General features: G+C 51.5%; 46 protein-coding genes and 1 pseudogene (1 of these 47 only partly in view). 13 read left to right on the plus strand and 34 right to left on the minus strand.

Features of this window, described 5'->3' with window-relative positions; genetic code table 11:
- Nucleotides 1-1,064: the 5' portion of a 1,4-alpha-glucan branching protein GlgB gene (gene glgB / locus SBI19_RS05245; RefSeq protein WP_317965657.1), read on the minus strand. 850 nt of this gene lie to the left of the window's left edge; only the first 1,064 of its 1,914 coding nucleotides appear in the window; the start codon lies at nucleotides 1,062-1,064; its stop codon lies off the left edge, out of view.
- A gap of 542 nt (nucleotides 1,065-1,606) precedes the next feature.
- On the opposite strand from glgB, the pseudogene SBI19_RS29560 reads away from it, so the two are divergent.
- The 3 genes and pseudogenes from SBI19_RS29560 to SBI19_RS05255 form a co-directional block, all read left to right on the plus strand.
- A pseudogene (locus tag SBI19_RS29560) lies at nucleotides 1,607-1,750 on the plus strand (PAS domain-containing protein); the annotation flags it as partial.
- Between the two features lie 99 nt (nucleotides 1,751-1,849).
- A complete protein-coding gene (locus SBI19_RS05250; protein WP_348538009.1) occupies nucleotides 1,850-2,491 on the plus strand; it encodes a helix-turn-helix domain-containing protein in 642 nt (213 codons plus the stop codon).
- A gap of 98 nt (nucleotides 2,492-2,589) precedes the next feature.
- The gene (locus SBI19_RS05255) at nucleotides 2,590-4,620 is read left to right on the plus strand and encodes a beta-galactosidase (protein ID WP_317965659.1); all 2,031 of its coding nucleotides are present in this window, start codon (nucleotides 2,590-2,592) and stop codon (nucleotides 4,618-4,620) included.
- Between the two features lie 123 nt (nucleotides 4,621-4,743).
- On the opposite strand, the gene SBI19_RS05260 is transcribed toward SBI19_RS05255, so the two are convergent.
- The 3 genes from SBI19_RS05260 to SBI19_RS05270 all read right to left on the minus strand — a co-directional run bounded on the left by SBI19_RS05260 (nucleotide 4,744) and on the right by SBI19_RS05270 (nucleotide 9,504).
- Nucleotides 4,744-5,973 (minus strand): acyltransferase, encoded by a 1,230-nt coding sequence (locus SBI19_RS05260; RefSeq protein WP_317965661.1) that lies wholly within the window; start codon nucleotides 5,971-5,973, stop codon nucleotides 4,744-4,746.
- 240 nt (nucleotides 5,974-6,213) lie between these two features.
- Nucleotides 6,214-8,292, minus strand: a complete 2,079-nt coding sequence (locus tag SBI19_RS05265; RefSeq protein ID WP_317965663.1) for an RCC1 domain-containing protein — start codon at nucleotides 8,290-8,292, stop codon at nucleotides 6,214-6,216.
- Nucleotides 8,293-8,502: 210 nt separating this feature from the next.
- Nucleotides 8,503-9,504 carry an aldose 1-epimerase gene (locus tag SBI19_RS05270; RefSeq protein ID WP_317965665.1) on the minus strand — a complete coding sequence of 334 codons (1,002 nt, stop codon included), beginning with the start codon at nucleotides 9,502-9,504 and terminating at the stop codon, nucleotides 8,503-8,505.
- Nucleotides 9,505-9,726: 222 nt separating this feature from the next.
- Here SBI19_RS05270 and SBI19_RS05275 point away from each other — a divergent pair, with 222 nt between their 5' ends.
- Nucleotides 9,727-10,992 (plus strand): serpin family protein, encoded by a 1,266-nt coding sequence (locus tag SBI19_RS05275; RefSeq protein ID WP_317965667.1) that lies wholly within the window; start codon nucleotides 9,727-9,729, stop codon nucleotides 10,990-10,992.
- Here the strand turns inward: SBI19_RS05275 and SBI19_RS05280 are convergent.
- The 3 genes from SBI19_RS05280 to SBI19_RS05290 all read right to left on the minus strand — a co-directional run bounded on the left by SBI19_RS05280 (nucleotide 10,989) and on the right by SBI19_RS05290 (nucleotide 13,285).
- Nucleotides 10,989-11,864, minus strand: coding sequence for an SDR family oxidoreductase (locus tag SBI19_RS05280; protein WP_317965669.1), 876 nt, complete (start codon nucleotides 11,862-11,864; stop codon nucleotides 10,989-10,991). The two genes, SBI19_RS05275 and SBI19_RS05280, sit on opposite strands and share 4 nt — an antisense overlap.
- A gap of 151 nt (nucleotides 11,865-12,015) precedes the next feature.
- Nucleotides 12,016-12,663, minus strand: coding sequence for a nitroreductase family protein (locus tag SBI19_RS05285; protein WP_317965671.1), 648 nt, complete (start codon nucleotides 12,661-12,663; stop codon nucleotides 12,016-12,018).
- A 184-nt stretch (nucleotides 12,664-12,847) separates the two neighbouring features.
- The gene (locus SBI19_RS05290; RefSeq protein ID WP_317965673.1) at nucleotides 12,848-13,285 is read right to left on the minus strand and encodes an Rrf2 family transcriptional regulator; all 438 of its coding nucleotides are present in this window, start codon (nucleotides 13,283-13,285) and stop codon (nucleotides 12,848-12,850) included.
- A 233-nt stretch (nucleotides 13,286-13,518) separates the two neighbouring features.
- Here SBI19_RS05290 and SBI19_RS05295 point away from each other — a divergent pair, with 233 nt between their 5' ends.
- The gene (locus SBI19_RS05295) at nucleotides 13,519-14,184 is read left to right on the plus strand and encodes a class I SAM-dependent methyltransferase (RefSeq protein ID WP_317965675.1); all 666 of its coding nucleotides are present in this window, start codon (nucleotides 13,519-13,521) and stop codon (nucleotides 14,182-14,184) included.
- Nucleotides 14,185-14,263: 79 nt separating this feature from the next.
- Here the strand turns inward: SBI19_RS05295 and SBI19_RS05300 are convergent, their stop codons facing one another.
- From SBI19_RS05300 to SBI19_RS05335, 8 genes are all read right to left on the minus strand, one after another.
- The gene (locus tag SBI19_RS05300) at nucleotides 14,264-14,398 is read right to left on the minus strand and encodes a hypothetical protein (protein ID WP_263576125.1); all 135 of its coding nucleotides are present in this window, start codon (nucleotides 14,396-14,398) and stop codon (nucleotides 14,264-14,266) included.
- Between the two features lie 99 nt (nucleotides 14,399-14,497).
- Nucleotides 14,498-15,208: a FadR/GntR family transcriptional regulator gene (locus SBI19_RS05305; protein WP_317965678.1), complete on the minus strand. Its 711-nt coding sequence runs from the start codon at nucleotides 15,206-15,208 to the stop codon at nucleotides 14,498-14,500.
- Between the two features lie 27 nt (nucleotides 15,209-15,235).
- A complete protein-coding gene (locus SBI19_RS05310; RefSeq protein ID WP_317965680.1) occupies nucleotides 15,236-15,961 on the minus strand; it encodes a LutC/YkgG family protein in 726 nt (241 codons plus the stop codon).
- The gene (locus SBI19_RS05315; RefSeq protein ID WP_317965682.1) at nucleotides 15,945-17,477 is read right to left on the minus strand and encodes a LutB/LldF family L-lactate oxidation iron-sulfur protein; all 1,533 of its coding nucleotides are present in this window, start codon (nucleotides 17,475-17,477) and stop codon (nucleotides 15,945-15,947) included. Before SBI19_RS05315 ends, SBI19_RS05310 begins: the two co-directional genes overlap by 17 nt.
- Nucleotides 17,478-17,479: 2 nt before the next feature.
- Nucleotides 17,480-18,202: a (Fe-S)-binding protein gene (locus tag SBI19_RS05320; RefSeq protein ID WP_317965684.1), complete on the minus strand. Its 723-nt coding sequence runs from the start codon at nucleotides 18,200-18,202 to the stop codon at nucleotides 17,480-17,482.
- Nucleotides 18,203-18,859: 657 nt separating this feature from the next.
- Nucleotides 18,860-19,627 (minus strand): DeoR/GlpR family DNA-binding transcription regulator, encoded by a 768-nt coding sequence (locus tag SBI19_RS05325; protein WP_317965686.1) that lies wholly within the window; start codon nucleotides 19,625-19,627, stop codon nucleotides 18,860-18,862.
- Nucleotides 19,628-19,712: 85 nt separating this feature from the next.
- A complete protein-coding gene (locus tag SBI19_RS05330) occupies nucleotides 19,713-20,084 on the minus strand; it encodes a sensory rhodopsin transducer (protein ID WP_317965688.1) in 372 nt (123 codons plus the stop codon).
- A gap of 245 nt (nucleotides 20,085-20,329) precedes the next feature.
- Nucleotides 20,330-20,764 (minus strand): hypothetical protein, encoded by a 435-nt coding sequence (locus SBI19_RS05335; protein ID WP_317965690.1) that lies wholly within the window; start codon nucleotides 20,762-20,764, stop codon nucleotides 20,330-20,332.
- 442 nt (nucleotides 20,765-21,206) lie between these two features.
- Between SBI19_RS05335 and SBI19_RS05340 the strand changes: the two genes are divergently transcribed.
- From SBI19_RS05340 to SBI19_RS05350, 3 genes are read left to right on the plus strand one after another with little or no spacing between them, the layout of a single operon-like run.
- A complete protein-coding gene (locus SBI19_RS05340; RefSeq protein ID WP_317965692.1) occupies nucleotides 21,207-22,184 on the plus strand; it encodes a glycoside hydrolase family 113 in 978 nt (325 codons plus the stop codon).
- Between the two features lie 18 nt (nucleotides 22,185-22,202).
- Nucleotides 22,203-23,447, plus strand: coding sequence for an AGE family epimerase/isomerase (locus SBI19_RS05345; protein WP_317965694.1), 1,245 nt, complete (start codon nucleotides 22,203-22,205; stop codon nucleotides 23,445-23,447).
- Nucleotides 23,448-23,464: 17 nt separating this feature from the next.
- The gene (locus SBI19_RS05350) at nucleotides 23,465-24,658 is read left to right on the plus strand and encodes a glycoside hydrolase family 130 protein (protein WP_317965696.1); all 1,194 of its coding nucleotides are present in this window, start codon (nucleotides 23,465-23,467) and stop codon (nucleotides 24,656-24,658) included.
- Nucleotides 24,659-24,763: 105 nt separating this feature from the next.
- Here SBI19_RS05350 and SBI19_RS05355 read toward each other — a convergent pair whose 3' ends face one another.
- The 10 genes from SBI19_RS05355 to SBI19_RS05400 form a co-directional block, all read right to left on the minus strand.
- Complete coding sequence (locus SBI19_RS05355; protein ID WP_317965698.1) at nucleotides 24,764-26,176, minus strand: glycoside hydrolase family 28 protein; 1,413 nt, start codon at nucleotides 26,174-26,176, stop codon at nucleotides 24,764-24,766.
- The gene (locus SBI19_RS05360) at nucleotides 26,173-27,783 is read right to left on the minus strand and encodes a glycoside hydrolase family 43 protein (RefSeq protein ID WP_317965700.1); all 1,611 of its coding nucleotides are present in this window, start codon (nucleotides 27,781-27,783) and stop codon (nucleotides 26,173-26,175) included. The genes SBI19_RS05355 and SBI19_RS05360 overlap by 4 nt, the downstream gene beginning before the upstream one ends.
- Nucleotides 27,780-29,225, minus strand: a complete 1,446-nt coding sequence (locus SBI19_RS05365; protein ID WP_317965702.1) for a glycoside hydrolase family 28 protein — start codon at nucleotides 29,223-29,225, stop codon at nucleotides 27,780-27,782. Before SBI19_RS05365 ends, SBI19_RS05360 begins: the two co-directional genes overlap by 4 nt.
- Before the next feature lie 101 nt (nucleotides 29,226-29,326).
- Nucleotides 29,327-30,832 (minus strand): extracellular solute-binding protein, encoded by a 1,506-nt coding sequence (locus tag SBI19_RS05370; protein WP_483312248.1) that lies wholly within the window; start codon nucleotides 30,830-30,832, stop codon nucleotides 29,327-29,329.
- Between the two features lie 122 nt (nucleotides 30,833-30,954).
- Nucleotides 30,955-32,526 (minus strand): glycoside hydrolase family 43 protein, encoded by a 1,572-nt coding sequence (locus SBI19_RS05375; RefSeq protein WP_317965704.1) that lies wholly within the window; start codon nucleotides 32,524-32,526, stop codon nucleotides 30,955-30,957.
- Nucleotides 32,523-33,710 (minus strand): glycoside hydrolase family 88/105 protein, encoded by a 1,188-nt coding sequence (locus tag SBI19_RS05380; protein ID WP_317965706.1) that lies wholly within the window; start codon nucleotides 33,708-33,710, stop codon nucleotides 32,523-32,525. The genes SBI19_RS05375 and SBI19_RS05380 overlap by 4 nt, the downstream gene beginning before the upstream one ends.
- A gap of 14 nt (nucleotides 33,711-33,724) precedes the next feature.
- Nucleotides 33,725-34,597, minus strand: a complete 873-nt coding sequence (locus SBI19_RS05385) for a carbohydrate ABC transporter permease (RefSeq protein ID WP_317965708.1) — start codon at nucleotides 34,595-34,597, stop codon at nucleotides 33,725-33,727.
- Nucleotides 34,598-34,628: 31 nt separating this feature from the next.
- Entirely contained in the window at nucleotides 34,629-35,606 is a 978-nt protein-coding gene (locus SBI19_RS05390) for an ABC transporter permease (RefSeq protein ID WP_317965710.1), read from the minus strand.
- A 225-nt stretch (nucleotides 35,607-35,831) separates the two neighbouring features.
- Nucleotides 35,832-38,162, minus strand: a complete 2,331-nt coding sequence (locus SBI19_RS05395; protein ID WP_317965712.1) for a helix-turn-helix transcriptional regulator — start codon at nucleotides 38,160-38,162, stop codon at nucleotides 35,832-35,834.
- A gap of 229 nt (nucleotides 38,163-38,391) precedes the next feature.
- Nucleotides 38,392-44,058 (minus strand): pectinesterase family protein, encoded by a 5,667-nt coding sequence (locus tag SBI19_RS05400; RefSeq protein WP_317965714.1) that lies wholly within the window; start codon nucleotides 44,056-44,058, stop codon nucleotides 38,392-38,394.
- A gap of 479 nt (nucleotides 44,059-44,537) precedes the next feature.
- On the opposite strand from SBI19_RS05400, the gene kduI reads away from it, so the two are divergent.
- From kduI to kduD, 3 genes are read left to right on the plus strand one after another with little or no spacing between them, the layout of a single operon-like run.
- A complete protein-coding gene (gene kduI, locus SBI19_RS05405; protein ID WP_317965716.1) occupies nucleotides 44,538-45,371 on the plus strand; it encodes a 5-dehydro-4-deoxy-D-glucuronate isomerase in 834 nt (277 codons plus the stop codon).
- Nucleotides 45,372-45,375: 4 nt separating this feature from the next.
- The gene (locus tag SBI19_RS05410; protein WP_317965872.1) at nucleotides 45,376-46,137 is read left to right on the plus strand and encodes a DeoR/GlpR family DNA-binding transcription regulator; all 762 of its coding nucleotides are present in this window, start codon (nucleotides 45,376-45,378) and stop codon (nucleotides 46,135-46,137) included.
- 18 nt (nucleotides 46,138-46,155) lie between these two features.
- Nucleotides 46,156-46,905, plus strand: a complete 750-nt coding sequence (gene kduD, locus SBI19_RS05415) for a 2-dehydro-3-deoxy-D-gluconate 5-dehydrogenase KduD (protein ID WP_317965718.1) — start codon at nucleotides 46,156-46,158, stop codon at nucleotides 46,903-46,905.
- A gap of 292 nt (nucleotides 46,906-47,197) precedes the next feature.
- Here kduD and SBI19_RS05420 read toward each other — a convergent pair whose 3' ends face one another.
- From SBI19_RS05420 to SBI19_RS05440, 5 genes are all read right to left on the minus strand, one after another.
- Complete coding sequence (locus SBI19_RS05420; RefSeq protein ID WP_317965720.1) at nucleotides 47,198-47,947, minus strand: hypothetical protein; 750 nt, start codon at nucleotides 47,945-47,947, stop codon at nucleotides 47,198-47,200.
- A gap of 93 nt (nucleotides 47,948-48,040) precedes the next feature.
- Nucleotides 48,041-48,712, minus strand: a complete 672-nt coding sequence (locus SBI19_RS05425) for an HAD family hydrolase (protein ID WP_317965722.1) — start codon at nucleotides 48,710-48,712, stop codon at nucleotides 48,041-48,043.
- A 3-nt stretch (nucleotides 48,713-48,715) separates the two neighbouring features.
- Nucleotides 48,716-49,357, minus strand: a complete 642-nt coding sequence (locus SBI19_RS05430) for an NAD(P)-dependent oxidoreductase (RefSeq protein ID WP_317965724.1) — start codon at nucleotides 49,355-49,357, stop codon at nucleotides 48,716-48,718.
- A 181-nt stretch (nucleotides 49,358-49,538) separates the two neighbouring features.
- Nucleotides 49,539-49,976 (minus strand): Rrf2 family transcriptional regulator, encoded by a 438-nt coding sequence (locus SBI19_RS05435; RefSeq protein WP_483312249.1) that lies wholly within the window; start codon nucleotides 49,974-49,976, stop codon nucleotides 49,539-49,541.
- Nucleotides 49,977-50,166: 190 nt separating this feature from the next.
- Nucleotides 50,167-51,126, minus strand: coding sequence for a VanW family protein (locus SBI19_RS05440; protein ID WP_317965728.1), 960 nt, complete (start codon nucleotides 51,124-51,126; stop codon nucleotides 50,167-50,169).
- A gap of 166 nt (nucleotides 51,127-51,292) precedes the next feature.
- Between SBI19_RS05440 and SBI19_RS05445 the strand changes: the two genes are divergently transcribed.
- The gene (locus SBI19_RS05445; protein WP_317965730.1) at nucleotides 51,293-52,483 is read left to right on the plus strand and encodes a hypothetical protein; all 1,191 of its coding nucleotides are present in this window, start codon (nucleotides 51,293-51,295) and stop codon (nucleotides 52,481-52,483) included.
- Between the two features lie 51 nt (nucleotides 52,484-52,534).
- Here SBI19_RS05445 and SBI19_RS05450 read toward each other — a convergent pair whose 3' ends face one another.
- Complete coding sequence (locus tag SBI19_RS05450; protein WP_317965732.1) at nucleotides 52,535-53,221, minus strand: 4'-phosphopantetheinyl transferase family protein; 687 nt, start codon at nucleotides 53,219-53,221, stop codon at nucleotides 52,535-52,537.
- Nucleotides 53,222-53,362: 141 nt separating this feature from the next.
- Nucleotides 53,363-54,796 (minus strand): glycosyl hydrolase family 28 protein, encoded by a 1,434-nt coding sequence (locus SBI19_RS05455; RefSeq protein ID WP_317965734.1) that lies wholly within the window; start codon nucleotides 54,794-54,796, stop codon nucleotides 53,363-53,365.
- Nucleotides 54,797-54,967: 171 nt separating this feature from the next.
- Between SBI19_RS05455 and SBI19_RS05460 the strand changes: the two genes are divergently transcribed.
- Nucleotides 54,968-55,390: a VOC family protein gene (locus SBI19_RS05460; protein WP_317965736.1), complete on the plus strand. Its 423-nt coding sequence runs from the start codon at nucleotides 54,968-54,970 to the stop codon at nucleotides 55,388-55,390.
- 130 nt (nucleotides 55,391-55,520) lie between these two features.
- Here the strand turns inward: SBI19_RS05460 and SBI19_RS05465 are convergent, their stop codons facing one another.
- On the minus strand, nucleotides 55,521-56,483 hold the full coding sequence (locus tag SBI19_RS05465; protein ID WP_317965738.1) for an acetylxylan esterase: 963 nt from the start codon (nucleotides 56,481-56,483) through the stop codon (nucleotides 55,521-55,523).
- A 270-nt stretch (nucleotides 56,484-56,753) separates the two neighbouring features.
- Nucleotides 56,754-57,653 carry a DUF3885 domain-containing protein gene (locus SBI19_RS05470; RefSeq protein WP_317965874.1) on the minus strand — a complete coding sequence of 300 codons (900 nt, stop codon included), beginning with the start codon at nucleotides 57,651-57,653 and terminating at the stop codon, nucleotides 56,754-56,756.
- Nucleotides 57,654-57,671: the final 18 nt, after the last annotated feature.

A 57,671-nucleotide genomic window follows, 5' to 3' on the forward strand; every position in this document is an offset into this window, starting at 1 on the left:
TGAAAAACAACTTCGTTCAATCTTCGTAAAAATCGGAGCGCATCGAGATCTTCTTTGCCTCCATACGGGTTAAGCGTACGCAGCTCCTCTGGTTTATCCATATGAAGATCAACCATATGAGCGACTGCATCAACCCTTAGCCCATCTATATGAAAATGATCGAGCCAGAATAATGCGTTAGCGATCAGAAATCCGACAATTTCGTTACGGCCGAAGTCGAAGGATAAGGTTCCCCACTGCGGCTTATCTGCTTTGCGCCAATTCGGCCCTTCGTATAGCGGCGATCCATCGAATTCCCGCAGACCATGATCATCGCGGCAGAAATGTCCTGGCACCCAGTCGAGAATAACGCCAAGCCCTTTCTGATGACATCGGTCAACAAACTGCATGAGCTGCTTTGGCGTTCCGTACCGTCTTGTCGCTGCATAGAAGCCGGTAATCTGATATCCCCACGATCGATCGAATGGATGCTCCGCAATCGGCATAAGCTCGATATGGGTATACCCCATTTCTACGGCATAATCGACGAGTTCAATGGATAATTCGCTGTACGTTAGGAATTGCTCCTTGCCATGAATCTTCCAGGAGCCGGCGTGAACTTCATAAATGAGGAGCGGTCGATCGAAGAGAACTTGCTTGCGGTCCATCCAGTCCGAGTCGCCCCATTCATACCCGTTCAAATCGGCTACAATCGAGGCTGTATGGGGTCTTAATTCGGAGCTGAACGCGTACGGGTCAGCTTTGAGCAGTTTCTGTCCACTTGCTGTCACGATCTCGTACTTGTACCGCTCGCCATCCTTTAATCCATGAACAAAGCATGCCCAGACGCCCGTGTCTCCGAGCGGTTCCAATACATCCTTCGTTCCGTCCCACTTATTGAAATCCCCCACTACGCTTACCGAAGCTGCGTTAGGGGCCCAGACAACGAATCGGACACCTGTCTTCCGCTTCCACTTTATTCGGTGAGCTCCAAAGGTTCGGTAACTTCGATAAAGCACGCCTTCGTTAAAAAGATATAGATCTTCCTGCGAGATCCCATATGGCAGGGTCAATACTGTCGTCAATGTGACACCTCCTGTTAATATTTTGTTAAGTATCGATCATGATCAGGGGGATCATCGTGGAGATAGCTCCATTATACAGGAATGTTGAAAATTTTAAACCCTATTTTCAAAAATGAGTCATGATATTTAACTCAAAAATAACTCAAAGTTCACATATATATGACACATATTTCACTCATCCTTTGCATAGCTTGTCGCTTTGCGCGAAAGATGTAGAAACTTTCCGAATCTATTCTTAACCCCCTTCACGAAAGGATTTCGCCCCCCCTTTTCATAGGCACATCTAATCTTAGCGGGAATTATTACCATGATAAAGCGCCGTATAAGCTCGCTAAAGAGTTTTCATCTTGGGTTCTGAAACAATAAGGTCCGAATACGTCGGGATTATATGGACGGATTTAAATTTTTAACGAAATATCCATTGTTAACGCTTCCTTACAGTAATTAGATATATCGGAGTATTGCCCTAGCAGTGGGGGACGCCTATACTTGTGTCGTAATGGAAAAAAGAATGAGAGGAATGGTAGTTTATCTTTCGGCAAATATTTCAGACGATCAAGCAGCCGCTTGCGATCGTTCGCCGCCTAGGCCGTTCCTTTATGATTACTGATGCGAATCCTGCCTTTGTTCAGCTTTGCGGTTACGAACGTGAGAAGCTGCCACACATTCCATTTCGACACCTGTTCCCTCGAATCGCAGATTTGAAGGGAGCCGTTCTACCCGAGGATTACACGGAGACTATCATTGAGACTGGAACACGAACACAGAAGCCAATCGTATTGGAAGTGCAGCCACTAGAGTCTGCGGCAGATGGATCGCCCTACTATCTGCTGACCGCTACGGATTTAAGTGCGGATCATTGGATCGAGCAGCAATCAAAGAGCGGAAAGTCGTTTTATGTCGGAATTTTAGACACGTATTATATAGTAAGAAAATTTCATGTGAATTTCATACCGGCTGTGGAACCTTCTGATGTAACGCTGCTGAATCACTCTATCTTCGACTTCCTTAACGCTGCAGAACACGAACAAATTCGAGCGCAGTTGAAGAAGATTGAATTCGACAAAGTTCAACGCGATGTGCTCATGCACACGCTTCGTTTCGACGACACAAGCGAACTGGCTTTGCGTGTGACCATATATCCGATTTATAACGGATTCGGAGAAATCGAACAATTCGCCTTCTCGATCTGGGAAATGCAAGAGTCTAGCTCCAGCGAGCAATCGGGAACGAAGCTCAAAATATGGATGGCCAAGCGAGATTTGTCCGCAAGTCAGCTGTCGCTATCAACGGGCATATCGCTGCAGACGATTTCAAAGCTTCGCAACGGCAAGATCAGCAAACCACAGCGACTGACAGCCGAACTCATCGCATCCGAACTGCGAGTCGATGTTCAAGAGATCTGGCCTGAGCTTGTGCGACGCTAAAGTGCCGAATTATTATATTCACTCCTTCAATTGTTATATGTATGCAATTGATAGAATGCTGTAAACTAACAGTACATCAATTGAAGGAGCTGAGCAGTTTGTTATCATCCAAATTGACCAAAATGTTATATGGCGGCGACTATAACCCTGAACAATGGGATAAGAGCGTATGGCCGGAAGATATGCGCATGATCCGCCTTGCGGGCATGGACATCGCGACGGTTAACGTATTCTCTTGGGCTATGCTGCAGCCGAATGATGACACCTACGACTTCTCCACTTTGGACGAAATCATGGATATGCTCCATGCGAACGGTATCTATGCATGCTTGGCAACAAGCACAGGCGCACATCCAGCGTGGATGGCACGCAAATATCCAGAGATTCTTCGCGTGGACTTCGATGGCCGCAAGCGCAAATTCGGCGGCCGCCACAACTCGTGCGCGAACAGCTTGGTATATCGCACCTATTCGACGAAGCTCGCCGGCAAAATCGCAGAGCGTTACAAGGATCACCCAGCCCTGCTGCTGTGGCACGTCTCCAACGAATACGGCGGCGAATGCTACTGCGACAACTGCGCAGCTGCATTCCGTGTATGGCTGAAGAACAAATACGGCACGCTGGACAAGCTCAATGAGCAATGGAATACTCGTTTCTGGGGCCACACGTTCTACGATTGGGAAGAAATCGTACCTCCGAACATGCTCAGCGAGCAATGGTCGCCGCGCCACACTTGCTTCCAAGGCATCTCGCTCGACTACACTCGCTTCAACTCGGACAGCATGCTCGACTGCTACAAACTGGAGTATGATGAGCTGAAGAAGCACACGCCGAATATTCCTGTTACAACGAACCTGATGGGTGCATATAAGCCGCTTGATTACTTCAAGTGGGCGAAGCATATGGATATCGTTTCTTGGGACAACTATCCCTCTGCCGATACGCCAGTCAGCTACACAGCGATGATGCACGATTTGATGCGTGGCCTGAAGGACGGCGAACCGTTCCTGCTCATGGAACAAACGCCAAGTCAGCAGAACTGGCAAGCTTACAACTCGCTGAAACGTCCTGGCGTTATGGCGCTGTGGAGCTACCAAGCCGTTGCACATGGCGCTGACAGCGTTATGTTCTTCCAGCTTCGCCGCTCGGTCGGCGCATGCGAGAAGTACCACGGCGCGCTCATCGAACACGTCGGCCATGAGAATACGCGTGTATTCCGCGAATGCGCGCAGCTCGGCAGCGAGCTGACGCAGCTTGGCGACAAGATTCTTAACGCGCGCGGCAGCGCGAAAGTCGGCATTCTGTTCGATTGGGAAAACTGGTGGGCAGTTGAGTACTCCTCCGGTCCATCTGCTGCCTTGAAATATACGGATGAAGTACACAAATACTACGATGCACTCTACCAACAGAACATCGCAGTTGACATGGTTCCGATGGATGCTGATTTCAGCCAGTACGATGTACTGATCGCACCTGTTATGTACATGGTGAAACCAGGCATTGCTGCACGTCTTGAGCAATTCACGCAAAACGGCGGCACATTCATCACGACATTCTTCAGCGGTATCGTCAATGAGAATGACATCGTAACGCTTGGCGGCTATCCAGGCGAACTTCGCAATCTGCTCGGCATCTGGGCAGAAGAAATCGACGCACTGTTCCCTGACCAACGCAACTCGATCGTCTTGAACGACTCGTTCGGCAAGCTGAACGGTCAATACGAATGCGGTCTGCTGTGCGACCTGATCCACAGCGAAGGCGCAGACGTGATTGCAACGTATGGTCAAGATTTCTATCAAGGCATGCCAGTTGTGACACGCAACCGCTTCGGACAAGGCGAAGCTTGGTATGTTGGCACGAGCCCCGAGGCATCGTTCCTCCAAGGCCTGCTCGGCCAAATTTGCGAAGCACACGGCATTAACCCCATCCTCCCTGCTGTCGCAGGCGTTGAAGCGGTTAAACGTACGAAGGACGGACAATCGTACGTGTTCGTTTTGAACCATAACGCAGAAGCACAGACATTCGATCTGGGCAGCGTGAGTGGAACAGAGCTTCTGACAGGTGCGAAGCTTAGAGGAAGCGCAGAAGTAGCTGGCCGCGGCGTACTCATTATTGAAGAAGCGAAGTAATCAAGATAAACGGAAGCCCCTGCAGTTTCACGATCACCGTGACTGCAGGGGCTTTAATAATAGAAAGCATTTATGTAAGTAAACCAACCATATTCATACGTAAAGTATCGATTAAGCGATCAACTAAACGCCAGCTTGACGATTGCGGTACGGATCTTGCATTTGGCTTGAAGTCCGTCCCGTCTTCGCCGATGCGACATAGACAGGCTCGCTGCCAAGAAGCATCCACGCTTTCGGCACGTATCGGAAAATGGCATGCACAGCGGCCATGGATACCAGCAGCGCTGCAGCGAATCCGCCCCATATCCAGAACACATATTCCGAGACGAACGTGGATATGCCTAGATCGAATTTGCGATAGATCGCCAGCACGAACGGGTGTACCAGATAAATAGCGAATGACAGCTGACCTATTACAGCCAGAGCGCGATACAACAATTTACCTTCGAACAACCGGTGCAGCTGGAAGGCTGTAAGCAACAGCACGAACGCAGAGAGCAGCGTCTGTACGTTCCACAACAGCTCGTAGAGAAGTGAATTATAGTAAATATGATAAATTCGCAATGCATGCCATATCGCAACATGCGATCCGGATACAGCTATCCAGCTCATCACGAGCCCAACCACTGCGGACCGATCTACGATCCCTCTGTCCGTCCACCCACGAGACATCCAGCCATGCCAGCGTTCATAGTAAATCGCTAAGCTTGCACCAAGCAAGTAATAGGACATATAACTGATAGACAAACTGCCCTTCGGCATCCATTGATAATGGTATTGATGGTTAAGCAGCACATATCCCCATTGCATCAATATTCCGACTGGGAAGGCCCAAGCGGACAGCCACTTGAATTGCTTCAAGATGATTAGCACAAGCGGGAATATGAGATAGAACTGAGCATTAACGAATACGAAGTATAAATGCGTATGCGCCGAGCCTGTCGCTAACTTATTCAACAGCTTGGAAATCTCTTCCCCGAATCCAAGCCAGGGCGTGCGATTCAGCTCATGGTTGAATAAGAAATATATAAGTGAGATAAGTACATAGGGGACGATGATGTAAAGCAAGCGCTTACGATAAAATTTGCGAATCAATGAGCCTGTATCCGGCCGGTCGTAATAATTGTAGAACAGCACGAAGCTGCTTAGAAAAATAAAGCAAGGCGTACCGAACTTGAAGAAGATGTTCATCATATTGAAGATCGGAAAGTACTTGGAATGCAATCCGCTTATCGCGGCGGCAGTAGATGATGAATGGACACTAATGACACCAAACAAGGCAAAGGCACGAAACAAATCAAGCTGTGGCAGCTTCGATCTTACTCGCTGCTTGCCAGGTTGAACAATGGACACATAACCCCTCCTAGACCGTGTTCCTATACCCCTTCCATTAATGAATTTAATTGTATGAATTTAGGATATATATACTTTTGACGTACCTATTATTGAGAAGGTTGCACATAATAAAGAAAATTTACAATTTCTATACACCCTAAATATTTCATACTTGAGCTACTCTATAATAACCAATTATTGTATCCATCAAACTAGATCAGATCTCAATTAATTGTATCGATTAAACGCGGTCAACCCTTACTCGGATGTTGCAAACCCGTTCCCGCCAGTCATAATAACTCCCGTCACAACCGGCGTCATCTCCAAATCTTCTTTACTTGAGATAGAACTGATCGAATCGCTGTCATTTCCCCACTTCCAAATGGAACCGTCCTTCTTCACACCAATGGTATAGTAGTCTTGCGGAAAAATCGTCGTCCACGGCCCATTGTCTGCTACACGAGTCGGTACGGACTGACTATTAGCCGCTCCGGTGCCAAGCTCTCCAAAGTAGTTGTCCCCCCACGACCAAAGACTTCCGTCCTTCTTCAGCGCAAATGCTTGGTTATCCCTCGTCCAGATCTTCGTCCAGTCCTTATCTTTGGTGACCTGCGTCATTTTTTGATTCGAGTTCTGACTGCCAAGGCCTCTGCCCCACTGCCAGAGCGTTCCATCTTTGCGTATTCCGAACGTTGTATAAGAACTTGTCTGAACCTGGGTCCAATCCTTCATACTGCCAATTCGACTAAAGGCATTCACCTGAGGCTTCAATGTCGATGCGATCTGGGCCATCCGGTTATCCCCGATTCCCCATAACGAACCGTCCTCTTTGATCGCCAATATATGGTCATCACTCACACTGAAAGACTTCCAATTCTTATCGATCCCCATCTGAGCAGGTTCAAAATAGTCTTCCAAATCGGTATAGCCTTTCAGTAAATAGCCCCATGCATCGCGTCCCCATACCCACAAAGTGCCATCGCTTTTCAACCCTACAACAAAGCCTAATTCAGATGCTTGAACGCTTCGCCACTTACTTCCTTCCATCAACGGATGAAGTCTATAATCTTCATTGGGCCTATACGTATAACTACCTACATAGATGCTGGATTCATAGTTCCATAAGCTTCCATCCTGCTTAATTGCATATAGATCATCTCTGCCTGCCGCAATGAAAGCCCAATCCGAACCAGGAAACGATTGTTCTTGCGTATGCCAATCACGCATCTCGATCGTCCCATCATTGTGCAGTGTGTAGGTAGCGTCATCTACTTTCACTTGGGAACGGAATGTCTCCGCGCTGCGTGTTGGGCGATAGATCGAATCCGATTGACCGTTACCCCGCTGTCCCCACGAGTTAGAACCATACGTATACAAGACTCCATCTTTGCTGATTGCCACTCCGGTCCCGCCGCCATCCGCTGCGATCATCTCAATACCATTTGCCCCAATCTCCATATATCGATCAAAGATAGTATCCCATTCCCACACCTTGCCTTCGTCCGTGACAATGGTTGCGACGAATCCGCCTGATACATATACAGCGGCGTTCATCTCCAACAAAGGCTGTTCCTCCGCCTTATTCGTCTCTCGATTCATCCACAGCTCATAAACTGTGCCGTCCTTCTTCACCGCAACGGCATAGTAGCCTGCAGCAGCCAGCTTCCAGTCATTGTCTTGACCAATACGCGTTAGTTTTCCTGCTGTAGATTCACCGCCACGCACACATGATCCGATCGACCATAAGCTGCCATTCTTCTTAATAGCGAGCAGACAATCGTCTCCAACCGATACATCGGCCCAATCCTTATCATTATTCAGTTTCGTGCCATAAATGGAAGCTCCTAAGTTAAGCAATCCGAATGTTACGATCGTACCATCCTGCTTAAGTGCCGCACCTCCAGAATTCCCAACCGATATCTTCACCCAATTATTGTCCTTACCATATCTAAGCGGTGTTAGCTGATCGCGCATCGAAGTTGAATTATGGCCATTCCCGCTGCTTAGATCCGCCCCCCAGATCCACAGACTCCCGTCTTTCTTGATCCCTATCGAGAAATGATTCCCCGCAGATGCGTCAATCCAATCCTTCCCATTTCCAATCCGAACAGGCGCTGACTTCGACACGTACGTGCCGTCGCCTAGTTGACCATAACTATTGTCTCCCCAAGCCCACAGACTGCCGTCTTCTCCTACAGCCAACATGTGACCATATCCCGATGATGCCTTCTTCATCTTCGGCAACTTCACCGTCGTCGAAGACTGCGCTGCTTGCGTTAGTGCCGAAAGCTCGAAACTGCCAAGTAATAATACGAATAAGCTTGTCATTATCAACATTAATTTTCTCTTTCTCATCCGTTGAAAGACCCCCATTATGGAAAAATAATGCATAACAAAACATTATTATCATAAACGGTTGGCAAAGCAAGTGTCTATCATCTTGCGCTAAAGATATGATAAAGAACCGAAGATTGGAAGATGTACAATTCAAATCAAAAAAAAGCTTGCCGCCCCCATAAGGGGCGGCAAGCTTCATCATTCCCTAAATTAAGCAAGCTTCTCCGTGTATAGACGACTCGTCTCGCTCCACGTTTCGCCCGGCTGCAACAGAACGAGACCTTTGGTCTCATCCGGCAGATCCACATTCGGCGCGTCAACCAAGTTGATCTGCGGCTCTGGGCAGAAGAAGCCTGCCGATGCGCCGTTGTTCCAGATCATCCACTGCTTATACTTCAGGCCAGCATCATACACAAGCTTGACGCCAATACGATGGTCAACCACTTCTGCGAAGTTGCGGCCATCAACCGGCGCTGCCGAGTAGTGGTTGTCCAGCGATTCTGCATAAGGCGATCCGCCTTGCGGCGATTTCATCGCTTCTTCAGCAACTGTCATTGGGATCGTGCCGCCTGTCGGCAGCATCCGTCCGTCGAGCTCCCAACGTACGCCCGTCGTTACGTGTGCTGTAACATCCGAACGAGCGCTCTCTGGCGCGAATGGCGCGTTGATCGCCGTATGGTAGCCGAGCAAGCAAGGCAGCTGCTTGTCGCCATTGTTCGTTACCGTGCTCGTCTGAGCAAGTCCGTTCGCGGACAACGCGTAGCGGATTTCAATCCGGAAGTTGTGCGGCAGCACGCTGTACACACTGTCATTCTCGTCAACTACATAACGAACAACCACGTAGCTCTCTTGATCGTTCGCGCCTTGATCCACAACGTCCCAAGCTGCTTTATAGAAGAAACCGTGCAGATGGTTGCCCGTTGCCGTTTCATTCACCGGCAGGTTGTACGAGATACCCGCTGCCTCGAATTTGCCGTCGCGGTAACGGTTCGGAGGGAACAATACCGGGATGCCATATACGGCCGGCGCTTCGCGGAACGAATCCATCTCTGCCTCTTCCGGCTCGCGCAGGAACTTGTATCCTGCTTCAACGTCGCGGAATGCGACGAGGTTCGCACCGATCTCCGGCAGCAAAGCTGCTTCATATTTACCAGAGCGAAGCCATACGGCTTTCTCGCCGTAGAACGATCCAATCACTGCTTCATTCGCCATTACAATCACTGCCCCTAATCTCATTATTAATTGAGCTTGATTTATTAGAAAGCCAAGCTTATGTAGCTCACGCTCTCAATTATACGAAGGATAAGGTGTCAGGGGCAAACGTTTTCAACCGATTCCTAACGTTTGAACGAAACTTTTTGCGCAGAAGGTCCGTTAATGATGGCAAGTAACGTTTCATTAGACAAACAGAGTATGATGAAGGGGGGCTTCCTAATGAAATACAAACGAATCGCACTGCTTGCGCTCGCATCACTGCTGCTCGCTGGAAGCATGTCCGCATGCGGCACCAAAGATAATGCTCAATCCGCCATCTCCTTAGAAGCTCGAGATAAGCTGGCTGCAGAAGCAGATCAGCCTATCATCCAAGCTTCTAACCATTTCGGACTACGCTTGCATCAGATGCTGCTGAAAGAGAAGCCGGGTCAGAACGTATTCCTCTCTCCGCTCAGCATCACAACCGCGCTTGCAATGGTCTATAACGGAAGCCGCGGCGAGACGAAGGCTGAACTGGAACGAGTGCTGGGCTGGAATGGTTCATCTATCGATCAAATCAATACGGGTTACCGCGAGCTGCTGAAATTGCTCAGCCAGCCAGGAGAAGGCATTACGCTTCAGTTAGCCGATTCGGTCTGGCACAATAAGGCGGTCACGGTAAATTCGGATTTTTCCAATATTATTGAAGACAGCTACAGCGCAGAGATTGAATCGATTGACACGACCAAACCGGAGCAGTCGGCTAAGCTGATCAACGATTGGATAGCCGATCACACGGAAGGGATGATCGATAAGCTGATCGAGCCCAATTCGATCGATTCCAATTTGGTTATGATTCTGCTCAATGCGGTCTATTTCAACGGCACTTGGAAAGATCAATTCGACGCTAATTTTACGAAGGACAAATCGTTCCATCTTGCAGACGGTTCGAAACAAACTGTGCCTTTCATGAATCGGACGGGCGAATATTCACACCTGAAGAACGATGATTATGAAGCGATCCGCATCCCGTATGGTCGTGGTCAAATGTCGATGGTCATTCTTCTTCCTTCTGCAGGAAGCAGTCTCGATGCCCTCCAGGAGAAAATATGGAACGGCAAAGTCGGACTTCTGGAACAGTGGAAAGACGAATACGGTTCGATTCAACTGCCGAAATTCAGTATCGGTTACAGTGCGACATTGAATGATTCTCTGAAAGCCTTAGGCATGCAGCAGTCGTTCTCGGAAGCTGCAGATTTCTCCGGCCTATCGAACGAAGCCAATGTACGCATCTCCAAGGTCAAGCATAAGAGTAAAATCGAAGTGAGCGAAGAAGGAACCAAGGCGGCCGCTGTAACGTCGATCGAAACAACTACTACATCCGCCGAAGTCGTCCGTGAACCTTTCGATATGATCGTGGATCGTCCGTTCTTCCTCGCTATTGTGGATGAACAGAGCAAGGCCGTCATGTTTACGGGCTCAATCTATAACCCTGCAGCCGACTAATCTGCGATGCCGATCTGCTTCGCGTAGCGCCCCCAGTGCGGCCGCGAACCGTCTGCATCGGCAATGCCATAATGCTCGGACAGATCCCAGCTGGTCAACACCGTTCCATTGCGCGAATGGCGATCCGGGTCAGCAGCGAACGCAGCTACGGAACGTCCAAGCAGATAAGGCGTCTCCGATTGAGCAAAATGCGGATCGGTCGCAATCGCATCGCGCCAGTTGCTTTCCTTCACACCGAAGTGATCGAGCATCGCTTCGGAACGAAGGAAGCCTGGCGTCGCGGCCACGCTCGTAATGCCGTATTCCGCTAAGTCAGCGGCCATCGCCTGCGCCAGATGAATGACACCGACCTTCGCGAGACTATAATACAGGTTCCCGCGGTAACGATAATCCCAGCCATCGGTAATCTCTATAATGAGACCTTGGCGTCTTGCAATGAGCAGCGGCGCCGCGTAGTAGCTCGTGATCATGTGAGAATGAACCGCTTGCCTCTGCAGCAGCAGACCGTTCTGGAGCGAATGATCCCAGAATGGCTTGCTCCAATCCACAAGCGGGTCTCCTCCCCAAACATCGTTAACGAGGATATCGAGACATCCTTCTTGCTCGCGCGCTATGCGTTCGAATAAGGTTCTGACATCTGCCTCCGAGGTATGGTCGGTCCGAACGGCGATCCCCCGTCCGCCTGCTGATGTGACGAGTTCGGCCGTCTCTTCAATGGTCTCGCTGCGGTTCATGGCAGACCGTTGATCTCTTGTGCTTCGGCCAGTGCAGTATACCGTTGCACCTAGTTCTCCTAACGAGACGGCAATCGCCCGTCCCGCTCCTCTGGTTGCACCAGCGACTACGGCAACCTGGCCCTGTAATGGCAGCATAGATATGCCTCCTATGTATGATGATGTGTTGATGAACAGCTATGTATGAAATCGTCCTGAGACTGTACAATAAAAAGAAGCTGGCCCCTATCGATTATTCGATTGGATGCCAGCTTCTATTCGTTGTGTTCAATTATTATAGCATAACGAATTATACAATTTCATTCCAGAACGTAACTTCTTCTAGCTTCAGACGAGCTGAAGCGTGCGCTTCAACCGCGGCTTTGCCAACTGCAATCAGCATAACCGTCTCGTAACGTTCCGGTACGGCGAACAGCTCATTGAATTGTGCTTTGTTGAACCCGCCCATCGGTACAGTGTCATAGCCATGTGCCTTCGCAACAAGCATGAACTGCATAGCGATCAAACCAGCGTCTACGAGCCCGATATCCTTTGCAACATCGGTTTTGCGGTATGGAGATTGTTCGCTTACAATGCGCTCCACCATACGCGTCTTCGTTTCTTCATCCATAAAGCCGGACTCAACCGCTCGGGAGTAAATCGTCTCCGCATGACGGTACGATTCTTTGTCAGCCAGAATCGCAATGATATGGGAAGCATTCACGACTTGCTGCTGATTGAAGGCAATCGGAAGCAGCTGCTCTTTCTTCGCTTGGTCGTCAATGACGAGGAAACGCCAAGGCTGCATGTTGCTCGAGGATGGCGCCAGCGTAGCTTCTTCCAGCATTTGCTTCATTTCTTCCGTTGAGATCCGGAATGTCGGATCATATTTGCGAACAGAATGACGCTCGCGGATAACCGTTTGAAAATCTGGGCTTTGTACTTTTGTTTGCACCATTTGGAATCCCTCCACTATCCGTGTTAATTTCTGCACAGTTAATATTAAAAAAGGGGACTATAGATTAGCCGACGTTTGAACGTTTGGTTGCTCACGAGTCATTAACTGTTAATAATAATCCACAGTATATGCCATGAATAACGGCGCTGTCAACAACGCCGTGACGGTACGTATGAAGTGCTGTTTACCCTCTTAGTTTATCCGCGTATTGTGCCACTGTATGCCGCCCCATAACTGCAAGCATACTTTGATCCAACTCCACTAACAAATCGGTGAACGCTTCTTTCATATGGACGCCGAACGGGTGAGGTCCCGTTGCTTCCTCCATCGTTCTGCACAACTCCCCTGTAATCTGCAGTGCCGTGTAAATCTCTGCAAGCGTAATCGTCTCAGGCTGTCGCAGCAGACGATAACCGCCGTCCCTGCCTTCTCGCGTCTCGATGAGCCCTGCTCTTGCCAGTTGTCCCATAATACGCCGGAGCAGTGTTGCCTCGGAATGCAGCCGTTCAGCAAGCACGCAGCTCGGGCACGACTGTCCATTTATCGCAAGAACAACCATAGCCTGCACCGCTAATCCAAAGGTGCGAAAGCTCGGCGGACAGCTCTTACGAAGTTCTGTCATATGGTGTCCTCTCTCCCCCATCTTAAGTTCCATGCAAGTCGATATCACTCACCTACTATAGCGTATTGGCCATGTTTTGACTAGTGCGCAATCGTACAAGTTCGCGTTCACAAAGTACGCATTTCAGCACCTATTGCCAGCTCCTACAAGCATAAAACATAAACAATCCACCATAAAGTGTTAATACGCCTACCTAATCCTCTCGATCGGCGGCGTGAGAAGGAGGAATCACCATGAATACCGATCCTGCATGGAAGTTGTCGTCCAACGTTGACCATGAACAGCAATCGAATCCAACCGACGAACGTTTTGAATTCACACTGCCGTCAGCTTGGTGGGGGCAGCATGAGCCGAATGCTTGGGCCGGATTATTCGTGCATTCCGGCAGCGTGAAGCTCGATGCAGCACCTGGTTTCGCTCAAACTTTTCGCGTAATGACACAAGCTGTACCAGACTACGAGATCGATCAATCAAGCCCGCGAATCGTTTCGCTCCAATCCATCGTGCGATGCTTAGATGAAGGCAGACATACAGAATCGAATGGTGAATCCGATCAACTGGATTGCCTGCGCTTCGTTCAGGCAGATATTGCAAAGCTTCCTTATGAAGATGGCAAGTATGATATCGTGTTCGGACTATCCGTACTGCATCGGCTGAAAACGGTAGATGCACAAGTAGCACTGGATGAATTCTTGCGCGTGTTAAAAGAAAATGGACTGCTTGTCCTCACATTCGATGAAAGCTTTACCGATTTCCCATCCTTCGCACGGATGGTTCGAGCATGCGGGTTCTCATTCGCCGGCGAATTTGATTCCTATCTGGCAGATGAAGCCCATAAACCCGGATCGCGGCTGTATGCTTTTCGAGCGGAAGGACAGAGCAGCACGGAAACCGAATGACAAGATGCAAAAGACCGTCCCAACGCGATTGATGCGCATGTGGAAACGGTCTTTTTGATGCCTAAACATAATTGATTGATTAAGAGCAGCTGCCTGGCTTTTTCTTCTTCGGCAGGTTGCCGCTTTCACCGGTCAGCCCTGCGCCAAATTGCTCGACACGGGACGGAGAAGCTGCTGGACCGTCATTTCTTGGCTTGCTGTTGCGACCTGACATGACATCACCTCCAACAGCGTTTAGGATGCGCTGCTTAAACGATGTGCATACGAACTAGGTTCTGCCATCTGCCAGATGAATAAGAAGTTCAAAGGTTCCTCATCGAACATGCTTATGAACAATGTCCTCCACATGCTGCAGATGAACATGCATCGCCTCTGATGCTTGCTTAGGATCACCATTCACAATCGCTTCGAAAATCGCAGAATGCTCTCGGTGCAACTGCTGCGCAATGTCACGATTGGCATAGATCTCGGCGCGTCGAACATCGCGAATCGCATTCGCCGTCTGCAGCATGATCGTATCGAACAACTGTACGATGATCGAATTATGCGTCGCATGCGCAAGCCCTTGATGAAACGCGAGATCGAGCCTTTCGCCTTCCGCATCGTCACCTGCCGCCGCTTGCATTTGATCGACGATTTCCTTCAACTGCACGATATCCGCTTCCGTTCGTTTGCGTGCGGCGATCGCTGCATTCGAAATTTCGAGCGACTGTCTAGCTTCGAGCAGCTCAAGCAGCGGGGAGCCTTGAAGCTGAAGCGTATCAAGCACACCTGCCGCCTCGCTCAAGGGCTGATCGCGCAATACACGGCACACGCCCCCCTGGCGAATCTCGATCAACCCAACAGCCTTCAACGCGCTAAGGGCCTCACGCATGGTTGAACGCCCTACGCCGAACCGCTCTGCCATCTCCTTCGTCGAAGGAAGCTTATCGCCCACCTTCAGCTTGCCGCTCGTAATCATCCCGCGAATCTGTTCGGTAATTTCCTCGTAATGGTTTCGCTTCTCCAGCTTCTCTATCTCCAATATTCGAGCCTCCGTTTCTACGACACCTTATCCAACGAACAAGGCGTACACAACGCCTGGTCCATGGACACCGATCGTCAGATCGTTCTCGATGTCCGCCGAACGGCTAGGACCCGAGATAAAGTGGATGCCAGCCGGCAAATTCTCACGGCCGGCTTGATCGAAGTTGATGAGCGCTTCGCCAAGACGCGTCCTCAGTCGTTCAACCGGAATGATGGCGAACAGAACCGTCGGCAGCAAGCTGACCGAACGTCCTTTATTCGCTGCAGACAATACCGTAATGGAACCCGTATATGCAACTGCATAGTCGGCAACAACAATACCGAAGTCTGCTTCTGCCGCGCGCGCTCTCCAGTTCTCCTCTTGATCGGTATTCCATACCGAGATCTGAGCTTCTGGCAGCGCATCCTCCAGCTTCATCTCTTCGAGCTCCGGCTGGCCTTGGCGAATGATATACTTAGCGCTCATCTCAGCAGCCTTATTCGCAATGAATTGCTTGGCTTCTTCGAAGGTCGCAAGACGGGCAACATGGCCCCCTGCCGCCTTGAAGTTCGCGCCGAACCGTTCAATCCGCTCCTCGACCGGCCATTCGAACGTCCGCCAGAAGTCTGGCGCGCCGCGGAATGGGTGCGACGGCTTCTCCATTGGACGTGGACGGCCCAGCTTCGACGAAATGCTGTCGATGAACGACTTCTGCTTTGCCTTCGAAGCGGTCTCCAGCTCATTCAACCATTCGTTATGCGTGTCCGCCATGACTGCTTCCTCCTCCCTGCTTGCGCTGAGCAACCAGCGCTTCCATGCGAGCTTTCAATGCTGGATCTAATGCCGTTCCCTCTGAACGCGTCTCCTTCTGGATGGTCGGCCAGCGATCGCGGAACGACTGCTTCGGCAAACTTGGCGTTACGCGATACGTATTCCAGCCTTTCAATGGGCCGAGCTTAATGCGAATGCCGCCATCTCTCTCCACCAGCTTCTGACCGAGTTGACCGAGACGGATCACACCGCGCATCCGCTTCGAGCCGCCCAATAGCGTAGAGAAGCCTTTCATGCCGACCTTCTCAACGAGGTTGCCGTTCCCGCTTTCCACTTTCCGTCTGCGCAAGTAGACGAGCATATCGTGCAGCGGAATTTTGACCGGACAAGCTTCATAACACGCACCGCATAAGCTCGACGCATTCGCGATGTCGTCCCACTGCGATTCGTCCTTCTTGAGTGCAGGCGTCAGAACCGCACCGATTGGACCGCTGTACGTTCCGCCATATGCGTGACCGCCGATATGACGGTATACCGGACATGCGTTCAAGCAAGCGCCACATCGAATGCAGTTGAGCAGCTCTTGGAATTCCGGATCGCCCAGCTGATTGGAACGCCCGTTATCCACGATAATAATGTGCATTTCGTCTGGACCGTCTGCGTCTGCGCTGCGCCGTGGACCCGTAATGCCTGACATGTAGACCGTCAGCTTCTGCCCTGTCGCAGAACGCGGCAGCAGCGTCGCCATGACTTCAAGGTCTTCGAACGATGGGATGATCCGTTCCATGCCCATCAGCGTAATTTGTGTTTTCGGTAAAGTTGAAACCATACGCGCGTTGCCTTCATTCTCGAACAAGACCATGGATCCAGTCTCTGCGATAGCGAAGTTACAGCCCGTCATGCCGATGTCTGCTTCAAGAAACTTCTCGCGAAGCTTCTTGCGGACGAAGCCGGCCAGAATCTGCGTATCCGGCGCCAGCGTCTCGCCCGCTTCTGCCGACAGCAGATCTGCGATCTGGTAACGGTTCTTATGGATAGCCGGAATTATAATATGCGACGGCGTCTCGCCCGCTAGTTGGATGATGTATTCGCCAAGGTCAGTCTCGATCGCATCAACACCGATTTGCTCAAGCGCATGGTTCAAATGAAGCTCTTCCGTAACCATCGACTTCGATTTAACGACCGACTTCGCTTGCTTGCGTTCGGCAATAGCCAGTGCGATTTTAACCGCTTCCACATCCGTCTCGGCAAAATGCACATTCACGCCATTAGCGCGCGCATTGTCTGCAAACAAATTCAAATAATAATCAAGGTGAGCGATCGTATGAAGACGGATTTGTCTGCCTCGCTCGCGCCAGTCGTCCCAATTGCCATGCTCTTCAGATGCCGCCTTCTTGCCGGAACGCAGACGCTCCGTCGTGAATTTGACCGCTTTGCGCAGGAACTCATCGTTCAGCGCCAGACCTGCCCGTTCCTTGACGGTTGAAGGTTTCGTGCTAGTATTCGAGGAACTCATCGTTATTTCACCCCTTCGTAGAGCAGTTCGGCCAAGTGCATGACGCGCACTGGTTTATCCCGGTATCGCAAATTGCCGGCAATGTTCATCATGCATGCCATGTCGAGTCCGACCAGCACTTCCGCTTCCGTCTCCAGCACATGGTCGACCTTCTCCGTCACCATCGCACCCGAGATATCGGCCATTTTCACCGCAAACGTACCGCCGAACCCACAGCAATCTTCTGCAAAAGGAAGCGGAACGAGCTCCAGTCCCTTGACCTGCTTCATGAGCGCAATCGGTTCTTCCTTCACACCGAGCAGCCGCGAGCCATGGCATGACGGATGGTACGTTACTTTGTGCGGGAATGATGCGCCTACGTCGGTCACGCCGAGCACTTTAACGAGGAACTGCGTGAACTCGTAGCTCTTGGCCTGCAGCTTATTGGCCCGCTCCAGCATAACGGGATCTTTCTCGAACAGCTTCGGATAGTGATGAATCATTCCGATGCAAGAGCCTGACGGCGCGATTACGAAATCGCTGTCTTCGAATGCTTCGATTAGGGTAGTCGCCGTTTTGCGTGCGTCGTCCCAGTAGCCGCTGTTGAAAGCGGGCTGTCCGCAGCACGTTTGCACGGATGGGAACTCCAGCTGTACGCCATAACGCGCAAGCAGCCGCACCATCGCCTCCCCGACCCGAGGGTAGATGGCGTCGCTAAGACAAGTGATGAATAAGGACACTTTCATGATGGGGAACACCTCGTTTTGCCGCAAACCGCGGCAGTTTGATGGATAGAGCGTTGATCAAGAGATAAATAGTTAAACATAGTTAAAAATTGATAATGATAGATTAAAATAGATAAAAAATAATGATAGATGAGATAACTACATGTAATGGTCAAAACTTATGATATCAGGTTGTCAGACAAGTTGGAAGTGAAAAAACCTATATTTTGTCCGCCTGCCTGTTGAACGTATGCGTTTTCAACATTTGGTGTGATGATCTGTGAAATTGCTGGAATTGAGGGTGCGATTCGCCGCCTTAGGCTTGGTGCTTTATGCACCATATTGGTAGAACAGGCTAGTCTGACTCACTAATATGGTGCATTTCTGCACCATTTAGTGATGTTTGCGAGTTTGGTGCCTCACGTAGTGCATTTCTGCACCATATTGTTGAGTTTTGTGAGTGCGACACTCCATATAGTGCATTTCTGCACCATATCAGTGATATTTTAGGGTTTGGCGTCTCACGTGGTGCATTTCTGCACCATATTGTTGAGTTTCGCGAGTATGCCTCTTCATATGGTGCATCTCTGCACCATATTAGTGATCTTTACGAGTTTGGCGCCTCACGTAGTGCATTTCTGCAACATATTGCTAATGTTTTACGTGTTTGACACGCACCTACACCGTCAGTACGTTAATGCCAAGTTCGGTAAGCTTGTCTGCCGTTTCCCGGGAAATGCGGCGATCTGTCACGACCGTATCTACTCGCGAGAGGTCCGCAACATGCGTGAACGATGTAACGCCGAACTTGCTGGAGTCAGCCAGCAGATAGACGCGATCCGCGATGCCAATCATCTGCTGCTTCAAACGCGCCTGCAGCTCGTTCGATTCGCTGATGCCGCGCTCGAGGTGAACGCCTTTGCCCGACAAGAATAGTTTGTCTACATAATAAGTTTCAAGCGACCGCTCAGCGAGCGGCCCGACAAAAGACAACGAGTTGTTCGCCAGCTTGCCGCCAGTCACGATAACTTCGATTTTCTCTTTCGAACTGAGCTCCGTCGCTACCTTAATGGAGTTAGTCAACACGGTCAGCGGGATATCCGGCAAGCGCGCTGCCATGTACCAGGCTGTCGTGCTCGCATCCAGCAGAATACGATCCTTAGGCTCAATGAAGCGAACTGCTTCGTCCGCGATGCGCCGCTTCTCTTCCGCGTTCGTAATCTCGCGCTGCGTATATGGAATTTCGGGTTGAGACGCCCCCTCCTGCTTCACGCTTACCGCGCCGCCATGGGAGCGGCGAAGACGTCCCTCCGACTCCAACCGATCCAAATCCCGGCGAATCGTTTCTTCTGTAACGCCGCACTGGACGCTCAGTTCCGTCACTCGCACGCTGCCTTTCTCTTGCACCAGTCGGACAATCATCTCGTAGCGTTCGGCTGCCAGCATTGTTCGCGTCTCCTTCCCTACTCTTTGGTCATTAGTTCCAATACTCTATTGTGCCTGAAATCTTTGTAATGCGTCAACCCGCATACTATCGAATCGGATGCCCAAGTACCGACATGAGCGCATTCTCTGCTTGTGTAGAGTCTAGACGACTATACTGCACGATAACCGGAACATCGCTAGTTACTTCAATTGCGTATGGTACACCCTTCGGAATCGATTCTCCGTCTACTGACAGCAGCGCTGTTCGAATATGCTTCGTCCGTCTGCCTGGCACTACATACTCAATATGTTCAATCGGATCGCGGTCTTCAAAATAAATCGTAAACGCCAGCTTCGCCGCTTCCGTCCCGCAGTTAAGCACGCAAACGGATTCATGACTCTCGAGCTCGCCTGAACTCGTCGGCGGAATGTAACCGTCCGGAATAATCCAATGTGTTGCTCCGATTGCTTGTGACATCGCGCATCCTCCTCAACATCTTGTCCGAATTTGTTTGATTAAGTCCGTTTATCTGTATTTTAAAGCATTTGATTGCATTTGAATAGTGCCGAAATGGACAAAATCAAAAACCAAATACATCTATCATTACAAATCCAGGATGAAAGACTGCGTTTCAGAACTTACTTGTGCCAAAACAAAGAAAGCCGCCGAACAAGTCAGCCCTTATGACTTGCAAGACAGCCCTTATAATCCTTGTTCCATACTTAATCTTTAACGTTCTCAATCATTTCAATCCCATTATCCGGCTTACGCACTGCGTAGACGCCTCTCGTAAGTCTGAAATAGGTGACCGTTATCGTTTCCTCCAACTCGATCTTTGTAAACGTATCATCGAACTGTTCGTTCATACGGAATGTACGAAGATGCTCCTCGCCAACGGGCCGAATACGGAACTTCCACCCATTCGTGATTTTAAGCTTCTCAACCAGCGTGCCTTCAATGGTAATATGGTCTTCCCTGATTAGGTCGGATAAGATACAGACAATGACAACAACAAGCGCTGGCAAAGTTGCAAAGATCGGGAATGAAATCCACTTCGGCTGATCTTGTTTATTGCTAGCAATAAACAAGATCGTCGCCAATACCAACATGACCGAGCTGCTCGCCAAATGAGTCGTAAGCTGCTTTACCGTCGACATCTTCGAAATAACCACCACTCCCTTTTATGAAAATAATCCCAAACATTCCATATGACAACTAATACGCGATATTAACCTTAAAAGTTGCGTTAGAATGATTTGCTGCGAGCCAGCCTCATGCGCCGTTCCTCGTTTTCCACCACCCTATAACAACCAAACGTTATCCTAATATTTTTAGCAAAATAATAACGAATCAAATATCACTCACTAAATCTCATCTTCTCTGATAGAATCAACACATCACTCAATTCCCTACATGTTTAGCATTGGGGTAGGAAAAACTCGTTGTAAAATTAGGCAAAATCACACAAAAACCTCACCTTAAAAACGCTTGCAAACCACCTAACAAACCATTAACATATCGTTAGAAGTTGTTATTGTTTAACATAACAAACGAACAAATTAACAATTCGATACTAGTTGCGAATCGAGGAGCGTGCATATGACGAATTGGAACGAACAAACGTACATCGCAGGCATGACGTGGGGTTGGACGGGAATTCGCGGCACTTGGACGACGAAGGAGGCCGATCGATCGATGGCGCTCATGAAAGAGCGGCTCGCCATCAACTGGACGGCAGTTACATTCGCAGCGCTGCAGGCAACCCCACAATCGACGACCATTCCATTCGCTGAAGCGCCTACCGTAACCGAAGAAGAAGTTCGGCATGCCATTGCCGAAGCGAAGCGCAATGGGCTGAACGTCTGTTTAAAGCCCGTCGTTAACTGCGTCGACGGAACTTGGCGAGCGCATATTAATTTCTTCGACTATGATGTGCCTTGTGAGCCGAAGTGGTCGGACTGGTTCGCCTCGTATACCTCATTCATCCTCCATTACGCAAGAGTGGCCGAGGAAACCGGATGCGAGATGCTGTGCATCGGCTGCGAAATGGTTCAAACCGACCGTCGTGAAGCAGAGTGGCGCCAGCTCATTCGCGAAGTGCGGAACGTATACAGCGGCATCGTGACTTATAACTGTGACAAATATCAAGAGGACCGCGTGCAGTGGTGGGACGCCGTTGACGTCATCTCATCAAGCGGCTATTACCCCGTTGGCGACTGGGAAGTGCAGCTGGACCGCGTCGAGAAAGTCGTGCAGCGGTTTAATAAACCGTTCTTCTTCATGGAGGCGGGCTGCCCAAGCCGACGCGGCTCGGAGCTGCTGCCCAACGATTGGGGCTTTCAGGGAGAGACGGACGGTACGGCGCAATTAGAATTTTATGAAGCGATGTTCGGCAGCAGCGACCAACGACCGTGGGTACAGGGCTTCATGCTGTGGGACTGGCCTTCTACTCTATATCCGGAAGAGCAAGCTGCAAGCAACAATGACTATTGCATGTTCGGCAAACCAGCGGAGGCATACATTCGCAATTATTATTCAAGCAAATTAGCACAGCCGAATTACAGCAGCAGCAATTAATTGAAGGGAGGAATCGACGTGACGAACAATACGGAGTTAAGCACTTGGTTAGAAGCGTGGAGGCACGATATTCACGATGAGCTGACGAACAATATTTTGGCCTATTGGACGAATCATACGATCGATCATGTAAACGGCGGCTTCGTAGGCGCAATTAATGATGCCAATGAAATCGTACCCGGCGCTGACAAAAGCCTCGTGCTCAACACGCGCATTCTCTGGACTTTCTCGACGGCTTATCGGCTGCTCAAGGATGAATCGCATCTTCGCATCGCAGATCGAGCTTACGATTATATCGTCGAACATTTCGTCGATGCTGAGCACGGTGGATTGTATTGGATGGCAGATGCGCTTGGAGCGCCAGCTCAAACTCAGAAAATCGTATACGGCCAAGCTTTCTCCGTTTATGCGTTCTCCGAATATTATCGAGCTGCCGGCAAGCAAGAGGCGCTTGATCATGCGATTCGGCTCTACGAGCTGCTTGAGTCGCACAGCTATGATAAGGAAAACGGCGGTTATTTCGAGTCGCATACACGCGATTGGCTGCCGAACAGCATCTCCGAACTAAGCAGCAATACGCTGCGGGAGTCGAAATCGATGAATACGCATCTGCACGTGCTCGAAGCCTATACCAACCTCTATCGAGCGTGGCCTTCCGAGAAACTTCGACAGTCGCAAAGCGAGCTTCTCGCTAAGACGTTACAGCATATCGTCGATCAGGAGTCCGGTCACTTCAAGCTATTTTTCGATGAGCGGTGGAACAGCTTATCCGGCCATATCTCGTATGGCCATGACATTGAAGGAAGCTGGCTCATTGCGGAAGCGGCTGAAGTGCTCGGGGAGCCTGAGTTAGCTGCCATCGCGAACGCTTCAGCCATTCGGATGGCGGAAGCGGTACTGCTCGAAGGTGTTGATGCGGACGGCGGCATTCTGAATGAAGCAGACGCCTCCGGCATTATAGACAGCAACAAAGACTGGTGGCCGCAAGCGGAAGCGGTCGTTGGTTTCTTCAACGCTTATGAGCTGACAGGTGACTCTCGTTACCTCGATGCAGCACGCGCATCATGGGGTTTTACCGATCGCTTCATCATCGATCATAAGGATGGCGAGTGGCACTGGAGCGTAACGCGTGAAGGCGTCCCTACAACGGGAAAAGGCAAAGTGAATGCATGGAAATGTCCTTATCATAACAGCCGCGCCTGCTTCGAAATGCTGGAACGAATAGAACGAACGCTTGCCCATTCTGCGGCAGTCCATGAATGAATAGGAGGCTCATTGCCATGAACATGACCTACAACTTAAGGCGTGAAGCGCTAACGAACGACTATGAGCAGTTGATTATCCGTCCCAATCGGCCTGTGCCGCTGGGCAACGGCATATTCGAACGGTATGAAAATCCCGTGCTGACCGCTGATCACGCTCCTCTGACTTGGCGGTACGACTTCAATAAGGAGACGAACCCGTATTTCATGGAGCGTCTGGGCATTAACTGCGTCTTCAACCCTGGTGCGATCTACCTCAGCGGCAAATATTATTTGGTCGCCCGCGTCGAAGGCAATGATCGCAAATCGTTCTTCGCGATCGCAGAGAGCGATAGCGGCGTCGAAGGTTTTCGATTCTGGGATGAGCCCATCGTAATGCCTGAAACCGAAGATCCGGACATTAACGTATATGACATGCGTCTCGTGCAGCATGAGGACGGCTGGATATACGGACTATTTTGTACCGAGCGCAAAGATCCGAACGCACCTCGCGGCGACTTATCCAGTGCGGTTGCCCAATGCGGCATCGCACGTACACGTGACTTAAGAAGCTGGGAACGTCTTGCCGATTTGAAGACAGCCTCGAACCAGCAGCGTAATGTTGTGCTTCATCCTACTTTTATCGAGGGTAAATACGCCTTCTATACGCGTCCGCAGGACGGATTTATCGACGCCGGCTCTGGCGGCGGTATCGGGTGGGGCTTGTCCGAATCGATTGAACAAGCCGTGGTTGACCGCGAGATTATTATCGATGAACGGCATTATCATACGATCAAAGAAGTGAAGAACGGCCAAGGACCTGCTCCGATCCGAACCGACCGCGGCTGGCTGCACATCGCTCATGGCGTCCGCAATACCGCTGCAGGCCTTCGTTATGTGCTGTACGCATTCCTGTCCGATCTGGATGAACCGCATCGCGTCACCCATCGACCAGGCTGCCATCTCCTTGCACCGCAAGGAGATGGCAGCCTGGTCGATGTATCCAACGTTACCTTCTGCAATGGCGTCATTGCCCGTGATAATGGCGAAGTGTACATCTATTACGCCTCCTCGGATACGCGCTGTCATGTTGCGGTATCGACGGTCGACCGCCTGCTCGACTACGTGATAAACACGCCGGAGGATCCGCTGCGTTCCTATGCTTGCGTGCAGCAGCGATTGTCGCTGATCGAACGCAACCGTGCCTACCTTGCGGGCGCTGATAGACGCTAGAACAGATCACTCACATTATCACAAAGAGGACAGAAAGGCCGTCTCATCCACACTTCAACAGTTGGAGAGACGGCCTTTTTATACACAGTTGTTCCTATGGGGCTCTCAGCTAAATTCCACGCCGCTGCAATTGGAGACGTTCCACGCCTCCCCTTCCGATTGTCTCACATCGACTTGTTCGACTCGGATATCTTCACCATTAAGCAGCGTTGCGCCAAGCGTTGAGCGGATTGAAATATTGCGCATCAGGATGCCGCTGACCGGCATCTCCGGCAAACCGCATAAGTCAATGGCGCTTCCCGCTCCATCGCATACGATATCTTCCATCGTAATGGTATGGAATTGAGGCGTTTCCTCCGTCGCAGGAACCCACTGACTGTCCTGACGTCCGCCATAATGAAGATCGAATGCGATCGCCGCATGCACGATCTGCTTCATTCGAACTCGGCGAACAGCAATCTGTTCGACCACTCCGCCTCGTCCGCGCTTGCTCTTAAATCGCAGTCCGATATCCGTGCCGACGAATGTGCAATCTTCGACGGTCACTCGACGAACGCCGCCAGACATCTCGCTGCCAATGACAAACCCGCCATGCCCGTTATAAACGGTGCATCGCCTGATCAGCACATCTTCCACTGGCATTGCCCGAAGGCGTCCTTCCGCATCCTTTCCCGATTTCATACAGATCGCATCGTCGCCAACATCGAAGGTGCAGTCTTCGATTAGGGCATACTGGCTCGATTCGAGATCGAGCCCATCGCCATTCTGAGCGTACCACGGGTTAAGGATCGTAACGCCCCGAATCGTTATTTGTTCACTCGCAAGTATATGCACGTTCCACGCCGGCGAGTTTCGCAGCGTTACCCCTTCGATCCGTACGCGCTCGCAATTATGAAGACCAAGCAACACTGGACGCAAATAGCGGCGATAAGGCTCAAAGTCTCTTAACGGCGAACCGGATGCCAGCAGCTCGGCAACTTTATTGGCACCGTCCTTCGCGCCTTCGTCCGGCCACCAGATCGCATCCTCCCCTTCGCCTTCAACGATGCCGCCGGATTGGATCAGCCGCTTCCATTGCCGGTCCGTTTGTTTAAATCGTTTGACGGGCCGCCACCCTTCTCCCCCGCCGTCAATGATTCCTTCGCCTGTAATGGCTATATCTTGCAAGCCTTCGCCACTTATAAGCGGCAAGCATCGTACCGTGCGGCTTCCTTCCCAATGCGACCATGCAAGCGGATATAAAGCCGGATTATTATCGAATGCGATCAATGCGCCGCGTTCGAGATGGAGACGTACACCGCTGCGCAGCCGAATGGGTCCCGTCTTCCATAAGCCGGCAGGGACAATAACCGTACCGCCTCCCGCTTCAGCGCAATAAGCAATAGCGCGCTCGAAAGCATCTGTGTTTAATAGTAGATCATTGCCACGTGCGCCAAACTCCTTGATTGTACAGGTCCGCTCGGCCAAACGCGGCTGACTAATTTCGAATGAAGGTGTGTCTAACCTATACTCATTCATAAATTCTTATCCTCCTGCACGGCTGACAGCCGTTTAGAGGCAGATTCCATACGAAAATGGCTGAAATCAGCGAAGCCGGTTGGCACATTCGAACCGATGTCAGCTAGCGCATATAAACCAACCTTCGCGCCGACCCATCGGCTTTTGCTCGCCTTGAACGTCTCATGCCCAATACGCTCGAACGACACTCCATCCACGCTCCAGCTCCAATCGCACCTTGCATTCGTTGTAACCGTAACGCTAAGTGTAATGACCTGCATATCGATCGGGAGTGTTGAAGTTACACGCTCTTGCTCTTCGTCGCCCTCGACGCGGATTAGCGAAACAGAGCCATCTGTATCACGCCGCACACCGATTCTTGCATGCGAGAACCCGTGAACGACCAGCCCCGCTTCCTCTCCAGCGGCAAGCGCCTTCGCGTCCAAGTGAACACTCGCAGTGAACGATTCTGCAGGAAACTTCTGCATGAGCAGGTTAGGCGCATCATAAATCGTCGCTCCACCCTTCGGCTGCGAGAACAACCGAAGCAAGCCCTCGCCCCGCTGCGATGCATGCAAGGAATACCAATAGTCTTGTGCATTCGCCTGCCATTGCCACTGCAAGCCAAGCTGATCCGAATCGAAGCTGTCCGACATGGCAGGCACGGCAATCGGATAAGTCCCGCCAACATCAGGCTTCTTCATCCGTTCAATCGGCTCACCAATGCCATCGCCGTTCACATCGACGCCAATGATCGGCCAGCCATCATCCGACCATGTCATAGGCTGCAAATGCACGATTCGGCCATAGGCGCCTTTATCCTGGAAGTGGAGAAACCAGGATTCGCCTGACGCAAGTTCGACCCACCCGCCTTGATGCGGACCATTCACCTGTGTACCGCCTTGATGCATCACGATCCGATCCTCATAGGGACCGTATGGCGTACTTGCCCGAAGAACCGTCTGCCAGCCTGTCGCAACGCCGCCTGCAGGCGCCATTATGTAATACCATTCACCGCGCTTGTATATCTTCGGCCCTTCGATCGTCGGGTGGTAGAGCGTCCCGTCGAATACGACAGCACCTTCAGCCAGCAGCCGCGTACCGTCAGGCGACATCGGACATACCCTAAGCTTCGACTTGATGCCGCATCGGCTCTTCGCAAATGCATGAACGAGGTAAGCTTGCCCATCATCATCCCAGAACGGACAAGGATCAATCAAGCCGAGTCCGGCATGGACCAGCTGCGGAGCTGACCATTCGCCTGCGGGATCGATCGCAGTCGTCATATAAATGCCGGAATCCGGATCACCGTAGTAGATCCAGAACTTCCCGTCATGATGTCGAATGCTTGGCGCCCAAACCCCATCGCCGTGCTGTGGTCGATCGAATCGCGGCGATTCCAAACGCGGAAGCGCGTATTGGATCAACGTCCAGTTGACCAAATCATGCGAATGCAGAATCGGCAGTCCCGGCGTATGACTGAAGCTGGAAGCGGTCATGTAATAATCGCGACCTACGCGAATCACATCGGGATCGGAATAATCAGCATGCAGCACGGGATTCAGGAACGTTCCGTCGCCTTGATCAGAAACCCATGGTGCATCAATGGCTGTCTTCATCATGGTCATGCACCTTCAACTCCTCTCGTAATCGCTTCCGTACCGGCGTGATGGCGGCGCATGGTGAATCCGTCGATCTGTTCTTCCTCTACACGGACCAACCTCAGGCCAGGACCCTGCCTCGTCTCGACTCTCACTTGATGCAGCACAACATGGCAAGCGTCTCGGATGTACATCCCTTCGCCTGCCATTAGTAGAGGCGGGTCAACCATATCGGGTTCGCCGCCTTCTTCCGATTGATCGCTCGTCATTTCGATGGTCACATGGGAGAGCGACAATTCCTCAATCGGCATTTCCGGCAAGCCGCAAATGAAACCCGCCGCTGCACGAGCCCCTCTGGCCGTTAAACCATTAATGGCAATATGCCGAATAACAGGCGTGCCGTCTGTGACCGCTGTCGGCAAATCTCCCGCGAGCGCTGCATCGCGTCCCTCCAACCCAAACCGGTAAAAGCTGTTGATAGCAATCGGGCACAATACGTCTTCCATCAGAATGTTATGAAATTGTATCTTCTCGATATAACCGCCGCGCACGCGATTCGTCTTCATCCGGATGCCGCGGTCGGTACCCACGAATAGACAGTTCGCTACCGCAACATGACGAATGCCGCCGGCTGTCTCACTGCCCATAACTACGCCGCCATGTCCGTTCTTCATCGTGCAGTTGGCGATCACGACATTCTCGGTCGGTCTTCCCACTCTCCGCCCGTCCTCGTCGATTCCTGACTTTAAGCAGACGCAATCGTCGCCGACATCGAATAGACATTCCGTCACGGTAACATCTCGGCATGAATCGATGTCGAGACCGTCTCCGTTCGGCGCATCGGCTGGATTGCGGAATGATGCGCCTCGTATGCGCACGCCTTCGCAGTAGATGAGATGCGTGTTCCAGAATGGCGAATTGGATAGAGTGACATCTTCAATCACAACGTTCTTGCAATCGATCAATCCGATTAGCGGCGGACGCAGCAGTTGGCTGTCCCATTCCGCCATGGCCGGCGGATACGGCGATTCGCTTAGAAGCCGATTGCGAGCATGAAGAGCTTCTCTATGCGGGGATTCAACGGCTTCTCCAGCCTTCAGCCGGCGATAAGCATCCCACCAATCGCTGCCGCTGCCGTCTATCACGCCTTTGCCCGTAATCGAGATCCGATCTAAATCGCTCCCATAAATAAGCGGCGAATAACCGTAACATTCATACCCGCTCCACCTCGTTCGAACCGGCTCATACCGCTCGAACGCCGGGATGAACGATAGAATAGCCCCTGCATCCACCTGTAGGTTAATGGCGCTGCGCAAGTGAATTGGACCTGTGCGGAATACGCCTGGCGGTATACGTACCGTACCCCCTCCTTCCATGGAGCACTGTTCGATCGCTTCGGCAATTGCTCTGCTGTTGTCTGTCCTGCCGTCCCCGATCGCACCGAATCGCGTGATGTCATACGAAGTCATCGTTACCCCTCCCTTCTCGCATAAGGCAGCGGCAAGCCCGCTAACCCCAGCATGACTGGTGATTGGCGGCTTGCCCGCTGCTGCGATCGTTGTTATCGAAATTACTTATTCGATTTGGCGTACGCTTCCCCATATTCCTTCATCATCTGCTCGCCGCCAGCGGATTTCCAATTCTCGATCTCCTTCTGCCAGCCTGCTTCATCGATCTGTCCCATGATGAATTTGGTTTCCGCATCCGTAATCATTTGTTCCAATTCGGAACCGCGGTCCGTATAGGTAGCCGATTCTAAGTTAAGCGCCGGATTCGTAACGATGAACTGTTCGTTCTCTCCGCCAATCTTCTGATTTTTGCGGAACAAATCCGATTCTTTGCTCGGTTTGTCAATGTTGTAGTTCTCGCCGCGCTGCGGAAGCGTATCGCGGTATGGCTTGACGTCCCTCGTGTAGGCTTCCTTATCGAGCGGTTCAGTGAATTCACCTTTGTCGACCCAGTGCTTGTCTTGAATGCCTTTCACTAGAAGCGTCGCCATCTCCGGATCCATCAGCTGGTCGATGAATGTCAGTGCGCGTTTCAGATCTGCTTCCGTCTTCACCGTCGACTTCGGAATGGCAAGAAAACCTGCGTTGCCGCTTTCGCCTGGCAGTCGGCGTCCTTCGCCGCCCTCCAGCGCAGCGACATCCGTCAGAGCAGTGGGCACGTTCTTGACGAGCTTATCTTGGATCGATTGGGCATTGCCGCCGGATATCCGCATAGCAGAACGTCCGGATTCGTATACTTTATCAATCTCCGCGGCATCAACGACCGCGAAGTCCTGATTAATCAGCTTCTCCGCATACAACTTGCGGAACAACAGCAGCGTATCTTGGAATGGTTTGGTCATAAATTCAGGCACGAACTCCCCATTCTCGACTGCCCATTTATTCGGTCCGCCTTGCGTAACCGACAAGCGCGTCAGCGTCGATGCCGCGCCTTGGTTATACTTTTTGTCCAGGAGCATGCCATACGTGTCACGCTGGCCATTCTTGTCCGGGTCTTGCTCGCCGATCGCCTTCATCACGTTGTACCAATCATCAAGCGTCTTCGGCGTCGTCAGTTGGAGGCTGTCGAACCAGTCTTGGCGGTAATGAAGCGTCGCTCTACCCAGCTCCCGGAACAGCGGAACGCCATACACCTTGCCGTCGACCGAAATATTGTCGTAGAACAGCTTATTTTGTGCGGATAAATTCTTATATTCGCTCAGATAAGGGCCGATCTCCCAGAACAAATCCGACTTCAACGCGCTTACGATTGTCGGATTGAAGCCAAGCTTGATGACGGTCGGCAGCTCGTCGGAGGCGATCATTACATTCACTTTCTCGTCATAGGCCGATTCTGGAATCCATTGAATGGACAAGTCCGTATTCGTATATTTCATGATTGCCTGTTCGATCTCATTGCCTGCTGAAGGAATCTCGCCAACCTGATTGACGACTAATGACAGCGGGAACGGCTTGCTGTCAGCCTGCTCGGTTGTAGTGCTGTCACTCCCCTTCGAATCGCTCTCCTTGCCGGAAGAATCGTTCGATCCTCCGCCGCATGCCGCTAGCAGCATCGTCATTGTCAGCATCACCGCGATTGCGAAAGCCCCTTTATTCGCTTTCTTCACCTAAACCCCTCCAATGTATGTTCCTATTATTGTATATCAATCTATTAATATCCGCCCGCTTATGCGTACGGGTTAATAGCAAGTTAGAGCGGCGCATACTCGAAATAGTCAAAATCAGCAGCGCCAATCCCTGCCTCGCAAACGGTAAACATGCCTATCATCGCGCCTGTAAATCCGCCTGCGACGTCCGTGCTGACGATCGTTCCGTCGACGCCTTCCGCCAGAACCTTCCACTGCTCGGACTCTATTCCGTAACTGAAGGTCAGCTTCTGGCCATAGGCTTCAAGCTTCAAGTACATTCTGCTGCCCGCTTCGGGCGGCAGCGGCGATTGGGCCAACGTGGTCTCAATGCCGGCTTCCGTACGAACGAGGCGAATAACTCGGCCCTCTTCTGCGATGGCATCGGCAATCTCCAACCGATAATGGTAGGCGTGGCTGGACAAAAACACGATTCCAGCTTCCGATTTATTGGCCGGCTCCCATTCCAACGCAGTCCGCACCGCGAAAGAGGCATGCTGCTGACGGCGTCCGACGAAAGCCGGGTTCGCGCCTTCCTCTGTCATTCGCACCGGCTTGCTCTTGAGCCGGAGAAATCCCGGTCGCTCGCGCAGGCTGTACAACTCACCTGCAGGCGTTCGAATGAAGCACCATATGTTATCCAGTGCGAACCGGTCGAAGTTGTCACACGATGATGCAGATGGCCATCGATGCTCAGGCAAGTTCGGGGCACGCATCACTTCTTCGATGATCCCTTTACCCGGATTAACCACCGGCCAGCCTTCTTCCCAAGCAAGCGGGGCAAGAAACGTTTCTCTGCCCATATTGCGGAACGGGCCACCGTATGGTCTGGAACCGAGGCATACGAGCCACCATTCTCCGTTATGTGCCTCGACGAGATCGGCATGCCCGACATTAACGATGTCCGCCCCACGGCCCAGATGGCGGTGCGTCAGAATCGGATTCGTCTTCCCGGTCTCGTATGGCCCTGTAAGACTGCGGCTGCGCGCAACGGTAACCGAATGCGTGAAGCCCGTGCCGCCCTCCGCGATGAGCAGGTAATACCATTCGCCGACTTTGTATAGATGAGGCCCTTCCTGCGCATGAATGCCATTCAGCGCGCCGTCCCACAAACTGTAAGTCGGACCTACCAGCTGCTTCTTGTCGAGATCCAGCTCCTGCAGCCAGATTTCCATATGCTTCGGATAACGCTGACCGCCAGGCGGCATCCGATTGCCTGTATAGTAAGCGCGCCCATCCGTATCGAAGAACAGCGATGGATCGATGCCGGGCGCTTCCTCCAGCCAATTCGGCTCCGACCACGGACCAGCAGGATCCTGAGTCGTGACGTAGAAATTGCGCCGTGCTCCTGCCGCGCTCTCAACGAAGGTCGTAACCATATAGAAGACGCCTTCGTGATACCGAATCGTCGGGGCATAGATGCCGCGCGAGGCAGGGACACCGCTTAGATCAAGCTGAGAAGGCCGATCGAGCACATGCCCGATTTGCCGCCAATTCACGAGATCGCGACTGTGGAAGATGGGAACGCCGGGAAAATATTCGAACGTCGACGTGACCATGTAATAGTCTTCATCGACTCGACAGATGGAAGGATCCGGGTAAAAGCCCGGTAGAATCGGGTTGCGGAACGTCCTCAATGCTTCTCCTCCTTTGCGATCCAAGCATGCTCATCTACTCTCAGCGCTTGCAGCTCTAGACCGGCCATGATGAATGGCGATACCGCCTTCGGATCGTTGTCGCCAACGGCCTCCGCAACATAATATTCGAACGAGCCGTCACGATAAGGTACGCCGCCGAGTCCAGCCACTCGATTGCATCTGGTCAGATGGACCCTCCCTGACTCGTCTTCTACAACCAAATGTCGCAGCAGTCCTTCGTAGGCGCGGATGGCTGCCCCTTGGGCACGATCGGTCAGGAAGCCAAGTCTCCTGCCCTTCGATAATGCATAGGCGAACATGGCTGTACCGGATGCTTCGTCATAATTTCCTTTTCGCCCGGCTTCATCCGCCACTTGCGGCCAGATTCCGCTCTTCTCTCCCTGCACTTCGGCAAGCGCTTGCATGATCCGTTCGAACAGGCCTGCCAACCTTCCTCTTCTTGGGTGCGTAACAGGCAGCAGCGCAAGGACATCGACTAGCGCCATCATGTACCAGCCCATCGCCCGACTCCAGACATGGGGGGATCGCCCCGTTGCCGGATCTGCCCAGCGCTGCTCCGATGCAGCATCCCAACCATGCACAAGAAGTCCCGTGCTAGGCAGTCTTGTCTTCGCCTCCATCAGTTCCAATTGGTATGCGGCTTCGTCGAACCAAGCTTGATCCCCGCTCCAAGCCGCATATTGAGCCATGAACGGCGACGCCATATACAAGCCATCCAGCCACATTTGGAACGGATAAATCTTTTTGTGCCAGAATCCGCCTTCGTCCGTTCTCGGATGGCTGCGCAGTTGGTTCATAAGCCGTTCAATCGCCGTCTCGTACCTCTTGTCTCCCGTGCGCTCTGCCATTAGGAACAGCAGCTTGCCCTGGTTGATCTGGTCTAAGTTATAATCCTCGAGACGGTAACCGACAATGCCGCCGTCTTCGGTCACGAACCGTTCCATGAAACTGCGGATGTATTCAAAATAACGTTCATCGCCCGAAGTACGGTAACAGCCTTCCATTGCTTTCAAGAAGCATCCGTTCTCATAATGCCATCGGTCTGGCAGTGATTCGCCGCCGATCTCAGCAGATCCAGCCGCATATCTCTCCATGAATTGGTTCGCCCAGCGGAATGGGTCACCTAATCGCATCACATCTACCGCATCCACTTGCTTCTCCACGTTACCGCCCCCCCTCACCCTTTGACCGAGCCTAACATGACGCCTTTGGCAAAATGCTTCTGCAAGAACGGATATACGATCAGAATCGGCAGCGTCGCAAATACGATGACCGCCATTCGAATCGTGAGCGGTTGGATTTCCGCATCGTCCATGCTTGTATCGCCGATCCGGCTCTGCGCCAGTATGACGATTTCTCGAAGCAGCACTTGAATCGGCCATTTGGTATTGTCGTTAATGTACAGAATCGCATTGAAGAATTGGTTCCAATGAGCGACAGCGTAGAACAACGAGAACGTCGCCATCGCAGGCATGGACAGCGGCAGCACGATACGGAACAATACGCCGACGTCATTGCAGCCATCGATTTTGGCCGAATCCTCCAGCCCGTCCGGAATCTGCTGGAAGAAATTTTTGAGCACGATGAGATTGAACGCACTGATCGCGCTCGGAATCATGAGCGACCACAACGTATTCGTCAGATGAAGCTCCTTGACGACGAAGTATGTCGGGATGAGTCCCCCGCTGAATAACATCGTGAACAGGACGCCGAGCAGAATCGGCCCTCTGCCCCGCAGCGTCTGCTTGGCAAGCGGATAGGCCATGAGCGACGTCATCAACAGATTAATGAACGTACCGACCACCGTGATGTAGATGGAAACAAGCATGCTCCTCCACAAGGTGTTCGTTGAGAAGATGTATTCGTAAGCGGAGAGCGACCACTGCTTCGGGAACAAGATGATCCCTCCTTTCACGACCTCCTGCGGGCTCGTGAACGATACGGCCAACACATATACGAATGGGAGTACGCATAACAGCGCGATGATAAAGAGCAAAGAATAGTTGATCCAATCAAATAGTCGGTTTCCCCACGTTTTGTCATATTTCATGCGAACACCTCTTTCTTCGTACGCTGCGGCATCAGTAGACGCCCTCCTGTCCGAATCGCTTCGCCAGCCAATTGGCGCCGAGCACCAGCGCAAGACCGACGATCGACTTGAACAACCCGACTGCGGCGCTGTAGCCGTATTGCATCTGGGTCAAGCCCTTCACGTAAACATACGTATCGAACACATCGCCCACGTCCCGATTCGTCGGCGCCAACATCAAGAAGATGTGCTCGAAGCCGGAATCAAGAAAATTGCCAAGCCGCAGGATGAGCAAAATAATGATCGTGCTTCGAATGCCGGGCAGCGTAATATGCCACATCTGACGCCATCGCCCGGCGCCGTCGATACGAGAAGCCTCATACAGCTGCATGTCGACGCCAGCAAGCGCCGCCAGGAAAATAATCGTTCCCCATCCGACTTCCTTCCAGATCGATTGCGATACGATCATCGTACGGAACCAATCGGGATCGAGCAGAAAGGCGATTTTGTCTCCTGTAATCCGATAGATCAGTTCGTTGAGCACTCCGTTCTCTGTCGTAAGCAGCATATAAAAGATGCCAACGACTACGACCCAGGACACAAAATGCGGGATATAGACGAGCGTCTGGACGAACCGTTTGAAACGTTCCCTTCTGACTTCGTTAAGCATCAACGCAAGAACGATCGGCAGCGGGAAGAAGAAGACGATATTGTAAACTGCCAATAGGATCGTGTTGCGGAACAAGCGCAGAAACTGCGGTTCGGAGAAAAAGCGATCGAAATGTTTAAGTCCGACCCATTCGCTTCCCCAAATGCCCAGATGCGGCTTGTAATCTTGAAAAGCCATCAATATGCCGTACATTGGCACGTACTTGAATACGATGAAATAAATAATGCCGGGCAGCAGCATCGCATAGAGCCACTTGTCTCTCAGCACGCTCCTAAGCAGCCCGCCCTCCCTGCTTCTGCCGCGAACGGACGATGCAGCCTCCGTCTTCGCCGCAGCTGAATGTGCCAGCTTCACCTTCATAACGATTCCCTCCTCTGTCATGGCCTCATTATGCTGCCGAACGCGCGATACCGGCTATAATCGTTTCATAACTTTCTCGCAATAGGCTTCATAAAGCGCATAACCGCGCGGAACTCCATAAATTCGATAGCTTGCAGATAACGTGAATGTGCCGCCCGAAACCTGCCGGACTGCATAACAAAAAACGCCTCGCGCCGCTTCAGCGGCACGAGACGTTCGTTTCGATTATGATTGCGAAGCCGCTCGGTTCGCCACATCGAGCAGCTCGCGGTATTGGCCAGGCGTCATCTCATACTTTTTCTTGAACGTACGGATAAACGCGCTATTATTCTTGTACTGCAGCTTCTCGCCGATCTCGGCTATCTTAAGCGACGTACTCTCTAGCAGCTTCTTCGCGGCTGTCATCCGGTAATCGGCCAAATAATCGCTGAACGGCACGCCCACCTCCCGTTTGAACACACGGCTCACATAGACAGGATGGAAGTTGAGCTCCGTCGCGAGCATTTCCAACGAGATGTCTTGATCATACCTTGTATGAATCATCTCCACGAGCTTCTCCGCCATACTGATATAGTGGGAATCCGTTCGTTCCGAATGCAATCTTGCAATCGGAGCGAATAGGCGAGTCTGATACCAGATGACGATCTCTTCCTTAGTCTGCAGCTTATAGAACCGTTCGATAGCTCCCTCGCTCATTAACACCTGCTTCACGGATATTCCCTGGTCCTGTACGATGTGGAGAATCCGAGATAACAACTGCATGAGCAGAATGCGATGCTCCTGCGCATAGCTTTCCTTCTGGAGTATGATTGCCAGATAAGCATGGAATCGTTCCATCGCTTTGTCTAGATCGCCTTCCTTGAGCGCTTGCGCCATCGCGTCCTCGAGCGGACGGAGATGGGAATAAACCGTCGTTCCTCCGCTTCGATCCGCCCTGACATCCTCATAGTGGATAATGATGTCCGAGCCTAAACTGATCCTGTTGTTCAGCGCAGCCAGCGACTCCCCGTACGCTTCCAGCGTCCCCGCAAGCTCATCGAACGGCCTCGATATGCCAATGCTCACCTTCAGCTGCAAATATTGCTCTACGGAGCACTTGATTCTCTCAGCCGTATGGTACAATCGCGCCTTGTTCTGCTCTTCATCCTCCGCATCAAGCGTAATGAGCGTCGTCTGCGTCTGCTCAAGCGTTATCGGGCTGAATCGTTCGCTCTCCGGCACCAGCTCGCCTACCATATTGTTAATCGCGAATAACAGAAGCTCGCGGTCTCTTTCTTGATAACGCGTGTCCAGCAGCGTATCGATCTGCAAGGTTAGAACCGCCAGCTTCCGCCAATCGGTTGGGAAACCGTACATGCGCCAACGATCGTGATTAGCTAGCTCCGCATGCTGCCCGGCGAACAGCTTCAGTACGAAGAACTGTTTCAGTTGGCCCGCCTGTCCCTCCATTTGCTTCTCCAGCTTCGTCCGCGTTACGGCCATCGAATGTAAGCTGTCCCGAATATAGGCGAGCTCATCCACAGCTGCGCCGCCGCCTGCACCGCTAGACGTAGGCACCATGCTCTTCGTGTAATGGAGCAGGCTTCGGATCGGACGATACATTCGCCAGCTTCCGAAGAAGGCAGTTGCAAACACGACAATCAATATGAGCGAACAAGCAGCAATGGTTAACATTGCAATCTTCCTCGGTTGTTCGCGCAGTTCGCCGACCGACACGATCGACATATAGGTCCAGCCATTATAAGACGAGGAACGGTACTGCACCGCTAGTCCGTCCGCCGTCTGGAACATGCCGCTTCGCTCGCCTGACGCCTTCATTGCCGCGATCTTATTGCGAATTCCGGCATCGATCGGCCTATCTTGAGTCGCGCCGATGAACGATTCGCCCTGCTTATCGAGAATGTAATGGTTACCTAGATGATTGTGTGGTGCAAGCGCACCTTTCAACTCTGCGGCTGAGATTCGGACGACGAGCAAACCTTTACGGTCGGATGCTCTGGGCAGCAGCGGTATTTTGTATACGAGGTCGATCGACTGCACCGGCTTCGCCGCCGCAACTTCATCAACTGAGCTCTCATCGAGTGCCACAGACGTCATGACATTCGTACTCCATGACAGTGCGGCGTCTTGCTTGGCGTAATTCGTAAACCGCTGGTGCTCCGATAGCGATGAGAACGGTTTCAATACACCGAAGTCGACAGACCAGTCGTGGTTCAAATCGATCAAATAGGCTTGCTGGATCAGCGCGTCGGTCTGCATGTTCGATAGTTCCGTCATCAGCTTGCGCACTAGGACGAAATCCTCACCGCTAAGCGTCTGCAAGAGCGCTGTCTTCACCAATTGGCTGTTCACAAGCTGCGTCGCCGATCGTTCGAGCGATTCCAACGTCTGTTCGACCCTCATTTGCGTTTGAGTGAGCAGCTGCATGTTGCCTTCGTTCACTTTCTTCTCGATATCTCTCGATGAGATGTAGTAGGAAGCGAAACCGACGAACACGGTTGGGAGCGCCCCAAGAAATAGACTGAACACGAGTAAGCGAACCAAGTACTTGTTCATGACATACGACCTCCTTCCGGCTGTAGCGGCGGCATTATCGTCCAAACCAATCCAGTCATGCCGCCTTCTATGTAAGGCAAAGCGATCCGAACCGTTCACGCGATAAGCGCGGAACAGCCCGGATCGTGCCGAACTTCACTTATAACCCACTCACGAGTCTATCCTATCAGACAGATTCGATTCGCAGCATCGTACGATAGTCCTTAACTGTTTATCCATTATACGGCAGTCACTTGTCCACAACAATACGAATGGAGGCGGTCGACTTGTTGCCGGCGCGGTCCGTTACCGTGTAGACGATCGTGTAGACCGCCCCATTCTTACCCGATTTCGCGGCGCGAAGCATAAAGTCGAAATCATTCGTACCGATCTGCGCACCTTCAATATCGCTCTTGTTGCGCTGCCCGTCCCCATCGTCCAGGCTGCTCGTAATCGACGTCAGAACAACGGATTCGATCCCCGAGCCATCATCTGCCGCATCGATAGACAGATGAATCGGTACCATCTTGCCGTTCGCTGGCCAGATGTTGGACGGATTCGCTTCCAATCGCACGGTCGGCGCTATGCGGTCCGACGAGAATTGCACGGCTACGACACGCTTGCTTCCATCCGCAGCCAGTACTTGAATCTCTGCTCTGCCATTCGGGCTATCCGCTTGTTGAATCGTAACGACAGCGGAGCTGGCGAGCGCATTCGCATCGATAACCGGAGCCGTCGCAGCTTGCGGATCAAGCTCAATCTCGTAAGTGTTCAATTCCGTCGAGAAACCATTAATGAGCATGCCATCTGCCGTAATCGCACGGAGCGCAGTGCTGCTGTTGATCCAAGCGGAACGATCGACCGGGTTCCAGCCGTCCGCTCCACCAAGAAGCAGCTCTGGCGTGTAAGAAGCCGCTTCGGAGGTTGTAAGCTGTTTCGACCATGCATAACGCCCGACTGCATCCGATCCTGGTCCGTAGCTGCCATACTCCTCGTAACGAGCCGTCTTCTCGTTCGCGGCATTGCCCCAATTGTCCCAGCCAACCGTCTTGATATGATCGCCCATGTAGCTGTTTACATAAGCGACATGCGCGTTAGGACGCCATGGACGTCCGAGTGCCACCATACCGGTCAAGCCTGGTTCTGAGGTCAGCCGGCTGTTCAGGAATACATAACCAACGCTTCCCTCTGGCGTCGAAGCTGCCGTTACGTAGCCGCCGCCAAGACTGTGCAGCTCGCAGCGTTCGAATACGACGGATGCGCCGCCGAAGATGAAATCGACCGTACCTTCAATATAGCTGTCGACAAAATACTGCCGTCCCCCGTTAGCATAAAAGGTGTCCTGATGGCCTCTGAGCGCGACATTGCGGAACGTCATCCGATCTCCGCTCGCATACAGAGCCACCGCTTGACCAGCCGAGATGCCCGCGTCATTCTGGATGGTCAGGTTCTCCGCGCCGAAGCCGTTCGCCAATACTTTAAAGCTGTAGCTGCCGGACGTTCCCAGCTCTTTGCCGTTCGCGTCCAGCGTCTTCGCGCTGTCGCCATAGACGAGCACGGTTCCGTCACGGCTCTCGCCGATCAGATGAACATTCGTCTTGGATGAATCGAGGAGCAGCTTCTCGCGATAAACGCCGTCTCTGATCGATATCACGATCGGGGATTCGCTGCCGGCAGGCACAGCATCGATCGCAGCTTGAATCGTTGTGAAATCGCCGCTGCCATCCTTCGCAACAGTCAAGACACGGGCTGGCGTCTCAGCCGCCGTCCGGCTCGATGCCCCCTCACCGCTTCCGTTCACAGCAGCCACTAGATAGTAATAACGCTTGCCATTCGTCAAGCCTTCATCCGTGTACCTGGCTTCCGCAAGATTGGAAGCTATCGTCTCGAACGGGCCTTCCGCTTCCGAACTTCTACGAACCGTATAAGTGACGGCCATATCGCTAGACTGCCACCTCAGCGCGACGGCTCCGTCTCTTGGCTCAGCGTTCAGTCCTTCTGGAGCTGCCGGGGTTCCGTCTGAGACATTCGGTCTGACCGAAACAACGGAGGATGCAAGACCGGCCATGCCGCCGCCCATCGCTCGGACTTGATATCGATAGACGAAGCCAGCGTGCACGCTGGTGTCCTCATAGGAAGCTGCTCCGTCCGTCACAATGTGTACGTCATCCAGCGGACCGCCTGCGCCATTATCTCTCAGTATCTCATAGCTGTCCGCGCCTGCAACTGGTTCCCACTGCAAGTGGACCGCCTTGTTCGAAGCGGCAGCTGTCACGATCGGCGCGGCAAGCTGCGCAGCCGGACTTGCCTTGATCGGTTCGGAATCGATCCCTTCCCCTGCAAGGCCGGTTGCCGATACAACGTAGTAGTAGTCCGTGCCGTCGGTTAGGCCGCCATCCCTGTAAGATGTTGTGTCTAGACTCGATGCAAGAACAGTGAACGGACCTTCAGGAGCTGCCGCGCGTTTCACCGTGTACGACTGGGCACCCGCAACCGGCTGCCATGACAAGTCAATCTGCGTATGTCTCGCAGCTGCTGATAGACCCGCAGGCGCTTCCGGTTTCACTGCATCCGCAGATGGCGTCGCTGTTGCGATGTTGGAGTCGCCGCTCTCGCCGCTTGCGCCGGATGCCGTCACGACATAGTAATACGGTGTTCCATTCGTCAGCCCCCCGTCAGTATAAGAAGTCTCGGTTAATTCAGCTGCAACAGGCTCGAATGGTCCATCAGCCGCTGTTGAACGTTTGACCGTATAGCTGGCAGCGCCATCGGCCGCAGCCCAAGTTAAGCCGATTCGGCCATCGCCCGGTATCGCCTGCAGTCCGCTCGGCGATTGCACGGGCTCGACATAGACGTGGATATTGTCGTAGTAAATAGTCCCTTTGCCCGTACCTGGCGTCTTCGCCAACAATCGGCCGATGCCGACTTCCTTCATATCCGCCTGCAAATCGATGTCGTCGGCGACAAGCGCATTGTCGATGTAGATGTCTGCTTTGCCTGTCGCAGCGTTCGCCGTAACCTTGATGCGGTACCAACGATCGCCTGCCGGCGCGTCCGTCAGTTTATAATCGGCACCATTCTTCTTGTACACGAAGGTGTAGTTCGCTTCGGCGGCAGGCTGGGTCGGCTTCCGAATCTCGATAGACAGCGGCGTCTTGCTGCCCGCTTCATCCTGCAGTTGAAGCGCAACCGCCGTTCCCGGCCAAGAAGATGCATATAAATCCGCTTCAATAACCAATGGTCCTTTCTGCGGCGCGAATTTACGAATCCACTGCGTATTGCCGACGCCGTTGTCATACATCATGAGTGATTGCGAGGAATTGTTAGCCGCTGAAAGCGACGGGTTCGCAGCCGCCTGCAACCGGTGGTCGGCATCCTGCGGATCTGGTGTAACAATGTAACCGGCTGGCGTACTGCCAGATACAACCGTTTCATAGTCATCTTGAACGAAGTAGACCGTCTCCGGCGCGCCGGTTGGCACAGCCGATACTTCCGACGAGTTGAAGCTTTCTCCGCTCGCGTTCGACGCTGTTACGACGTAATAGAAAGTCTGACCCGCTGTTAGACCGACGTCTACGTAAGAGGTTTCAAGGATGTCCTCCGCAATCGTTTCATAGGGACCTCCTGGTACGACACTTCGCTTAACCTTATACGTCGCATCGGCAACAGACTCCCAGCCAAGTGTAATTTGGTTGCTGCCAGCCGAAGCCCGAACATTGGCCGGCACGGTCGGATAATCGCCAGCCACCGATCGAACCTGTGCCTTCGAGAAAGTGGAGCTGTTGTATTTGTCCACGTCATCATCCGCTTTGGATGCATCCGCGGCAAGTCCGAAGTAGATCGTTTCCGGCATGTCGATGTCAACTGCTCCGATGACCTCCCAGACCGTACCATCCTTCGAAGCAAGTGAGGTGAAGCGATCGCCTAGTCGAACGATCTTCACCCAATATGGAACGGTAATAAACGCCTCAGGCTCCACCGCATTCGTACTGCCTCCAGCCTCCGTTCGGGTTAACATGATGCTCTTGCGCCCCATCTTGACGTAAGGAATCATCAGCGATACTGCTGGCGAAGAAGCGTCAAGCGATGCACGCACCATGACGCCTGCTTCGGCGCCGTCATCCGTTGCCGTTACGCTGTCTACGCGTGCAATGACCTCGCCGTTACCGCTCAACTGCTGATACGCATAGTGGAAATTGTCTCTGCTTCCGCCGATGTCGCCAGCAGAACGGACCGTTACTTCACCCTCTGCTCCACGGAGCTGGGTATGCCCCTGTATGCCTGGATTGCCGATGTCCTGCGAATTCCACGGCGCAATCGATCCTTCTGCATTCACATGCACTGCGGCCATATCCGATTGAGTCGAGGTTCCCGAATCATCTATCGCTTTGGCCGTGACGAAATGGGAGCCATCCGATGCGCCGCTCCAATCCAATGCATAAGGTGGCGTCAGCGCTTCCCCAATCAATCGACTTCCATCATAGAACTCAACCTTCGCGATCGTACCATCCGAATCCGATGCTTCCGCTTCGATTCTCACGATCGAACCATCGGTGACGACGGCGTTATCTGCAGGCTGCAGCAAAGATACGCTCGGGTTAGCAGAACCGCTGCCCTTCAGCTCGTTCAGATAACGCTCCAGCATCGTATAGCCATCCGCTCCGGTCGCGTTCCGGTCGGCTGCATCTTCCGGGTTCAGACCCGCAGCCGTCTCCCATTGATCCGGCATGCCGTCATGGTCGGAATCAGGCTCGGCAGATCTCGTAGAGTTGAATTCCGGAACGCCTCCGATCTGATTCGGTGAATTGATATGATTGCCTGTCCGGTTGCGGACATCCGATACGACGCGTGCATCGACGGCGTCCCGTTTCGGCAGCGTAGCGCCAGCATTGGCTAGTACGCTGTCATATGCTTCCGCCGCAGGCTCCACCTGTGTCGGAATCGCTGGCGCGAAAGGGGATATCATCTTCGCTGCCGGATCAGCAACGGTCAGCACGCCCTTCCAGTTATCGGCTGTGACATCCGGATAACCTTCAGCAATGTTTCCGCCGAGATAGATATGGGACGTTGCCGCTACATCTGCAAACAACGTGCCTCTGACCGTCTTATAAGTGTTCGGGCCATACTTGTAGTAGTTGTTCATCAGATTGTAGGTCCCCTGCTCACCGCCGTAGGTAGAGAAGAAGCCCCAGTTATAGATGACGTTATTGAACAACTCCATCTGGTCGGCAGGGGAGAGCCCTGGCAATCTTGGATTCCGGCTCGCATTATGCGCGATCAAGTTATGATGGAACGTTGCTTTGTTCCCTCCCCAGATGCCGCCATAGCCATGACGTCCTTTCTGATGCGTCGTCATTAGCATACTCTCGGAAATAATCGACCATTGCACGGTCGTGTTCTCGTTCTCGTATAGACTAAGCACTTCATCGACAGACCAACTGAACGAGCAATGGTCAATCATAATATCGCGATGATAACGACCGCCGAACGCATCATCTTCGCTTGCGAAAGCATCGCCTAGTCGGAATCGCAAGTAACGGATAATGAGGTTATCACCCTCAATCGACGTCGTGTAATCTGCAACGGTGATGCCTTCGCCCGGCGCCGTCTGACCGGCGATCGTCAAGTTCGATCCCGTAATCTTCAGCGGGGACTGCAGATGAATCGTCCCTCCGACCTTGAATACGATCGTACGGCCGCTCCCGCTAACGGCATCGCGCAGCGATCCCGGACCTGAATCCGCAAGCGTCGTTACCTCGTAAACTTCGCCGCCTCTTCCGCCTGTCGTATATTTCGCTGCGCCTTCCGCGCCCGGGAATGCCGGGATGAGCGCGGTTTCTTCCGCAGATGCCATCGCGGGAATCGACGTCATGACCATCGCTGCGGTCAGCAAGCCGCTGAGCCATTTTTTGAACATAATAATCCTCCCTATAATCGCTTTCTGTTCTGTCTCAGTCCTATTTGGATTAGAACAGACCGTCGCGGAGTTACCTGATGCGCTCGCCGGTCAGATGCTGCGTCGCAATGCGCTTCTTACCTCGATTGGTTTTCGATCCCTCCTTGTGACCGTTACATTCGTCCACTTCGAATGACAGCGTTTTCATTTGTGCATAACCCATTATTAGCCTTCGAACGGATGTCTGCCTATACGGCATGCATAACTATCGTGTTCAGAATCGTATCGATTGCACAACTGCGCGGGCTGAAGCCTGTCTCCAATCGGAATGCACAAGGCTTGAAGTTACCTCGCGCATACCGGTTATAAGCTGCACATTGCATAAAAGAGACATCGTTTCGGTCATTTTGTTGTTGCATTATTCCGAAATGAACGTTAAAGTAAACGTAAATGAACCAAAGTAAACATACTTAAACCAAATGTACTGGAGGCCTCTTCTAATGGAAATCCGTTATGCAGCACACCCGACTGACGTTAAATCGTATGATACGACGCGCCTGCGTCAAGAGTTTCTGATCGAGAAGCTGTTCGTGCAAGACGAACTGACGCTTACTTATTCCCACGTCGATCGTTTCATCGTTGGCGGTGCATTCCCTGTATCGAAGCCAGTGAAACTGGAAGCGGATACGCACACGATCGGCGCTGCAACGTTCCTCGAGCGCCGCGAGATCGGCATCATCAACATCGGCGGCCGCGGTTCCGTTACGGTAGACGGCACGACTTATGATATGGAATCGAAGGACTGTCTCTATGTTGGCCTTGGCGCACAAGACGTTGTATTCGCTAGCGCGGATGCATCGCAGCCAGCGAAGTTCTACCTGAACTCCACGCCGGCACACAAAACATACCCGACGGTCAAAGCGGCAATCAGCGAAGCGTCTCCGAACCACCTTGGCGCGCTGACGACGAACAACGAGCGCACGATCTACCGTTACATCCACACGAACGGCATTCAAAGCTGCCAGCTCGTTATGGGTATGACACTTCTGAAGCCGGGCAGCAACTGGAACACGATGCCTTGCCATACGCACAATCGCCGCTCCGAAGTATACCTGTACTTCGATATGGCAGCTGACGGCAACGTCTTCCACCTGATGGGCGAGCCGCAAGAAACGCGCCACCTCGTTGTACGCAACGAGCAAGCGATTCTCTCGCCAAGCTGGTCGATTCACAGCGGTGTCGGCACGACTAGCTACACGTTCATCTGGGGTATGGGCGGCGAGAATCAAATCTTCGAAGACATGGACGCAGTTGCTCCACAGGACTTGAGATAATATGATGCATTCGCATCGCCGCCATGAATTGATCATGGAAGCCCTGCTCGCTTCTCAAGAGGTGACCGTTACGGAGCTCAGCGAACGGCTGAACGTTACGGGCAAGACGATTCGCGAGGATCTGGCCAAGCTGGAGGAGAAAGGGCTGCTCATGCGCATTCATGGCGGTGCGGTTCTAGCACAACACGATCAGCTCGGCATCCTGTCCCAGCAGGAGCCGCTCGTTCGTCACGCCTCCGAGAAAACAGAAATCGCCGAGCTTGCGCTGAAGCTGATCGAGCCCGGTGATATCATTGCACTGGACGGCGGCAGCACAACGCTCGAAATTGCAAGACGGCTTGCTAACAAACCGCTTACCGTGGTGACGAACGATGTGCACATTATCGCAGAGCTTGCTCGCAAGGATGAGATTCGTCTCGTCGTTCCGGGCGGCTATCGCGTACGTAACATGCTTGCCGGCGCCGAAGCGACCGCCTATATTCGCAAGCTGAACATCAGTAAGGCATTCCTGTCAGCGACAGGCGTTCATCTGGAGTTCGGCTTTACGATCTATACCGGCGATCTCGTTGACTTCAAGCGAGCACTCATCGAAACAGCCAAGACCGTCTACGCCGTAGTCGATCATCACAAATTCGGCCAAGGCGCGCTATTCACATTCGCGGCTTTCCACGAGATCGCAGCTGTCCTAACGGACGCAGGGATGACCAAGGAAACCGCTGAACAATACCGACAAGCCGGCGCTTCGCTTCAATTGTACGCCGAATGAGAAAGGTAGGAATATCCAATGCTATTTGACCTTACAGGCAAAACAGCGCTCGTCACCGGCACGTCCGGCGGACTCGGCGCAGCTATGGCACTTGGCCTGGCAGAGGCTGGCGCTTCTATCGTTGCGATCTCTTCTTCGAACAGCAACAGCTTAGTTGAAGCGGTACGTGCAATCGGCGGTCAGATCGAACAAATCTCCGCTGACCTCTCGAAGGCTGATACGCTCGAATCCGTATTCGAACGCGCAGTCGGCTACTTCGGCAAGATTGATATTCTCGTCAACAACGCTGGCATTATCCGCCGTACGCCTGCTGCCGATCACTCGGCGAAGGATTGGCAGGATGTCATCGATCTGAACCTGAATTCCGTATTCTATCTGTCCCAATTGGCAGGACGTCACATGCTGGTACGCGGCAGCGGCAAAATCATCAATATCGCTTCCATGCTCTCCTACCAAGGCGGCATCAACGTACCAGGTTATACAGCAAGTAAACATGCTGTTGCCGGACTTACGAAGGCGCTCGCTAACGAATGGGCCGGCCGCGGCGTGCAGATCAATGCGATCGCACCTGGTTACATGACGACGAATAACACGGCGCCGATCCTCGCGGACGAAGCGCGTTATAAATCGATTACGGACCGCATCCCTGCCGCTCGTTGGGGAACGCCGGACGACCTCAAAGGTCCGGTTGTGTTCCTCGCATCGGCAGCATCGGATTATATGAACGGCCACGTCCTGAATGTAGACGGCGGCTGGCTGGCGAGATAATAGGAGCCAACAGGCCCCTATTAGAACCCTCTTGTAGTAACTCAAAGATCTAAACATCAAATTTCTACCCGCCTAAATCCTCCCTGCTAGGGAGGACCCCCGGGGTTTCCAACCCCGGGACCCCGGATTGGGGGCGTGGGATAGACTGAGGTTCGAGTATGGTAATACGTGGCGGGAGCCGCGTGCCCCCTTCCAGGGGCACAGCTTTCGTTCGAGTATATTGAAAAAAGCGCTGCTGAACAGCGCTTTTTTTGTGTTAGTTATAAGATACTTGAGGTTCAAGATCATTCATCTATTTCACAGGCTGCGAGTTGTAAGCCTCCTGGATGTCAGCAAGCCTTGTGAGAGTCGGTTCAAGGTCTTTCATAAACCGTCTCTTCAACTCGGTATCGGCGGCTGAGTCGTCCTGCCGTGCAGCGAATTCCGCCCATTCCTTTAACGATGTCATGGTCGTTTCCAGATTATGCAGCTCTTCAGCGACATCCGCCATCGTCCCCTTCGTCCTCGTATCGAGCACCTTCGGCTTCGCCTTCCAATAACGATAGCTTGCATTGTAAGCGATACTCCAGATGTTCCCGCGGAAGGCTAGTGCAAACAACTCCTGCTGTTTCGAAGACGTCATAATCGAACGATTAATCATCAGTTGCGGATCCGCATTGGAGGTATTGTCATCGCAAAATTCAATTAACAGCAGCAGCCGTGCATTCATACGATCCCCCTGCTCCTTCGCCGCATCAAGCAGTTTCTGCACTTCGACGGGTGAATCCGTATCCTTCGCTTTACTGATCGCTTCGAGCACATCAGCAAGAGGAGTAAAAGAAGGCGTCTCCAGCACGAATGTTCGGAAAGCGAAATCCGTCTTCGCTTGATACAGCTGTTTGATCGTATTCCGGCGCTCCCCTTCTGCCTCCAGTCGATGCTGATACCACAATGCAATTAGAATAATAACGACGACACTGACCGACAGCAGCTTCGGTATACGAATAACACAATCCCCCCTTCCACTACGTCCTAATGCTCGAAGTATATCCAGTAACGTCAACTATTATCTCTTCGTCAAAATCGAAAAAGCCGAGCAAGACATTCCAGCGCACAATTGCGCTCGAATCCCGCTCGGCTTACCTATTTATACCTGCTACACCGCTCGAATCGTATCGAGCAGCTGAGACAGACGCGTCAGTCTCGCAATCGGCTCGATGCCGCGCGACTCAAGATCCTCATCCTTCGTCTGATAGCCGACGAATCGGATGCCAGCATCGATCGACCCTTTCGCGTCGATCCAAGAATCGCCGATCGACAGCCAATGTTCGGCCGGAATCCCGGTACGCTTCACGACTTCTTGGTATCCGGAAGGCCCCGGCTTCATCTCCGTCATGCTTTCTCGCCCAACTATAAGCTGAAACCGCGAAGCAATTCTCGTTCGAGTCAAAGCTTCCATCGCGGCCGATTCCGCATTGTTAGTAACAACGGCGAGTACATAATCGCCTTCCAGCTCCGACAACAGCCACTCTGCTTCAGGCTCGAGACTCGCATCGCTCATGCCGACTATCTCATGCTGCCTTGTGATGCGCATCGTCTCTTCATAACGTGCGGCATCGAGCCCTTGCCGCTTCGCTTGCTCAATGAGCATCGAAGTCGTATATTCCGTTAGCGTCAGATCAGGTGCCAAGAAACCTTCCGCCTGCAAAAACGTATATACATCCCGTTTCATCGCACCGAAATCAATGCGGGATTGCAGCAGCGTATTGTCCATATCAAATATAATGCCTTGAATCGTGCTTCCGATCAGATCCACCCCGCCAAACAATCGTTATTTCGCTTCGCCAACGACCGTGAAGCGGCGGTTCTGATGCTTCGGCTGTTCCAGTTCATCAACGATCGCGATCGCATAGTCCGCATAGCTAATATAGCTGTTGCCTTCCGAGTTGACAAGCAATTGATCTTCGCCAGCCGCGTATTGGCCCGTACGTTTGCCAGCAGGATCGAAGAACGCCGATGGGCTGACGAACGTCCACTGAATGCCTTCCGATTGCTGCAGATCCGCCAGGTTCTGCCCTTGGCTGCGCGCCGTTGCCAGGTAGATGGCCGGGAATTCAGGCGTATCGTACAGACGTGTCGTCAGTGCTGGATCAACGAACAGGCTGCCAGCGCCGCCGACAACGATCAGACGTGTAGATGGTGCGCCTTTAAGTGCTTGGATCAGCGCTTGACCCGCTTCAATGTGCAGATGCTCTTGACCGCCTGGCGCTCCGAATGCATTCACTACCGCATCGAAGCCTTTCAGATCGTCAGCCTGGAGCTCGAATACATCCTTCTGAACGATTTGCAACGCTGCATCCTGCAGTTTCGAAGCATCGCGGACGATTGCCGTTACCTCATGCCCCCGCGCTACAGCTTCCTTGACGATTTCTTGACCTGCTTTGCCGCTTGCACCGATAATTGCGATTTTCATTATTGAACGCCTCCTGAAAGTTTTTTGTAGTTTCGATAAATTAGTAACCACGACAGTTACAATTAAGGGTAAAAAAATGAGAAACTTCAGTTTGAAGATCTACTCTGATGGACGACTGTAATTCAAGGCGCATTAATAATCGATTAGCCCTGCATTTTGTTCGACAAGAAGCTTCTCAAGCCTAATCCTGCTGATCATCATCCTGCGAAACAATCGTATTCGTAACCTCTGCGACACTCGTCTTGGCTAAAGATTGCTCCAGCTCACGCTGCGCATCAAGAAGCGGAGGCATAATCGCACTTTGAATATGTCGTCCGACCATGCACTTGATGTTCGTATTCTGATGGACCGTGAACAGGATATCGTTCTCCGGCAATTCGACTGCACGATAAACATCGTACAACGTGATTTCAGTCAAAGGACGAACAAGCTTGATGCCTGTTACGCCTGGGCGCGATTCAATAATGCCCGCTTTGCCCAGCAAGCTCATAATACGCCGAATAACAACCGCATTCGTGTTGACACTTCCTGCGATACGCTCTGACGTTATTTTGCCATCGTGGACATCAATCAATGACAAAATATGAACCGCTACGCTAAACTTGCTGCTAATCACGATCGAATTCCCTCCTGCCAATACGTTGTCGTCTTGAATGTAACTATAACAGTTACATTATCAGGATGTCAATCTGATTCGAGTAAAAAGTTTCTCGTTCTTATTCTTGCCTTACAGCCAACCTTGCATGCCCTTGGCTCGCATCTTGCTTCGCTTTAGGGCATGCAATATTTCGGCTAACTAACTCCTTGTTTCAAGGCAGCGTGCTCTGAACACCGCGTTCTGCCCGCACTTCCTCAGGCAGTTGCTTAGAAGCATGCGGCACTTCGCGCGGCTTATAATGAATCATTTCGTTCGAATAGATCGCCACATACACTTGGCCATGCCCTGCGAACGCGCGAATCAGAATTGGCATGCTGTATTTGTTCTGGAACACAAAATCTGGCCCATGCCAACTTACTGTCGCATCTCGACCATGTGGCACATAATGCACATTGCGGCTGTGCGAATAACGCTGCACGATATGAAGACCAGCGCGATCGGCCGCATTAAACAGCGTAGATGAGATTTGACAGATGCCTCCGCCAATATCCTCCGACATTTCCCCTCGTACAATGACAGGCGCCCTCATGTAGCCTTTCTCTGAAGTTCGACGGCCAACTATTGCATTGAATGAGAAGGTTTCTCCAGGAAAAATGACCGTGTTGTTAATTGCGCTAGCCGCAAGCGAGATGTTATGGGATCGGTTCTTGTTATTCGAATTGTAGTAGGTCGCGTAATGACCGATCGCTTTCTCTTTAATCTGCGCAAGCAGTTCGCTGTCCACCTTCGGATAGATCGGCAGTTGAGGAACTTCAAGCTGTGTACGACCGCCTTCAATTAAAAACTGATACACTGATTCGGTTATGTTGGCCCGATCAAGCCTTGCACCTGCCCTCTCCTTCACGATGCGGCCCGCACTATCAAGCTTTGCATTCACTGCCGGCCGATCCGTACGACGAGCTAAATCAACAGCCAGTTTGTCCAATTGGTCCTCATGAACGAAAGGCTCCCCAAGCGCAGCAATCGTAAAATGTTTGCGATCGACCGTGACAACCGGCTGACCTTGATAGACGATCGTTAGCTTCTTGGGCAGTTCAGGTTTATAAGGTACCGGAATTTCCTGCGGCTGCTGCATGAGCATGAACATTAATGTCAGCCAAGAAAAGACCATTGTCGCATACCTCCTGCATTTATCCTCTGCTAATGTGCCTAACTTCCGCCCGCCTTATGCTGACATACAGCAATAACCAGCCTAGACAATATAAGAAGGCTACATATCAAAGGCGATACAGGACAACAATACAAGTCGGAGTATAGGCTAAGGAGGAGAAACGAAGGTGAAGCAGCATCATCATCGCTCACATAAAGGGCATAACGCAATCGTCATCGTCATTAGCTTCCTACTGGCAGCATTGTTGTTCCCTAATGATGCTTATGGCTCCAACGAAGCTGCTGCTCGCCGCTCTGCTGCTCAGCCCCTGAAGGTCATCATGACGGTACGGGCAGATCCGAACGCTCAGCTCGAAAGCCATCTGTCGATCAACAGCCCCATTATTACCCGAGCTCTGCAGAAGGTTAGACAAGAACGTGTTGATCAGGTGGTGTTATACCCTGACATTGAAATTTTGATCATGCAGCAGCAAGGACAGCAGAAAGTGTATCGGCTCGAGAAGCAGGGCAACCTCTGGGATGAAACGATGCATCAGCGCATAATTGTAACTACAGAAGCGGCCCATCAACTACGGCGGCTGGCTGAACTGCTTCGCGAACAGTACTACGGCAGGTTGATCGATTGGAATTCGGCAAGGGAGCTGGCGCCGCGCAAAAGTATATTTTCCATCACCGATATCGCATCCGGGAAGTCCTTCCGTGTCCAGCGGCGGGCGGGCAGCGACCATGCGGACGTGCAGCCGTTGACCAAAGAAGACTCCCATATCATGAAGGAAATTTATGGAGGGGAATGGAGCTGGAATCGGAAGGCCGTTCTCGTTCATGCGAATGGACAATGGATTGCCGCTTCGATGAACGGGATGCCTCATGGCGGAGACGGGATACCCGACAATGATTTCTCCGGCCATTTCTGCGTCCACTTCCTCGGAAGCACAACGCACAAATCGGATGAACCGGACATTGCGCATCATCTGATGATTCATAAAGCCGCGGGCGAAGTTCGGCAATATCTGGATAACGCTTCTCCAACCCTGCTGGCAGCGAGCTTCGTCGAGGCGCTGGATCATGACGAGCCTTATTTACTCGCGCAAATCGCGGTCGGGATGCCCCCAGACAAGATAGCGGGATGGAACGATCAGATGCCCGCTATACGTTCGATTCGAATTGACAAACCACGTAAGTCCAAGTCATTCGGTGTGGAAACGATCGATGCGAACGCATTAAACGCTCAAGTTCGTCTACAAGTTACTTTGATGAGGCAATCCGAGCAACGTGCATCGTATCTATTTCATTTCACTCGCCGGACCACGCAATCAAGATGGGAACTAGTTGATGTAACGACTCCGACTGGCCAATAACAACAAGACCGCAGCTGCCTTGTCAGAACAGCTGCGGTCCTTTGTTCTAGATTAAGCCCAATCTGTTGTAGACCAGGAATGAATGGTGTGAAACTGCTGTTCCTTCACCTTACTGAAGCAGACTGCAAGCTTATACGCGGCATCAAACGCCAAAATCTCGCCTGAATAGTGCTCGTATGGCGAAGGTGCTTGCAGAAGAATTCCGCCAGCATCTACTTGATCATAGGTAAAAGAAAATGAATCAAGCGGCATCGACAGCCCCATTCCAACCGCCTTCACGAAGCTTTCCTTAAGCGTCCATAGCTCATAAAATCGATTCAATTGCTCTTCCATCGGCAGTGCGATCAACTGGGCATGCTCCGCAGGCGAGAAGAACCGACGGGACACCTCCATATCAATGGGCTGAATTTGTTCAATATCAATACCCACGGGACCATCGCTTATCGCGCAAACAACCCAATTTCCCGAATGCGATACGTTAAAATGGAGCTCAGCAGGATATACCAACTCGGGCTTGCCATATGAATTGGCTCTGAATTGAATCGCTTCATTGCTTATCGAATAACGCTCCCTAACAATTCTGCGTACAACAAGCTCAGCGAATAAGCTCCGCACTGCGTCTGCTTCAATTCGGAAGCGTTCATATCGACGGCGCCGCTCGGGCGTAACTTGCTCTACCAGCCGCCGAAGAACAGAGGCTGACATCGGCTCCATGCGAACCGTGAATAGTTCGAGCATTCGCGAGACTCTCCTTCAGCGAGATAGTAGTTACGCAATACCTATTTAGATTAAACCATATTTTGGCCGTAATTACACATCAAATAAAGAACAGCCGTCATGATCGACAGCCGCTCTTCTCCAATTATTATTTATAAAGCGTTATCGGAAGCTAACATTGTGAACAAAGTCGCCGATACGCACATTTCCAGATGCCGCATTCGAAACTTTCCGATCATTCACATAGAAGTCCTCTATTAGGATACCTTCTACGGCCCGCTCCCCGTCAAAACCTATAATGCGAGATTCGACACCATCTGCGCCATGATAACGAATGTTGCGGAACTGAACGTTCTCGATTAGATTACCCGGTACAGGATTATAGTCTTTGTTCCACATCACGCGCAAATCTATGATACGGCCGAGCTCGAAAGGCTCGATGCGAATATCGGTGTAGCTAACATTGCGGACTGTATTGCGATCTCCGGCATTGATTGTAAGGCAGCCTTGGTAACCGTCCTGCGGCTCATGATGCTCGAGAATATCAATGTTCTCGAAATGAATATTTTCGATCACATTCCCTACACCTGTATGGTCGCCATGCGTGCCGATCATCGTCGGATGGGCCACGTCCGCCCACAGCACCGAGTTACGCACCGTAATGTTCCTGACATCGCCATAGTAGCCCCATCGATGCGCATAGATCGCAATGCAGTCATCCGAATTGCGCATGAATACATCCTCGACTTCTATATCACAGCTGGACATCATATCAATACCGTCCGACCATCCACGCGTGCTGAAAGAAACGAAATCCCGGATTTGGATTTGCTTGCTTTGACCGATATAGACGCTGTAATGCGGCGGATCAATGACAGATATTCCGTCAATCACAATATTGCTCGCATACATCAAGCGAATGCCGCGAAACGCAGAGAATCGCCCGAATTCCGCTAGATAGATCATTCCTCGGCCAACGATCGAGATATTCTCCGTTCGATCGCAGACGAATGATCCGGCGACGAAAGCGCCGCCTGCAAGGTATACCTTTTTATCAGACGGGATGTTAATGACTACCTGCTCAATATGATGCATGCCCGGCTTGAAATAAATTGTATGGCAGTTCATATCCGCTAGCTTCATACTCAAATATTCAATTCGATGAATACCGGGTTCAATGACGGCTACAGCCGAATCATTCACGTCCGGCCGCCGATACTCCATTCCTCTAGCCATCAAGTGCAAGTTATTGAATCTGCCTCCATTGACTTCAACGGAAAGCTTGCAAGGCTGATCCAAAGTGAATCGGATGCAGCGGTTATCCTTAATTTCCGCGATAATTCCTTCCGATAGCGGTCTAACTGCTGCAGCATTCACCGGCTCCCGATTGCAGACAACTTCCACTTCAACCGTTCCGGCGAAGTCGAATTGAACCATCCCCGCTTCCCGAACCTGATGCATATCTACCTTCACAAGCAATACGTCCAGCTCTTGCCATTCCCCGTCTAGTGTTCGCACATGGACGGTATAATCTCCGTTTCGAGGAATTGCGGCCGGGATTGAATAGGTGATCACTTCTGAAATCGCATTAACCATTACACGTTGCCCCCTCGATGCTTAGCTCTTCACTTTATTTTAAGAGGCTAGCTGAGAAGGTCCTATCGCAATTTTGCTAGATTCATTGTAAATTACGTATAAGATCATTTCATGCATTTAAGGTACATTCTGCGATACGACAACAGCATTATAGGATGGGGAGGTTACAGGATGAAACCACGTATTACGGTGTTAACATTGGGAGTGGATGATTTAGAGAAATCGCTCTCTTTCTACCGAGATGGATTGGGGTTTTCTACAGATGGAATTGTTGGCCGAGAGTTTGAGCACGGAGCCGTTGCTTTTTTCGACTTGCAGGCAGGTTTACGGCTTGCCATTTGGAGTCGGAACGATATCGCCCATGATACCAAACTGCATAAGACAACGCCAAGCCCAACGGAATTTACGATTGGACACAATGTAGGAAGCAAACAAGAAGTTAACGAGGTAATGGAACAAGCACGGAAAGCCGGAGCTGCCATTACAGTCCCGCCTCACGATACGTTCTGGGGAGGTTATTCCGGATATTTTCAAGACCCTGATGGTCATGTGTGGGAAGTCGTATGGAATCCGCAGTGGGAAATCGAAGATTGAAATACTGGCGTCAATGCAAACGATCGAATAATTGAACCAGTAGAATGAATACAAGACATAAACCCATCTTCAATAGATGGGTTTATGTTAGGTTAGACTAATATAATGAGCGCAAACAGAGCCTTATTCGTTAAAACCAATCCCTAAACCACTTTTTCAAATATGCGAGTTTAACTTCCGTCTGCGTCGACCCGCCTCCTTCATGGCCGTTGAACGGATAGATCACCATTTCTTTCTCGCTTTGAATTCGGTTGTACGTGGCATAATACATCTCCGGCGGACAAACTTCATCCTTTAACGCGACCGATGCAAGTACTTTGCAAGTGATCCGATCCGCCATATTCATCGTGTCAAAATAACTTAACGTGTCGAACACGACATCCACTCGCTCAGGATGCTTCTTCACATATTCCGCCACGCTTGCAAACGCACCATGGAGCCCTTCCACTCGGCGAACAAGATTGCTGTTGCTCGGCACATCAACCAGTGCCACTACCGGCCTGCTGTCCAATGCTGCCATAGCCATAGCAAGCGCGCCGCCTTGACTTCCGCCTTCCACGATAATTCGAGCAGCATCAACCTCTTCTTGCGCACAAGCAAAATCGATCGCCTTCATGCAATCCATATAGACATAACGGTAAAAGTACTCGTACTTATCATGAACGCCTTTGCTTGCCAGATTCGATGAAAATCCGCTCGTCGTCGCAGCATTATTGCCTGTATTGCCGCCTTGTTCCCTGCAATCGACTGATAGAACGGCACAACCCATCATCACCCAATGCATGAAATCAGAAGGTTCTCCTCGGTTATTCGAGAAACCGTGATAATGGACGATACAAGGATATTTGTTTTTGTTCAAGAAAGCAGGAACGATGTATAAGCCATGGATTCTCGTCTCATCCATTCCGCAGAATTGAATATCGTATACTTCGACATTGGGAATAGGATATACTCGCTTGATTCTGGTTGGGTTCAGCGGTACATTGTTAGCTTGCTGAATCGTTAGTTCCCAGAATAAGTCAAAATCTGGAGCCCGGGTTAACTCGGGAACATACGAACGAAATGCTCTAGTCGATTTTTCAATATAACCCATTATCGTTACTCCCCTTGCTTAATTTGTTGTCTTTCCCTCCCATTGTAGAACAGGTATTTACTTGATAATAGGTCATGGATTAATGTTATCCATCATATGGCGATCCCATCTTGGTCCAATCGCTGTTTCTACGAGGGCTATATCCTAAATCGAAGGGGGCTTGATTAAGAAACTGCTGTGAGAAAGGAGACGGGAAAAGGATCAAAAGCATAAATCAAACAGCGATAGTCTTGGACATCTAAGATGCCGGACTACCGCTGATTTCTTTCGTCAAAATGCCTGTTCGTAGGTCCAACCTATATACCTACCATACTTTTTACCATACATGCTCATGAGATGCGTCTGATAACCGATTAGCGCTAACGCTTGTGTTTTGACAGCAACAAACGATACGTGATTGTTCGTTGTTGAACTTCGTCGTAACGAGAACGATGCGAAAGAGATTTCTTGTTCGAATCGATCGGCATTTTCGATCGGAATTTCAAAGTGATGCGATATGTGGCACGTATTAGTCCGGCTAAGATTGATTCTGGATTCCGCTACTAATTGATCATTAAGTTCAACTCGAAGCATTTGTTCTTCATCCGTTTCGAAGATACCAGCGAGTCCTTCGCCGAATAGATTGTCAATTTGATAACGGTTATAATCTAATATCCATTGCCGGTGTAAATGAAAGAGAGGTAAAAGAGTTTCAATTTCAGAGCTATACACATCACAGCCGCGATCATCATACATGTGCAACAGGATATTTTTCTCTTGGTTATAAAGATAAATCCGCCCATCTGAAGTCGGTTTTCGATTAAAATCACTATTCGCGATACATTCGAGCACATACGACTGGCGAATCTCTACTGCTTTCGCTTCAACTGCCCATTCTATCGTGTAAAATTCATCATCGGATTCATCAAACTCGTATGGAAGAATTCTCCGTTGCATTTGTTGTAGTCGCGTTCTGAAGAATCGCTTTAATCGGGGAATACTTTTTTCTCTTTCGTCCCTTGTATAGCTGGTGCGATGAATAAATATCACACGATCTTCGGGTTCGAATATCGAACGATAGATCACATTAGCCCGTCGAAGACATTCACGCTGATAGTCTTTGCCCCGTAGCTCTTCGAGCCCTAGCTCAAAACGAATGTAATTTCGTTGACTGCATAATTCTTTGACCATATCATCCAAGTTTAATTA

Source organism: Paenibacillus sp. CCS19 (assembly GCF_033239625.1).
In the GTDB taxonomy this organism is placed as follows: Bacteria; Bacillota; Bacilli; order Paenibacillales; family Paenibacillaceae; genus Paenibacillus_T.

What these genes read in the sequence shown, in the direction of transcription:
- SBI19_RS05265 (WP_317965663.1), bottom strand. Translation starts at nt 8,292, where the DNA reads ATGTTGATAATGACAAGCTTATTCGTATTATTACTTGGCAGTTTCGAG.
- SBI19_RS05270 (WP_317965665.1), bottom strand. Translation starts at nt 9,504, where the DNA reads ATGGCGAATGAAGCAGTGATTGGATCGTTCTACGGCGAGAAAGCCGTA.
- SBI19_RS05275 (WP_317965667.1), top strand. Translation starts at nt 9,727, where the DNA reads ATGAAATACAAACGAATCGCACTGCTTGCGCTCGCATCACTGCTGCTC.
- SBI19_RS05280 (WP_317965669.1), bottom strand. Translation starts at nt 11,864, where the DNA reads ATGCTGCCATTACAGGGCCAGGTTGCCGTAGTCGCTGGTGCAACCAGA.
- SBI19_RS05285 (WP_317965671.1), bottom strand. Translation starts at nt 12,663, where the DNA reads ATGGTGCAAACAAAAGTACAAAGCCCAGATTTTCAAACGGTTATCCGC.
- SBI19_RS05290 (WP_317965673.1), bottom strand. Translation starts at nt 13,285, where the DNA reads ATGACAGAACTTCGTAAGAGCTGTCCGCCGAGCTTTCGCACCTTTGGA.
- SBI19_RS05295 (WP_317965675.1), top strand. Translation starts at nt 13,519, where the DNA reads ATGAATACCGATCCTGCATGGAAGTTGTCGTCCAACGTTGACCATGAA.
- SBI19_RS05300 (WP_263576125.1), bottom strand. Translation starts at nt 14,398, where the DNA reads ATGTCAGGTCGCAACAGCAAGCCAAGAAATGACGGTCCAGCAGCTTCT.
- SBI19_RS05310 (WP_317965680.1), bottom strand. Translation starts at nt 15,961, where the DNA reads ATGGCGGACACGCATAACGAATGGTTGAATGAGCTGGAGACCGCTTCG.
- SBI19_RS05315 (WP_317965682.1), bottom strand. Translation starts at nt 17,477, where the DNA reads ATGAGTTCCTCGAATACTAGCACGAAACCTTCAACCGTCAAGGAACGG.
- SBI19_RS05320 (WP_317965684.1), bottom strand. Translation starts at nt 18,202, where the DNA reads ATGAAAGTGTCCTTATTCATCACTTGTCTTAGCGACGCCATCTACCCT.
- SBI19_RS05325 (WP_317965686.1), bottom strand. Translation starts at nt 19,627, where the DNA reads ATGCTGGCAGCCGAACGCTACGAGATGATTGTCCGACTGGTGCAAGAG.
- SBI19_RS05330 (WP_317965688.1), bottom strand. Translation starts at nt 20,084, where the DNA reads ATGTCACAAGCAATCGGAGCAACACATTGGATTATTCCGGACGGTTAC.
- SBI19_RS05335 (WP_317965690.1), bottom strand. Translation starts at nt 20,764, where the DNA reads ATGTCGACGGTAAAGCAGCTTACGACTCATTTGGCGAGCAGCTCGGTC.
- SBI19_RS05340 (WP_317965692.1), top strand. Translation starts at nt 21,207, where the DNA reads ATGACGAATTGGAACGAACAAACGTACATCGCAGGCATGACGTGGGGT.
- SBI19_RS05350 (WP_317965696.1), top strand. Translation starts at nt 23,465, where the DNA reads ATGAACATGACCTACAACTTAAGGCGTGAAGCGCTAACGAACGACTAT.
- SBI19_RS05355 (WP_317965698.1), bottom strand. Translation starts at nt 26,176, where the DNA reads ATGAATGAGTATAGGTTAGACACACCTTCATTCGAAATTAGTCAGCCG.
- SBI19_RS05360 (WP_317965700.1), bottom strand. Translation starts at nt 27,783, where the DNA reads ATGACCATGATGAAGACAGCCATTGATGCACCATGGGTTTCTGATCAA.
- SBI19_RS05365 (WP_317965702.1), bottom strand. Translation starts at nt 29,225, where the DNA reads ATGACTTCGTATGACATCACGCGATTCGGTGCGATCGGGGACGGCAGG.
- SBI19_RS05370 (WP_483312248.1), bottom strand. Translation starts at nt 30,832, where the DNA reads ATGCTGACAATGACGATGCTGCTAGCGGCATGCGGCGGAGGATCGAAC.
- SBI19_RS05385 (WP_317965708.1), bottom strand. Translation starts at nt 34,597, where the DNA reads ATGAAATATGACAAAACGTGGGGAAACCGACTATTTGATTGGATCAAC.
- SBI19_RS05390 (WP_317965710.1), bottom strand. Translation starts at nt 35,606, where the DNA reads ATGAAGGTGAAGCTGGCACATTCAGCTGCGGCGAAGACGGAGGCTGCA.
- SBI19_RS05395 (WP_317965712.1), bottom strand. Translation starts at nt 38,162, where the DNA reads ATGAACAAGTACTTGGTTCGCTTACTCGTGTTCAGTCTATTTCTTGGG.
- SBI19_RS05400 (WP_317965714.1), bottom strand. Translation starts at nt 44,058, where the DNA reads ATGTTCAAAAAATGGCTCAGCGGCTTGCTGACCGCAGCGATGGTCATG.
- kduI (WP_317965716.1), top strand. Translation starts at nt 44,538, where the DNA reads ATGGAAATCCGTTATGCAGCACACCCGACTGACGTTAAATCGTATGAT.
- SBI19_RS05410 (WP_317965872.1), top strand. Translation starts at nt 45,376, where the DNA reads ATGCATTCGCATCGCCGCCATGAATTGATCATGGAAGCCCTGCTCGCT.
- kduD (WP_317965718.1), top strand. Translation starts at nt 46,156, where the DNA reads ATGCTATTTGACCTTACAGGCAAAACAGCGCTCGTCACCGGCACGTCC.
- SBI19_RS05430 (WP_317965724.1), bottom strand. Translation starts at nt 49,357, where the DNA reads ATGAAAATCGCAATTATCGGTGCAAGCGGCAAAGCAGGTCAAGAAATC.
- SBI19_RS05440 (WP_317965728.1), bottom strand. Translation starts at nt 51,126, where the DNA reads ATGGTCTTTTCTTGGCTGACATTAATGTTCATGCTCATGCAGCAGCCG.
- SBI19_RS05450 (WP_317965732.1), bottom strand. Translation starts at nt 53,221, where the DNA reads ATGCTCGAACTATTCACGGTTCGCATGGAGCCGATGTCAGCCTCTGTT.
- SBI19_RS05455 (WP_317965734.1), bottom strand. Translation starts at nt 54,796, where the DNA reads ATGGTTAATGCGATTTCAGAAGTGATCACCTATTCAATCCCGGCCGCA.
- SBI19_RS05460 (WP_317965736.1), top strand. Translation starts at nt 54,968, where the DNA reads ATGAAACCACGTATTACGGTGTTAACATTGGGAGTGGATGATTTAGAG.
- SBI19_RS05465 (WP_317965738.1), bottom strand. Translation starts at nt 56,483, where the DNA reads ATGGGTTATATTGAAAAATCGACTAGAGCATTTCGTTCGTATGTTCCC.
- SBI19_RS05470 (WP_317965874.1), bottom strand. Translation starts at nt 57,653, where the DNA reads ATGGTCAAAGAATTATGCAGTCAACGAAATTACATTCGTTTTGAGCTA.